At 46.0% G+C, this 50,872-nt stretch carries 45 protein-coding genes and 1 other annotated feature; all 45 genes read right to left on the reverse strand.

What is annotated here, in order from left to right; translation table 11 throughout:
- Positions 1 to 250: 250 nt before the first annotated feature.
- Positions 251 to 2,023, reverse strand: coding sequence for a LysM peptidoglycan-binding domain-containing protein (locus BN1234_RS09165; RefSeq protein WP_054956363.1), 1,773 nt, complete (start codon positions 2,021 to 2,023; stop codon positions 251 to 253).
- A 345-nt stretch (positions 2,024 to 2,368) separates the two neighbouring features.
- Positions 2,369 to 3,253 carry a prephenate dehydratase gene (pheA, locus tag BN1234_RS09170; RefSeq protein WP_054956364.1) on the reverse strand — a complete coding sequence of 295 codons (885 nt, stop codon included), beginning with the start codon at positions 3,251 to 3,253 and terminating at the stop codon, positions 2,369 to 2,371.
- Positions 3,250 to 4,218 (reverse strand): homoserine kinase, encoded by a 969-nt coding sequence (thrB, locus tag BN1234_RS09175; protein WP_054956365.1) that lies wholly within the window; start codon positions 4,216 to 4,218, stop codon positions 3,250 to 3,252. The genes pheA and thrB overlap by 4 nt, the downstream gene beginning before the upstream one ends.
- Complete coding sequence (gene thrC / locus BN1234_RS09180) at positions 4,215 to 5,288, reverse strand: threonine synthase (protein ID WP_054956366.1); 1,074 nt, start codon at positions 5,286 to 5,288, stop codon at positions 4,215 to 4,217. Before thrC ends, thrB begins: the two co-directional genes overlap by 4 nt.
- Before the next feature lie 68 nt (positions 5,289 to 5,356).
- Complete coding sequence (locus tag BN1234_RS09185; RefSeq protein ID WP_054956367.1) at positions 5,357 to 6,643, reverse strand: homoserine dehydrogenase; 1,287 nt, start codon at positions 6,641 to 6,643, stop codon at positions 5,357 to 5,359.
- Positions 6,644 to 6,696: 53 nt separating this feature from the next.
- Complete coding sequence (thrR, locus tag BN1234_RS09190) at positions 6,697 to 7,134, reverse strand: transcriptional regulator ThrR (protein ID WP_054956368.1); 438 nt, start codon at positions 7,132 to 7,134, stop codon at positions 6,697 to 6,699.
- 236 nt (positions 7,135 to 7,370) lie between these two features.
- Complete coding sequence (obgE, locus tag BN1234_RS09195; RefSeq protein WP_054956369.1) at positions 7,371 to 8,681, reverse strand: GTPase ObgE; 1,311 nt, start codon at positions 8,679 to 8,681, stop codon at positions 7,371 to 7,373.
- Positions 8,682 to 8,694: 13 nt separating this feature from the next.
- Positions 8,695 to 9,435 (reverse strand): Spo0B domain-containing protein, encoded by a 741-nt coding sequence (locus BN1234_RS21855; RefSeq protein ID WP_082423149.1) that lies wholly within the window; start codon positions 9,433 to 9,435, stop codon positions 8,695 to 8,697.
- Positions 9,436 to 9,583: 148 nt separating this feature from the next.
- On the reverse strand, positions 9,584 to 9,895 hold the full coding sequence (gene rpmA / locus BN1234_RS09205; protein ID WP_054956370.1) for a 50S ribosomal protein L27: 312 nt from the start codon (positions 9,893 to 9,895) through the stop codon (positions 9,584 to 9,586).
- Between the two features lie 5 nt (positions 9,896 to 9,900).
- Positions 9,901 to 10,245: a ribosomal-processing cysteine protease Prp gene (locus BN1234_RS09210; RefSeq protein ID WP_054956371.1), complete on the reverse strand. Its 345-nt coding sequence runs from the start codon at positions 10,243 to 10,245 to the stop codon at positions 9,901 to 9,903.
- 13 nt (positions 10,246 to 10,258) lie between these two features.
- Positions 10,259 to 10,570, reverse strand: a complete 312-nt coding sequence (rplU, locus tag BN1234_RS09215; protein WP_054956372.1) for a 50S ribosomal protein L21 — start codon at positions 10,568 to 10,570, stop codon at positions 10,259 to 10,261.
- A gap of 174 nt (positions 10,571 to 10,744) precedes the next feature.
- Positions 10,745 to 11,971, reverse strand: coding sequence for an Rne/Rng family ribonuclease (locus BN1234_RS09220; RefSeq protein WP_054956373.1), 1,227 nt, complete (start codon positions 11,969 to 11,971; stop codon positions 10,745 to 10,747).
- 89 nt (positions 11,972 to 12,060) lie between these two features.
- Positions 12,061 to 12,924, reverse strand: a complete 864-nt coding sequence (locus BN1234_RS09225; protein WP_054956374.1) for a M50 family metallopeptidase — start codon at positions 12,922 to 12,924, stop codon at positions 12,061 to 12,063.
- Entirely contained in the window at positions 12,917 to 13,810 is an 894-nt protein-coding gene (locus tag BN1234_RS09230) for a M23 family metallopeptidase (RefSeq protein ID WP_054956375.1), read from the reverse strand. Before BN1234_RS09230 ends, BN1234_RS09225 begins: the two co-directional genes overlap by 8 nt.
- Before the next feature lie 152 nt (positions 13,811 to 13,962).
- Complete coding sequence (gene minD / locus BN1234_RS09235) at positions 13,963 to 14,757, reverse strand: septum site-determining protein MinD (protein WP_054956376.1); 795 nt, start codon at positions 14,755 to 14,757, stop codon at positions 13,963 to 13,965.
- 3 nt (positions 14,758 to 14,760) lie between these two features.
- Positions 14,761 to 15,423: a septum site-determining protein MinC gene (minC, locus tag BN1234_RS09240; protein ID WP_054956377.1), complete on the reverse strand. Its 663-nt coding sequence runs from the start codon at positions 15,421 to 15,423 to the stop codon at positions 14,761 to 14,763.
- A gap of 87 nt (positions 15,424 to 15,510) precedes the next feature.
- Positions 15,511 to 16,038 (reverse strand): rod shape-determining protein MreD, encoded by a 528-nt coding sequence (mreD, locus tag BN1234_RS09245; RefSeq protein ID WP_054956378.1) that lies wholly within the window; start codon positions 16,036 to 16,038, stop codon positions 15,511 to 15,513.
- Positions 16,035 to 16,862 (reverse strand): rod shape-determining protein MreC, encoded by an 828-nt coding sequence (gene mreC, locus BN1234_RS09250; protein WP_054956379.1) that lies wholly within the window; start codon positions 16,860 to 16,862, stop codon positions 16,035 to 16,037. The genes mreD and mreC overlap by 4 nt, the downstream gene beginning before the upstream one ends.
- 103 nt (positions 16,863 to 16,965) lie before the next feature.
- Entirely contained in the window at positions 16,966 to 18,000 is a 1,035-nt protein-coding gene (locus BN1234_RS09255; RefSeq protein ID WP_054956380.1) for a rod shape-determining protein, read from the reverse strand.
- 39 nt (positions 18,001 to 18,039) lie between these two features.
- Entirely contained in the window at positions 18,040 to 18,729 is a 690-nt protein-coding gene (gene radC, locus BN1234_RS09260; RefSeq protein WP_054956381.1) for a RadC family protein, read from the reverse strand.
- Positions 18,730 to 18,778: 49 nt separating this feature from the next.
- A complete protein-coding gene (locus BN1234_RS09265; RefSeq protein WP_054956382.1) occupies positions 18,779 to 19,384 on the reverse strand; it encodes a Maf family protein in 606 nt (201 codons plus the stop codon).
- Between the two features lie 21 nt (positions 19,385 to 19,405).
- Entirely contained in the window at positions 19,406 to 19,648 is a 243-nt protein-coding gene (locus BN1234_RS09270) for a DUF4321 domain-containing protein (RefSeq protein WP_054956383.1), read from the reverse strand.
- Positions 19,649 to 19,769: 121 nt separating this feature from the next.
- On the reverse strand, positions 19,770 to 21,020 hold the full coding sequence (locus tag BN1234_RS09275; protein WP_054956384.1) for an SPOR domain-containing protein: 1,251 nt from the start codon (positions 21,018 to 21,020) through the stop codon (positions 19,770 to 19,772).
- A gap of 155 nt (positions 21,021 to 21,175) precedes the next feature.
- Positions 21,176 to 22,555: a UDP-N-acetylmuramate--L-alanine ligase gene (gene murC / locus BN1234_RS09280; RefSeq protein WP_054956385.1), complete on the reverse strand. Its 1,380-nt coding sequence runs from the start codon at positions 22,553 to 22,555 to the stop codon at positions 21,176 to 21,178.
- A 6-nt stretch (positions 22,556 to 22,561) separates the two neighbouring features.
- Positions 22,562 to 23,941: a bifunctional folylpolyglutamate synthase/dihydrofolate synthase gene (locus BN1234_RS09285; RefSeq protein ID WP_054956386.1), complete on the reverse strand. Its 1,380-nt coding sequence runs from the start codon at positions 23,939 to 23,941 to the stop codon at positions 22,562 to 22,564.
- A gap of 33 nt (positions 23,942 to 23,974) precedes the next feature.
- Positions 23,975 to 26,641, reverse strand: coding sequence for a valine--tRNA ligase (locus BN1234_RS09290; protein ID WP_054956387.1), 2,667 nt, complete (start codon positions 26,639 to 26,641; stop codon positions 23,975 to 23,977).
- A gap of 103 nt (positions 26,642 to 26,744) precedes the next feature.
- Positions 26,745 to 27,032: a binding site (T-box leader), on the reverse strand.
- A gap of 364 nt (positions 27,033 to 27,396) precedes the next feature.
- A complete protein-coding gene (locus BN1234_RS09295; RefSeq protein WP_054956388.1) occupies positions 27,397 to 28,818 on the reverse strand; it encodes a LysM peptidoglycan-binding domain-containing protein in 1,422 nt (473 codons plus the stop codon).
- Positions 28,819 to 28,997: 179 nt separating this feature from the next.
- A complete protein-coding gene (locus BN1234_RS09300) occupies positions 28,998 to 29,912 on the reverse strand; it encodes an RluA family pseudouridine synthase (RefSeq protein ID WP_054956389.1) in 915 nt (304 codons plus the stop codon).
- The gene (gene hemL / locus BN1234_RS09305; RefSeq protein WP_054956390.1) at positions 29,909 to 31,204 is read right to left on the reverse strand and encodes a glutamate-1-semialdehyde 2,1-aminomutase; all 1,296 of its coding nucleotides are present in this window, start codon (positions 31,202 to 31,204) and stop codon (positions 29,909 to 29,911) included. Before hemL ends, BN1234_RS09300 begins: the two co-directional genes overlap by 4 nt.
- A gap of 37 nt (positions 31,205 to 31,241) precedes the next feature.
- Complete coding sequence (gene hemB / locus BN1234_RS09310; protein ID WP_054956391.1) at positions 31,242 to 32,243, reverse strand: porphobilinogen synthase; 1,002 nt, start codon at positions 32,241 to 32,243, stop codon at positions 31,242 to 31,244.
- 40 nt (positions 32,244 to 32,283) lie between these two features.
- On the reverse strand, positions 32,284 to 33,840 hold the full coding sequence (gene cobA, locus BN1234_RS09315) for a uroporphyrinogen-III C-methyltransferase (protein WP_054956392.1): 1,557 nt from the start codon (positions 33,838 to 33,840) through the stop codon (positions 32,284 to 32,286).
- Positions 33,841 to 33,844: 4 nt separating this feature from the next.
- Positions 33,845 to 34,801 carry a hydroxymethylbilane synthase gene (gene hemC / locus BN1234_RS09320; protein ID WP_054956393.1) on the reverse strand — a complete coding sequence of 319 codons (957 nt, stop codon included), beginning with the start codon at positions 34,799 to 34,801 and terminating at the stop codon, positions 33,845 to 33,847.
- Positions 34,802 to 34,804: 3 nt separating this feature from the next.
- Positions 34,805 to 35,452: a precorrin-2 dehydrogenase/sirohydrochlorin ferrochelatase family protein gene (locus BN1234_RS09325; protein ID WP_054956394.1), complete on the reverse strand. Its 648-nt coding sequence runs from the start codon at positions 35,450 to 35,452 to the stop codon at positions 34,805 to 34,807.
- 9 nt (positions 35,453 to 35,461) lie between these two features.
- Complete coding sequence (ccsA, locus tag BN1234_RS09330) at positions 35,462 to 36,286, reverse strand: cytochrome c biogenesis protein CcsA (RefSeq protein WP_054956395.1); 825 nt, start codon at positions 36,284 to 36,286, stop codon at positions 35,462 to 35,464.
- An 18-nt stretch (positions 36,287 to 36,304) separates the two neighbouring features.
- The gene (gene hemA / locus BN1234_RS09335; RefSeq protein ID WP_054956396.1) at positions 36,305 to 37,708 is read right to left on the reverse strand and encodes a glutamyl-tRNA reductase; all 1,404 of its coding nucleotides are present in this window, start codon (positions 37,706 to 37,708) and stop codon (positions 36,305 to 36,307) included.
- Positions 37,709 to 37,994: 286 nt separating this feature from the next.
- Positions 37,995 to 38,393, reverse strand: a complete 399-nt coding sequence (speD, locus tag BN1234_RS09340; RefSeq protein ID WP_054956397.1) for an adenosylmethionine decarboxylase — start codon at positions 38,391 to 38,393, stop codon at positions 37,995 to 37,997.
- A 355-nt stretch (positions 38,394 to 38,748) separates the two neighbouring features.
- Positions 38,749 to 39,336 (reverse strand): hypothetical protein, encoded by a 588-nt coding sequence (locus BN1234_RS09345; RefSeq protein WP_054956398.1) that lies wholly within the window; start codon positions 39,334 to 39,336, stop codon positions 38,749 to 38,751.
- Positions 39,337 to 39,563: 227 nt separating this feature from the next.
- On the reverse strand, positions 39,564 to 40,220 hold the full coding sequence (yihA, locus tag BN1234_RS09350; RefSeq protein WP_054956399.1) for a ribosome biogenesis GTP-binding protein YihA/YsxC: 657 nt from the start codon (positions 40,218 to 40,220) through the stop codon (positions 39,564 to 39,566).
- A gap of 16 nt (positions 40,221 to 40,236) precedes the next feature.
- Positions 40,237 to 42,573: an endopeptidase La gene (gene lon / locus BN1234_RS09355; RefSeq protein ID WP_054956400.1), complete on the reverse strand. Its 2,337-nt coding sequence runs from the start codon at positions 42,571 to 42,573 to the stop codon at positions 40,237 to 40,239.
- Between the two features lie 83 nt (positions 42,574 to 42,656).
- A complete protein-coding gene (gene lonB / locus BN1234_RS09360) occupies positions 42,657 to 44,384 on the reverse strand; it encodes an ATP-dependent protease LonB (RefSeq protein WP_054956401.1) in 1,728 nt (575 codons plus the stop codon).
- A gap of 458 nt (positions 44,385 to 44,842) precedes the next feature.
- A complete protein-coding gene (gene ispG, locus BN1234_RS09370; RefSeq protein ID WP_054956403.1) occupies positions 44,843 to 45,952 on the reverse strand; it encodes a flavodoxin-dependent (E)-4-hydroxy-3-methylbut-2-enyl-diphosphate synthase in 1,110 nt (369 codons plus the stop codon).
- A 102-nt stretch (positions 45,953 to 46,054) separates the two neighbouring features.
- A complete protein-coding gene (clpX, locus tag BN1234_RS09375; RefSeq protein ID WP_054956404.1) occupies positions 46,055 to 47,317 on the reverse strand; it encodes an ATP-dependent protease ATP-binding subunit ClpX in 1,263 nt (420 codons plus the stop codon).
- Between the two features lie 14 nt (positions 47,318 to 47,331).
- Positions 47,332 to 47,922: an ATP-dependent Clp endopeptidase proteolytic subunit ClpP gene (clpP, locus tag BN1234_RS09380; RefSeq protein WP_054956405.1), complete on the reverse strand. Its 591-nt coding sequence runs from the start codon at positions 47,920 to 47,922 to the stop codon at positions 47,332 to 47,334.
- A gap of 269 nt (positions 47,923 to 48,191) precedes the next feature.
- On the reverse strand, positions 48,192 to 49,517 hold the full coding sequence (gene tig / locus BN1234_RS09385) for a trigger factor (RefSeq protein WP_054956406.1): 1,326 nt from the start codon (positions 49,515 to 49,517) through the stop codon (positions 48,192 to 48,194).
- Positions 49,518 to 49,659: 142 nt separating this feature from the next.
- Positions 49,660 to 50,502, reverse strand: a complete 843-nt coding sequence (locus BN1234_RS09390) for a hypothetical protein (RefSeq protein WP_054956407.1) — start codon at positions 50,500 to 50,502, stop codon at positions 49,660 to 49,662.
- Positions 50,503 to 50,872 lie beyond the last annotated feature (370 nt).

Here is a 50,872-nt window from a genome sequence, read left to right on the forward strand (position 1 = left end):
TTTTATATCATATCACACTCAATTTCATTTTGCAAGAGTTTTTTTAAGAAGTTTTTATTGTTTCACTTCATCAAAACTCTCACGCCCAGCCTCTCAAACTATCATATCGCGACTGGATTTATAATATACCACGCATTGAAAATAATATGCAACAAACAAAATATTCCATTAAAACTAAGTTAACGAGACAAAGCAAGACAGGTTATTCGCCTGTCTTGCTTAATACTTAAAACATAACTTTCCCTTGTCATTACCCTTTTATCCATGGGTTGCTGCGTATAGGCTTCCGAGTCCGTCCAGAGGTCTTCTTGGTCATGGATTTCGACTTGGCTTTGGTTCGCTCTTCACGAGATACTTTTACTTCCGGCTTCTTATTAACCGCTGGATCTTCCTTCAAAGACAGTTCTTTTGTCAGTCCTGAATCTGCATCTGCGTTATTGTAGGCCGTTCCTCCCTCGTCCTGACGCCCATGACATCCACAATCCTTTTGGGGATGTTTTTCATTTCCCGGTTGTTTTTCATTCTCTCCATGCCACGGGTAAGGGGAATTCATCTCCTCATAACTAGAAGTCATCGGATAGTGCCCATAGCCACTTTGGTGTGGTTGGTGATGTGTATAGTCGTGTTGAAAGTGGTGCGGATAAGGATGAGAATAGTGCTGCGAATGATAATACGGATTCATCGTACCCCAACTTAAATTTGGGTCTGATACTTGTTCATTTGGTGACATATCATCTTTAATGCCGTGGCAACCGCAAGAAGGCTTCATTGACATATGTTCCATTCCCATGCCGGGTGGATTAAGATTGAAATTATAGTGCTGTTCCATTGGCGATGTATATGGATGCTGAGTATTGGAGGCAACTCCTGCTGTATATGGTTCCATGATATTCATCTGAGAATACTCTGTAGTCATGGGCTGTTCTGTAATCCCTGGATAATATGATGTAGGGGCGCCCCATCCTGACAGGTTATCGTTCTCACCTGGGTGCATCTGCTGAGTTCCATGCCAATCATGCGCTTTCCCTGCATGCTCTTTACACCCGCAAGGAGATTCAGGAAACATAGTCTGTGGAACAACCGGAAACATAAACTCAGGCGGACAATAACCAAATGGCTGAATCATATGATGTTCAGGACACTTTGGTAAAGGAGGACATAGCTCATGTACGGGTTTATAATGCATCTCTTTGCAATCTGGTTTCTCGAAATGTTTAGATTCAAAGATTGGTTCAGCAGGGGGCAACTTTGGCATCTTCGGCATTTCTGGCATTACAACTAACTCAGGCATAATTGTAATTTCCTTCTTTACCGTGATTTCAGGAGCAATCGTAATTTCCGGTACAATCTTAACCTCAGGCTTCGGTTCATTCTCTGGCATCATTGGGATATTGGGCATCATTGGGATATTAGGCATGTTTGGAATGTTGGGCAAAACTTGCATGTTAGGCGCCGGAGTTACCACTTCCTCCATAGGAACATTCATTTTTTGTGTTGGAGCCATGATTTCTTCTTTAGGCGCCATGATTTCCTCTTTCGGAGCGGTCATTTCTTCTTTAGGCGCCGTGATTTCCTCTTTCGGAGCAGTTACTTCTTCCTTAGGTCCTGTGTACGTTTTACTTCCTGGTACTGTCTTTTGAGCCTTATGTCCCCCGGTGTGATGCCCAGTTTCCGTGTGGGTAAACGTCCCTGCAGCAGGTATGTTCACAATCTCGCCTACAAGCAGTGCATTAGGGTTCTTAAGCTGTGGATTCGCGTCAATAATCTCTTTCAGAGAAACACCCCAAGCCTTTGAGAGCTTCCAAAGAGAATCCCCCTGCTTTACAGCATGCATATGAATGATGGGCTGACTCCCCCCCGGCACCGAAACAGGTTCTGTTGGAATTTTCACCTTTGCGCCGATGTCTAGTTTATTGGGGTCTACCAATTGAGGATTCGCATCCACAATCTTTACTAAAGGGACTCCATATTTTTTAGACAGTTCATATAGGGAGTCGCCTTTCTTGACGATGTGTATTTTCACGCCGTTAAAACCTCCTACACTCTATTAGGCGACTTAAAGCAATTCGCCCACATTCGTTAATACATCCTATGCAGCAGATGGGCGATTGACATCCCTTATGACAAAAAAAATCCTTTCATAACGATGAAAGGATTGGGATAATTTTAAGCCGGCGTATACCGTACTTGCTTGATTATTTTAGGGTTCCCATACTTATGCCCGTCTTTATCAAAGATGTTCCAGAATACATCTAACAGTCAAAGCTTAATCGGACCGGCTGATTTTTAACACGGCGACGGCGTAAAAACCCCGTTTTTGATAATAAAAATGGTATCCCTGAGCCTTGAGTTACTCAGCCATTCTGAACTAGACCTCAGATTTTTCAGTCTCATACACGAAGCCTGGATAGGAACCAAGCAGGCGAACCTGGCATCCCAGAGCTTCCACCTCGGCTATCGCTGCCGTTAATAGTACAGAGTCTGCCGAATCAAGAACATCAATATAGAAGTAATAGTTACCCAGCTTCTTTTTCGTAGGACGGGACTCAATACGCGACAAGTTCAAGCGTCTCCAAGCGAATGTTGAAAGCACCTGATGAAGAGCACCTGGTACATCTTCAGGCAATGTAACCAAAATACTTGTCTTTACCAGTGCGGGTGAACGCGGAATCTCAATCGGTTCACGTCCGATCAGAACGAATCTTGTGTAGTTATTATCATGATCTGTAATCTTTTCCGCCATAATATCCAGTCCGTGTGTAGAAGATCCTAACGTTGTACCAATAGCTGCCCAGCCTTTGCCTGGATTCTCTTTAACGATCTTCACGCCTTCAGAGGTGCTGCCCACAGCTTCCAGCTCAGCCTCCGGAGCAAATCGGGATAGAAATTGCCTGCACTGTGCGCTAGCAACTGGATGTGAATATATTTTTTTGATTTTCTTGAAATCAACGCTTCCATCATCAGCCTTAAACTCCGAAGCATCACCAATCAGGTGTTGAATAGAAGGATATACCCATTCCACCTGTATTGGAATATCAACCTCATTAACCAGCCAATCCATATGAAGGCTAACTGAGCCCTCAATTGTATTTTCGATAGGTATCACACTATAGTCGCTTTTCCCTTCTACAGTCGACATGAAAACATCAGATATCAGTTTATGATAAACGAGTTCAACAGGCTCGCCATTGAGTAAATACAGAATCGCTTCATGAGAAACCGATCCCGAGGGCAGCAATGCTATACGTTTCATGTAATAACTTCCCCTCTAATCATATCCATAAATGAAGTGCCCTGTAATGAATCCAGCACTTGTACCCCTTTAAGATCTGGTTCGAGCATTAAACATGATGCAGAGATTCCTTCATTTCTCATCGTTTCGATTAGATAGGTCTGTAACGCTTCAATACGCTCGTCCCCGCGCTCAATCAAAGCAATTAATGTAGGTCCTGCCCCGCTTAATGCCACACCCAGTGCACCTCGATTCGGGGCTTCATCCAAAATTCTAGCCATTCCCGGCACTAGCCCTGCACGGTAAGGTTGATGAATCCGGTCTCGCATGGCTGCTCCGATTAAATCCAGGCGTCCGGATGCTAAAGCAGCAGTCATTAAAGAGGATCGACTGATGTTGTAAACCGCATCTGAGAGAGAGAGTTGCTTAGGCAATACATCTCTTGCCTTGCTGGTGGATAACTGAAAATCAGGAATCACAACTAAGGTTTGCATGTCAGCTGGCGGTTCAATCCGTACATAATCCGCATGGCTTCCATCCCAGGCAGCGGCAATAATCCCGCCAAATAAAGATGCCCCTACATTGTCTGGATGCTTCTCCAGGTTCGTAGCCATATCAAATAATTTAGAAGGCGGCAAGGGAGAGCCGATCAATGCGTTAGCTGCCGCTAATGCTCCTACAATTGCCGAGGCACTGCTGCCTAATCCGCGAGTCAGCGGAATTTCAGAATACATAGAGATTGAAAGCTCCGGTACAGAAATGCCAGCCTCTTCAAAAACCATCTGTGCAACCTGATAAATTAGATTACTTTTATCCTCAGGTACTCCCTTCATTTCATCGCCGAACAGCTGAAAGGAAGTTCGATCCTCCTCTTTCATTTCGATCCACGCATAAAGAGACAGTGCCATACCTAGGGTGTCAAATCCCGGACCAAGGTTAGCCGTACTGGCGGGAACCCTGATCCGGACACTCTCGGACAAACTCATACGCGAGCAGCTCCTTCAAGCTTTGCAATGGCATCCATAACTGCTGATTCCGTATCGGAAACAACAAGCGGCTCAGAATTGACTGTCTTGATTGCAATATTAGGATCCTTCAGACCATGGCCTGTAAGAACGCAAACAACGCTTTCTCCGCCTTTGAAATACCCTTCGCGTTTCATTTTATATACACCAGCGATCGAAGCTGCAGAACCAGGTTCCGCAAAAATTCCCTCCCGAGAAGCTATTGCCTGATATGCCGCGAGAATTTCCTCATCCGTCACATAATTAATCTGCCCGCCAGATTCATTCGCTGCGGCAACCGCTGTTTTCCAGCTTGCCGGATTACCGATACGAATGGCCGTAGCCACCGTTTCCGGATTCGGAATGGGTTCGCCTTTCACAATTGCCATAGCGCCTTCTGCTTCAAATCCCAACATTTTTGGGAGTGAAGAGGCTTTTCCGGCAGCGTGGTATTCCTTGAACCCTTTCCAGTAAGCCGAGATGTTACCGGCGTTACCAACCGGAATAGCCAGAACATCAGGAGCCTTGCCAAGCTGGTCCACCACTTCAAATGCGGCCGTCTTTTGACCTTCAATCCGATAAGGATTTACAGAGTTAACCAGAGTAATCGGATGTTTAGCTGTAATTTCACGGACAATCTCGAGCGCTCTGTCAAAGTTGCCGTCAATCGCAATAACCTTAGCCCCATAAATCATGGCTTGTGCCAGCTTGCCAAGCGCGATATTGTTGTTCGGGATAATGACAATACAATTTAAGCCGCCGCGTGCAGCATATGCAGCAGCCGCAGCTGAGGTGTTGCCTGTAGAAGCACACATAATGGACCGGCTGCCTTCTTCCATAGCTTTAGCAACGGCCATAACCATTCCGCGGTCTTTAAATGAACCGGTCGGGTTCAAACCTTCAAATTTAAAATAGAGATCTATTCCTAGCTCCTTGGACAAGTTTTCAGCCCGGATGAGAGGCGTATTCCCCTCTTTTAACGTTAACAGCGGCGTATTCTCATTAACTGGCAAAAATTCTTTATACGTCTGAATCAAACCTTCATATGACATCTCTCTTCTTCTCCTCTTCTTCAAATCATATTTATATATCAGCCGTTGAAATAACTCCCGCTAGTCACTTAACCTTCAACACGGTATACACTCTTGATACGGCGAATCGCTTCCAGACTTTCAAAATGACTCAGAACTTTATCCATACTAGCTTTGCTGGCGTTATGTGTAACGATAATGATTTCTGCATCCGGATTTTGATCATTAGGCTGCTGAACCACAGATTCAAGGCTTACGCCGTACTCCGCGAATACCTGTGTAATTTGCGCAAGCACACCCGCTTTATCAGCAACATGGAGCAGGATAAAGTTCTTATAATTGATCTGCTCATCGCTCTTCAGCTTCTTGGCCTTATAAGGCACAATAGCTTTCAAACCATTCACGCCAAGCTTCAGATTCTTGATAACCGCGACCAAATCAGCTACAACCGAGGTTGCTGTTGGCAGTTCACCTGCACCAGGGCCATAGAACATCGTCTCACCCACGGCTTCTCCATAAACATAGACTGCATTGAATACCCCATTTACTGAAGCAATCGGATGACTTGTGCGGACCATCGTCGGCTGGACACTGATGCTGACCTGCTCATCTTCACGATCTGCAATACCGAGCAGCTTCATTTCGTAACCCAGACGCTTCGCGTAAAGGATATCTTCCTTGGATACTTGAGAGATACCCTTCACACTTACGTCTTTCAGCTCAACATTCGTACGGAACCCCAGTGTACCTAGAATAGCCATTTTACGAGCAGCATCCAAGCCTTCCACATCAGACGTTGGATCAGCTTCGGCATACCCAAGCTGCTGGGCTTCGGCCAGAACATCCTCGTAGGAAGCACCCTCCTGGCTCATTTTCGTCAAAATAAAGTTCGTAGTCCCGTTCACGATACCCATGATTTTCATGATGCGATCTGAGGAGAAGCCTTCAATTAATGTTCGAATAATTGGAATGCCGCCCGCCACACTTGCCTCATAGAATACATCACACTGCTTCTCCTGTGCCTTCGCCAATATCTCTGCGCCATGGAGTGCCATCAGATCTTTATTCGCCGTCACAATGTGCTTGCCCCGATCTAAAGCTTCCAGGATATATTCCTTCGTCTGTTCAATTCCGCCCATAACCTCTACAACAACATCAATTTCCGGATCGCGGATGACATCCAAGGGGTTATCTGTCAATTTCGCATTATCTACCGCTACACTCCGCTCTTTCTCGGTATTCTTGACTGCGATTTTTTCTATGATAATAGGGGATCCCACTTGGCTGCTCAAATCCTCCTGATGACCCTCAACGATTCTAACAACACCAGTGCCTACTGTTCCCAAACCTAGCAATCCAACTTTAATCGGCTTCATGAATAACTTCTCCTCCTGAGTTTCCAAGTGTTCTTGTATTCTATATCGGAATTTTATCCTTGACCTATCATTTGGACTCTTCTTACACCAATCGCCTTTCTGAGACCATGGAGCAAGTCATCCAGTTCTTCATTCAAATGAGATACTTCCACCGAGATAACGACATTCGCAATCCCTTGAAGCGGAATACTCTGATGGATGGTCAGCACATTACCTCCTTGTCCGGCGACAAGACCGAGTACCTCGGATAACATGCCGGAACGATGTTCCATATCAATGGAAATCGTGACAATCTCATCCCGCTCCAACTGGTTAATCGGATGAATTCCGTCTTTATACTTATAAAATGCGCTCCGGCTCAGACCAACCTGTTCCACTGCTTCATGCACGGTCTTCACATCACCTGATGCGAGCAGTCTTTTCACCTGCATGGTCTTGACTACGGCTTCTGGTAAAATATCCTCACGGACTAGATAATACCGTTCTTTCACAAACGTCCTCTCCTCAAAGACTAGTGTTTTTGTATAGTGGACATTATACTGGATAAACCGTTCAAGGGCAATACATTTGCGCCCTTTTTCAAAAAATCATTTTGCTGTTCACGGATTCAACCGAAATCTACTAAGATTAATTGTATATGAAAACAGGTATGATTTGGATACGAAATAAAAAGAAAGCAAAAAAAAATCGCTTAAACTCCAATATCAGAGTTTAAGCGATATATATCTTAGTAGTAACTGCTGCCTTCAATAAATTCAAATTCAAAATCCCCGATGCGTACAAGGGTGCCTTCCTTCGCACCACGACGGCGAAGCTCCTCATCCACTCCCATATGCCGCAGTGTACGGGCAAGCTTTAATATCGCATCATGCGAGTTCATCTGCATCCGCTTCAGCATACGTTCAATGCGATCGCTGTGCACGACATACATTTCATTTTCACGTGTAATGGTAAACGCATTGTCATCCTTCTTGTCGAACTTATACACTTTACGCTCTGCAACCTCTGCTACCTCTTCAATAGCAGGTTCTTCCGGAATTTCATCCAAAATAGCTGCTGCGCGGTATAAAAGTTCTTGGATACCTTGGCGTGTTAGTGAAGAAATCGGCATGATTTCGAGATCAGGACGCACTTCCTTAACTTGTTCTCTGAATGCTTCCAAGTTTTCTTCCGAATCAGGCATGTCCATTTTGTTCGCTGCAACAATTTGCGGGCGTTCAGCCAATAACGGATTATATAACCGGATTTCTTCATTAATTTTCTGCCAATCCTCGAATGGATCTCTGCCTTCCGAGCCAGCCATATCAACCACGTGTATAATAACACGCGTCCGTTCCACATGCCGAAGGAACTCATGTCCGAGTCCGACACCTTCATGTGCTCCTTCAATCAAGCCGGGCAGGTCTGCCATGACAAAGCTTCTTCCATCGCCAACCTCAACCATACCCAGATTAGGAGTGATCGTAGTGAAATGATACGCACCAATCTTGGGCTGTGCTGCTGATACTACGGATAGCAATGTGGATTTTCCGACACTCGGAAATCCAACCAATCCCACATCCGCCATTACTTTAAGTTCCATTACGACATAGCGTTCTTGTCCTTCTTCACCATTCTCTGCGAGTTCTGGAGCCGGATTATTCGGAGTTGCAAAACGAATATTTCCTCGTCCACCCCGTCCTCCTCGAGCAACAACCACTTGTTGGCCGTGCCTTGTTAAGTCTGCAATCGTTTCTCCGGTATCATCATCTCTAAGCACAGTGCCTGGAGGAATGCGTACAATCATATTCTCAGCATTTGCACCATGCTGGCTTTTATTGCGGCCTTTTTCTCCCCGTTTGGCTTTGAAATGCCGCTGGTAACGGAAGTCCATCAAGGTCCGAAGGCCTTCATCAACGCGGAAGATTACATCTCCGCCCTTACCTCCATCTCCGCCTGCTGGACCACCCTCAGGTACATACTTCTCTCGCCGAAACGCAATCAGGCCGTCGCCACCGTCTCCGCCCTTGACATATATCTTCGCTTTATCTACAAACATGGACTCACCTTCCTCATATCACATACGGTATACACAGTCGATACGTCGTACTACTTGTATGGATCTGTTCCACACGCATCTCTTTATCTTGCACTGAAAGTTCGATCTGCTGCCTTAGTGTGTCTAAATCACCAAAGGAACCTTCCCCATCAAATTCGGCAACTAATTCTTGATCCTGCTCCATAAACGTTAAGGTCAACAGTCGCTCCTCTTCCCATGTGGAAGTTCCACTCTGTTGAAATACCTGTATAATTCGCATAATGGATTGAGTAAAATCTTCTTCTGTATTGGGCAATAGCTTCCCTTCCAGTTGAACTTGATCCACAACGTCTACATCCAACTGCAGTCCGGTGTTTAAAGTACGGTAGGATTGTAAATAGAATACCAGAGACGGAATGCCCAGCTTCGAGATTTTACTATCCTGCAGCATATGTTCCTTTATTCTTTCCACACATTGCACTGATTTATCAAGCTTTCCGAGTTGAATATAGCCGTATAATATCTGAAGCTCATTCATCCAATCGTGACGGTGGTGGTTCAATGTCTGAATAGCGCGCTGCTCCAGACTTCGCTGGTTGATCTTCCTCATCCGGGATTCCCTATGCCAGACATACCAAGCAGCGAGAGGTGATGCTACTGCAGACCAGATTGTCAGAAATATTCCGGCTGCATATGTAGGATGCCATAACATCCAAGCTGCAGGCAGCACAGATGATGAACCAATACCAGCCGCTATCCATTTCCAGGCATTCATCTTTTCTCCCCGTTCCACAACAATTGGTTACGCTCATCAAAACACAGTATACCATAGTCTTTATTAGGGATTCATCTTCTTCAATAAAAAAAAGAAGTTCCGGCAAAGTTGCCGGAACTCCTCATCTGTAAGCTTTATTAGAAACGACTTACGCTTCTACTGCAGCCGCTACAGGAGCGATATCAACCGGGTAGACGCTCACTTTCTTGCGATCGCGACCCCAACGTTCGAATTTCACAACGCCTTCGACTTTCGCAAACAAAGTATCGTCTTTACCGATGCCTACGTTTGTGCCTGGGTGAATTTTCGTTCCGCGTTGGCGAACCAAGATGCTGCCACCAGAAACAACTTGACCATCTGCACGCTTCACGCCCAAACGCTTGGAGCGGCTGTCACGTCCGTTCTTTGTGGAACCTACACCTTTTTTCGATGCGAATAACTGAAGATCCAATTTCAACATGTTGTCTACCTCCTTCTTTTAATAGTGTGTTCTTGTATTTGAATATACTCACGGTATGAATCTGCAATTCCTTGCAACATAACAACCATTGATTCGAGAAGAAGCTGCACCTGACCTGATACGAGCTCGTCTTTCACCGGCGGAACAATTCCGCTGAGAAATCCACCCTTCATCTTGGTCTCCATACTGATACCGGTTAACGACTCAATAGAGTTCACCGTACCAACTGTCACACTGGATACTCCAGCACAAACGATATCTTGGCCGTGGGCAGCATAACCTGCATGTCCCTTGACTTCAAAACCATGGATTAGGCCGTCTTCCTTGCGAGAGATCTGTACAGTAATCAATTACCGCACCTTCTTACGCTTGGATTTTCTCGATCGTTACTTTTGTGTAAGGTTGACGATGACCTTGCTTTTTATGGTAGTTTTTCTTCGGCTTGTATTTGTATACAACGACCTTTTGGCCTTTACCGTGTTTTTCTACCTTTGCAGTTACGGATGCACCAGAAACAACTGGTGTACCTGCTACCAGACCGTCCTCTTTGGAAACAGCCAGTACACGGTCGAAAGTCACGCTCTCGCCGTCACCTGCATTCAGCTTCTCAATAAACAATACGTCGCCCTCTTGAACTTTGTATTGTTTACCACCTGTTTCGATAATAGCGTACATTTGCTTGCACCTCCTCATGTCTCAGACTCGCCTAATTCAGGTGTCCGTTCATTAAATGACCGTCCTTGTATACCCGATCGGAGCGGTTACAGCATGTGAAGCAATTGCTCACTTGACACATACCTGAAGATTGTAGCATAAAGCCTATCCATTCGTCAATAACTCTTCTCTATTTTACACCTTTCCGGTCCCGCCGCAGACCGTGCAGGTTTTGGAATACGGAGTAAAGGAGCTGTCACGAGCTTTTTTACGAGTCATCTCAAGTAGTCCAAGCTTTGTCCACCCTACTACAAAACTTTTTGTACGGTCTTTACGGATACCCTCTTCCATAGCAGCAACAACCTCTTGTCGATGCTCTTCCTCCTCCATATCGATGAAATCCACAATGATCATTCCGCCAATATCCCGGAGACGGATAATTCGGGCGATCTCACGGGCAGCGTAAAGATTGGTCTGTGTGACTGTATCTTCTAAATTATCCCCGCCTGTAAACCTTGCTGTATTAACGTCGATAACTGTAAGGGCCTCTGTCTGGTCTATTACAATCGTTCCGCCGCCAGGCAGTGAAATTTGGCGCGAAAAGCCCTTTTTTAATTGTTCCTCGATCTCATAAACCTGGAAAATATGATTATTGCCCTCGTAATATTTAACTTTAGGCTCAATTCCGGGCACCATATCGATTAGATAACGTTCTGCTTCTTTAGCATCAAGCTCACGGTCAATGATCAGCTCATCATGGAGCGGATCGAAGGCATCCCTGATAAACCTCTGAAGAATCCCTAAATCCCGGTGCAAAAGAGATGGAGTATCGGATGCTATTGCCCGCTCACCAATTCGTTCCCATTCCATACGCAGCTGCTCCAGGTCACCCTTTATAAACTCAATCGGCTCATCTTCAGAAACCGTTCGCATGATAATACCTTCTTCACCGCTTCTTATCTGTTCACCAATTGTCTTGAGACGAATCCTCTCAGCTTCCCGCTGTATCTTCTTCGAGATAGCCACATAATCTGATCTTGGCATAAATACCATACATCTTCCCGGCAGGGAGTAATGAGTGGTGACCCTTGCCCCCTTGCCTCCGCGCGGTTCTTTCATCACCTGGACAATGAGTTCTTGTCCAACCTTCAGCAGTTCTGTAATAGAAGGCTTATTCTTGGGCTGCTTCTCCAGATGAGGATGTAAAACATCATCCACATATAGAAATGCGTTTTTTTTCAACCCGATATCCACAAACGCAGCCTGCATGCCTGGAAGCACATTGACTACTCTTCCTTTATAAAAACTGCCGACAACGCTTTGCTCCCGTCCGCGTTCAGCTGCATATTCAACAAGCCTGCCATCATCGACGAGGGCCATTTGTATAGTTTCCGGGTCACAGTGAACGATCAGTTGTTTCATGGCTTCACCTCTTTATGGAAGACTATTCTAATGTTCAATCATGAGTCAGCACAAACGGAATGTACCAACCATTTCTATGGAGTGGTCCGTCAGGCATACCAAGGCGGCCTGCTTGAAGCAAAGTAAGAGGATATTACATGCTGCTCCGGCACAACAGCCATTAAACTACCTTGGCGATTCATCACATAAATTAAATGATACTTCTCTCTTTTAAATAAACGCATAATATCATCCAAAGGTTTCGATGAATCAGCAACTATTGGTTGTGCCGTTCCCATTCCTTCCTGCTGGTGCTCTTGGATTTGGCTGCGATTGACCAAAAATCGTATAAAACGGTACTGTATATTCCGGTGGTCTTCATAATTAGAGTAAGCCAAAAAAAGTCCGATCATCAGTAAATTAAGCTTAACGCCTTCATTTGACAATATCGGAACTAGTCCATAACCAATCATAAGCAAACTGCATATCAAGCCTGCACGGGATGTCCATAACAGAGTTGCATGATAAGGAACAAACAGGCTGATCAAAGCCTGCAATACTTTTCCTCCATCTAGCGGCAATACAGGCAGCAGGTTAAAGAGCGCTATGATGAGATTCCCCTGAATAATATAGGATAAAAATGGCCCGTCCCCCCACCCGGCCGCCTGACACAGCAGCGCGATTCCAATCATAATTACATTTTGCAGCGGTCCAGCAAGTGCAATAATTATTTCACGAGCGGCATTCATCCGCCGATCATCTTCAATAACAGCTACGCCGCCAAATGGCAGCATCTGAATAGAGCGTACCTTAAACCCCATCGCTAAAGCTGCGCCTGCATGTCCTAATTCATGTATAAACACGATAGCAAATAGAGTAAGCAATTCAAAAAAGCGTCCGGTCATAACCGAAGCCAGCATAACGATGACAAAGAGAGGGTGCAGAGACAGTACGGTCCCTCTGAAGTTAATCAAATGATATCACTTCCATCGGGTCAACGCTTCGTTCTCCGTCTTTTAGCATAAAGTACAGGGCTGGCTGTTCTTCATTGGATGCAGCGAGCGGGAGCGTGCCCACAACATCTCCGCCTTCAACCCAATCATTTACTTTCAATGAGGTCCCAAAGAGACGGCCGTAAACGGCCGTTCTTGTACCTGTATGCTGAATCAACACCGTAACACTAGAATCAACCTGTTTCTTAATTTCAAGAACTCTGCCTGCTTCTACGCTTTTAACCTCATGAAGTTTCCGCGAAACTCCCTTAGGCGCTATTAGGATCCCTTTAAGGTCCACAGCAAAGGACTGCACGAGATGCCCTTTAATAGGGGGCACTAAAGAGGTTCCTGCATTTACCTTGGTCGTACTCTGTTCACTTTGGTCAAATATCGGAATGAAGGAAGGCGTTCCACCGAAATGCTCCTCGTACCACATTTGAGCAGCATGAAAATTCATTTCCCTGCTCAATCCATCTAAAATATATCCTTGAACACGCATAGCCCAAGGTTCATGAATAAAGAATAATCCCCAAACCGTACCAAACACAACTACACTCGCTGCTAAACGTCTTAATAAACCGGATACAAAGGTGAATTTTCGAGGGGGAAGCTCCGGCTCGGTGAAATGGTCATACCATCCGCGATGACCTTTTTTCCACATTTCCTCCGGATCCCGTTCCACATCTGAATTATCGGGACTAGAGTGGTGTAAAGAACTCTCATGAGCCACTGGTTTATGTACTGCAGAAGAAACAGGAAGGGAACGAAGGTTGGCCGGCTCTTCCTTGGCTTCAGGGTACCTTTCGTCTAATAGTTCTCGTATCCGAGCTTCTCTCCGGAGCTTAACAGAAGTTTTGATGTCCACATTGTTCTCCCCCTTGGGGCTTGTTTTATTCTATCTTATGTAGACATGAAAGATGTTTAGAACAAGCTCTGTAGGACTCGGTCTATGGGGCCGAGCAAATAAAAAAGCCGATGCACATCGCGCATCGGCTCGTTATAGTCATATAAAGGCTGTTATCCCATACCAAAAAATTTCTTGAATCGTGTGAACATTCCTTTTTTCTGATGAATCTGCATCAGTGGAACAGTATCTCCCAGTATACGGCGGGCAATATTCCGGTAAGCAATAGCTGCAGATGAGTCTGGATTCATCACCGTTGGTTCCCCCGAGTTCGCTGCCTTAATAACCATCTCATCATCCGGAACGATTCCGATCAGATCAATATTCAGCACTTGTAATACATCCTCGATTTCAAGCATATCCCCTGACTTAACCATGTTCGGACGAATACGGTTCACAACAAGCTTCGGAGATTCAACATGAGAGCTTTCCAGCAATCCAATAATACGATCCGCATCACGTACTGCGGCATTTTCCGGAGTCGTTACCACGATCGCTTTATCCGCGCCAGCAATGGCATTCTTAAATCCTTGCTCTATCCCTGCAGGACAATCGATAATAATGTATTCATATTCCTTCTTCAATTCCAGGACAATATCCTTCACCTGCTCAGGCGAAATGGCAAGCTTGTCCTTAGTTTGGGCTGCAGGCAGCATGTACAGCTCGTCAAAGCGTTTATCCTTGATAAGTGCCTGATTGAGACGGCAGCGCCCTTCCGCGACGTCACACAGGTCATAGATGATTCGGTTTTCCAAACCCATGACCACGTCGAGATTTCGAAGACCAATATCGGTGTCCACCAAACACACTTTTTTGCCCAACAGAGCCAGTGCCGTACCGATGTTCGCCGAAGTAGTCGTTTTCCCGACTCCGCCTTTACCTGATGTTATGACGATTGCCTCTCCCATATTCTACACCCCTTTAAACACATTAAAATCCCTGCCCAATCGGACGATGTTACTGATCTTGTCGATCTGCATACTTCCATCTTTCAAATATGCAAATTCCATGACCGTTTCACGTGTTTCCCATTCATCCGGAGGTCTGCTGATCATATCAGAAATACGGAGCTGAGTGGGAGCTAAGTACGAGGCAGCAATAATTGCATCCTCATCTCCCTCAACACCTGCATGTGCTGTTCCCCGGAGAGCACCCAGTACATATATATCTCCTGTTGCAGTAATGGTTCCTCCAGGATTCACATCACCCAAAAACAACAAATCTCCTGAATGATGAAGAACCTGACCGGATCGAACCGTCCCCGTCTTAACAACAGGGCCTTGAACTGTTTCACTCTCCGGTTCAAGCGGTGGAGATTCTACTGTACGAATCAGCAAATTCCCCTTCTGCTTCAATATATCAAGAATAGACTGCTTCTGTTCTTCCGAGATCCGTCTGGACCCCATCTTAACATCCACATGAATGATAGGCCCGGTCAGTATATTTTGGTGACTATGCTCAACTTTATAACGAAGCTCGCTAAGCAGCTCTTCTAGCTCACATTGATCATCGAGCAGGAATACCAGGCCATCTTTGATGCCCTTAATCGTTACATGATTGGATTTTACAGCCATATGCCTGTCCCTCCCGTCTTCATACATTTCGCGTTCGAACCTTCAAGTTCCTGCTAGCCTATATAAAATGTCGGTTAGACGGTCGGGTCAAGAAGCCTTGATTCTCTTAGGCTCTTTAGCAAGTATCTCAAGTTGCTTCCGAAGAGGTACATAAATAATCAAGGCAAAAGCAAAATGGATCAGAAGATTGGGAAGCATGTAATTCAGCAAGGCCCAGTTGTAGGAATCCGGGTTGACTCCGAACAACTTGTATATCCCAAAGACCATGCTGTCCAGCAGTAAGCTGCCCAATATGACCACTGTCATCATCACCGGCAATGGCGCACGCGGCGTCTTGAATAGAAGTCCCATTACATAAGCCGACACGCCCATGGCAAAAGAATAAGTACCTATCATTTCACCGTAATAGACAATATCATGAAGCATCCCAAACACAAGCCCAAGGACAAGACCCGTATGACGGTGGTGGTACATCGTCGCAAATAGAATCGCAACAAACATAAAATTAGGCGAGATCTTCTCCTGCCATGAGCTTGGGGTCAACCAGAAACCGATCGTTCCCTGCAAAATAAACACCAAAAACAGCAGCAGTATCAATACCTGTTTACGCTTCATCCCTTCGGCTCCTCAGGCGCGAATACGACAAGAAGTGTCTTCCAATCCTGAAAACTCGCCGCGGGTCTAATTGTCGCCGTCTTGGTCAGACCAAACTCCCCCGTCTCAACCTTATCCACTGTACCGATAATCATTCCCCGAGGAATCACGCCGCCGCTGCCCGAAGATATAATTAAATCACCTTTTTTGATAGGGTCGTCTTCCGGGATTCGCGTCATTTTCAGCATTCTCGTCTTCTTGTCGAAGCTTTCAATAATACCAAAGGTATCCTTATCTGACGCCGTAGCAGCGATCTGCTGACGCTTCGCGTCTTGTGGATCCAGCGTCGTTAGAAGCTTGACCGTGGAAGTGAAGTTGCCGACATGACTTATTACACCCACCATGCCATCCACAGAGGTAACCGACATATTCATTCGTACACCGTCATTAGCACCAAGATCGATGACCAGCGTATGATTGTTTGGATCCTGATTGACACTTAATACGTTAGCCGGCCGGTACTCATATTCATACCTCTCCATCTGAGCTTGTGTGAACTTAAGTGTATCCTTTAAGCCTTCATTTTCATTCTTAATCATATGGTACTCAGCACTCTCGCGAGCGTACTCTGCAACAGCCTTCTTCAGGCGTTCATTCTCTTCACGAACCTCTTTTAACTCGCCCACATCTTCAAAGAAGCCCGCTATGTAAGAAGCGGGCTTGTAGAACACACCTTGCACAAAACCTACAGTATCCCTAACAAACTTTTCGGGCCAGGTTAATCCGACTCTTGGGCCTAGCGTAAAACCCATCAGAATAATAAACGTTACCAGCCCGATCAGCATAATAAATAATCGTTTATTTCCAAGCAGTTTAAACAGTTTTCAACACCCTCTAACGTTACTGTTTTCTCTCCCACATACAGGGGTTGACACGCGACTGTCCAATCTACCGTTTCGAGCGAAGGGTAGAACTGCTGCGGGATTTAAACAAATGAATATTATCGAGCGCTTTACCTGTACCAATCGCTACACAATCCAGCGGATTCTCAGCTACAATAACAGGCATTCCAGTCTCTTCAGCAAGCAGTTTGTCCAGATTGCGCAGCAGAGCTCCGCCTCCTGTCAGCACAATACCGCGATCCATAATATCAGCAGCAAGCTCAGGCGGACATTTCTCAAGTGTTACTTTCACAGCATCAACAATCGCATTAATCGTATCTGCCAAAGCTTCACTAATTTCATCAGATGTAATTGTAATCGTCTTAGGCAGGCCTGTAACCAGGTCACGCCCACGGATTTCCATTGTTTCAACCGTTTCAAGCGGCATTGCAGATCCAACTTCCATCTTCAGCTGCTCAGAAGTACGTTCCCCGATCATAAGGTTATACTGGCGCTTAATGTAGGAAATGATGGAATCATCCATTTCATCACCGGCAACACGAACAGAACGGCTTGTCACGATACCTCCAAGTGAGATAACAGCAACCTCCGTTGTACCTCCGCCGATATCAACAACCATGCTGCCTGTTGGTTCCCATACAGGAAGATCTGCACCGATTGCAGCTGCAAAAGGCTCCTCAATCGTATAAGCCTCACGTGCACCGGCTTGCCTCGTCGCATCTTCTACAGCGCGCTGTTCAACGGCAGTAATGCCTGAAGGTACACATACCATCACGTTTGGATGACGCGGGAATATAGAACGTTGTTTCTGGGCCTGACGAATAAAATATTTGATCATCGTTGCTGTCGTATCAAAATCAGCAATAACCCCATCTTTCATCGGACGAATCGCACGAATATTACCAGGTGTACGTCCAATCATCTTTTTAGCGGATTCACCAACCGCCTCAATTGTTTTCGTATCAGTACGAAGAGCTACCACCGAAGGTTCTCTTACGACAATTCCTTTACCACGGACATAAACAAGTGTATTAGCCGTCCCCAAATCAATTCCTAAATCTTTCGTGAAACCACCTAACATGCTGCAATCTCCCTTTCTTTCTCAATCTGAACTATTATATTACATTAGGCCCCGTTCCTTCAAACTTACAAACGCCCCATCTCCAATGATTAAATGATCCAAGACCTCAATTCCAACAATATTCCCTGCCTCTACCAAACGCGAGGTTAAGGATATATCTTCGGGACTTGGTGTAGGATCGCCGCTGGGGTGGTTATGGGCACATACCAATGATGCACTGCTGCACTTGATTGCGGCTCGAAACACCTCGCGGGGATGAACAATGGAGGCGTTAAGGCTTCCCATAGAAAGCGTTTCTTGGGCTATGACATGATTTTTTGTGTTTAAAAACAGACAAACAAAATGCTCTTTCTGGAGATATCGCAGCTGTTCACTAAGCAGTTCTGCTGCATCACCCGGACTGCGGATGATCACTGGCTCCATATGTCTGGAGCCGGCGAGACGTCTTCCGAGCTCAATCCCCGCTTTCAGCTGCACTGCTTTGGCGGGTCCAATCCCTTTAATTTGCATTAACTCATCAATGCTTAGGTCTACAAGTTGACGAATGCTGCCCACCTGCTGCAATATCCTCTGCGCTATATGAACAGCAGATTCTTGACGGGTCCCTGTTCGCAGCAGAATCGCAAGCAGTTCAGCATGACTCAAGGCGCTCGCCCCATAAGCCATCATGCGCTCTCTTGGTCGTTCTTCATGGGGGATGTCGCGTAGCAATAATGCGGGCGACTCCATATGTTCCCCTCTTTTCCTGTATTTAAATCATAAATACGGACTAACGTAATTAACTTAACACGTGCATTCCCATCTCTGATAGCATGTCGCTAAGTAATGAAATCGGCAATCCAACAACATTGAAGTAATCACCCTCAATGCCCTCGATTATGGACGCTCCAAGTCCTTGTATAGCATAAGCTCCGGCTTTGTCGTTAGGCTCACCGCTTCGCACATAGGACATGACCTGATCCATGTTTAATGGCTTCATTCTTACAGACGTCATACGGTGACGTACAATTCGTTCCCCCGTTAGTGCATCTACACAAGCCACGCCTGTGAATACCTTATGGGTTCGCCCTTGAAGAGAAGATATCATTCTCACAGCATCGTTATCATCTACTGGTTTGCCTAGAATATCACTCTCAAGAACGACGATCGTATCACTTCCCACAATAATCGCATTGCTTCGTGAATCCGACATTTTTCGGTAAACTGCATCTGCTTTGCGCAGCGCAAGGTTCTCCACAATCATGCTCGGTCCCCAGCCAGCGGGAGTATCTTCATTAGCATCACTAGGCATAATTTCAAACGGTATCCGTAATGCTGCTATTAACTCTTGACGCCGCGGAGAAGTGGAAGCCAGTATAATATAACGCGAAGCCTTCTCATCCACCGGAAATGCTCTCCTTTGTTGTTAGAGCCTGCGATACAGCCAGACCGCTGTAATGATACCAATCAGACCCAGCAGGCAAAGTTTGAATTCAATATTAATGTCATAGTTAATGATGTCTAGGTTAGCTTGAGGCGACCACTCCAACATTTTGGAAGTGGTAAGAAAAGAAAGAGCTTTAACGGGCTGCAGTAAATTAGCAATCCATGTACCAGTAAGCCACCCTAGCAGTATAAATAAGATTAGCACTCCTGCGTTCTTCTTCATCGTCCTCTTCCCTCGCCATTTTTTGACACCCTAATTATTATACGGTGAATCGATAAGCAATACAAACAGAAATCCGGTTAGGGGAACTATTACCAGTTCACCTACCGGATTTCCTTGTTACTTAGCGGATTATTGACTGCAAACTTTCCACAAGCTTCCTCTGACCCATAATATACTTCATCATTCCTTCTTGTATTTCCCACAAATGCCCCTTGGATTGATTCTTGTTGTATTCTGTCAAAGCGGTGATGGAACTGCTCATTTCCTGACCCATTAATGACAAATTTCTCTCTGTCTCCGGACTCAGTCCGGAAGAAACCATTTTAACGGCTTCTGTCCACTGAAGATGAAGCCCTGTGATTGTATTTATCGTTTCAGCATCCACCGGCCCCGGACTCTCTAATCCTAATAAAGTGGCTGATAAGGAGCTTAATTTCGCAGTAAGCTCTCCACTCATCTCAAAGAAAATATCCAGTGCCGCCGCTTCCCCGGCAAACGCTGCGGATTGAGCACCTGGAAGGATCACTTCCCGAACATAAAGCTCTACACCTTCATTTTTAAGTTGATTGCTAAGCAGCTTAGCCTGCTCCCGATCTGGTGAAACACCTGCATATACCCGATTCTCAACCGTTGTATCACCAAAAGCCGCTATTCCGGATTGAACCAGTTCCCCCTTGGCCTGCTCTGCCCTCTCTGCTGTACTAAACACGCCATACTGCAGCATATAAAAGGTTTGCTCAGGGATTGCAACTGCTGCCGACGCATGAATTGCTGTTAAATCCTGAATATTAGTCAAGCCGTTTTCAGCTTCATAATTTGATGATGCAGAGCTTGTACTCCCGATTTCCTTAGCCGGGATACTGATTTCATTGCCTGTGTCCTCACCACTAAATATCGATAGTACAACGGTTCCGAACAAGATGCCTGTAATAACGGCGCCAGCAACAGATCCCGCTACCTTCCACACCGAAACAGGTTTTCTGGAACGGTAATAACCATAATCAAGAGAAACGTCCCCTTCTTCAGGTAAGGCTGCTGAATGATGATTATGATCAATCTCTGGGGGCATAACATCATTATTAAAATGATTCACCTCATCCCACCGTAAAAGGTCATCGTCCTGCTGTTCCATTCGCCGCCTTTCCTCCGCTAGACGTCCGCTGCTGCGCAGGTTTTCCCTGGGATTATTATGTGTTGACATGTGTTGCCTATCCAAGACTTCAACGGACTGCCTTACATGCAAATCGCCCATTTCCGATATTTCATTAGGAGATAACTGCAGGCATTCCGGCTCCTGCTCTATTATGCTTCCGCATTCCTGTCCAGTGGACGACTCATGATCGAATCTTATAGTCATGCGCGCTTTATTCATATCCTGCCCCCTCACTTGTCTCCTCATCTATAAATACCTATATGTTAGAGCCAAGTAAGTTATGAGCGGATAAGGACAACGAAACAGACAATGCCCGCAAATCCGGCTTTTTCAGGCTGGACTTGCGGGCATCACTAATACTGTTGTATAAAAATTTACTGATTTTCTTTCAGGAACTGGCTCAACGAAGATCCTACTTTCCATATATCTCCGGCACCCATTGTAAGCACAAGATCTCCCGGTCTTACTCGCTCTTTAAGATCTTCAAGTACCTCTTCCTTCGTAGGAAGATATCTTGCACCGGCATTGCTGTTCTCCACAATCAATTCAACCAATCTTGCTGAGCTTACACCTTCAATTTGCTTTTCACCAGCGGGGGAATAAATGTCCGTGATGATAACCTCGTCTGCATCCCCGAACGCACGGCTGAATGCATCAAGCAGGAAGAAGGTTCTCGAATAACGCTGCGGCTGAAAAATCGCAATGATTCGCTTTCCTGTCGCTTTCGCTGCACTGATTGTGGCTTCAATTTCAGTAGGATGGTGAGCATAATCGTCAATGACGAGAATATCATTAACTTCACCAAGTACTTGAAAGCGGCGTTTCGCACCATTGAACTTGAAGATCGCTTTTACGATGTCTTCAAATGGCACACCTGCTTTCATACAGGTTATTACGGTAGCCATTGCATTATAAACATTATGCTTACCTGGAACCGACAGTTCAACGGTTCCCAATATCTGCCCCTTGTGAGACATCGTAAAGGAAACATGACGGTCGCCAAGCACCAAATCACTTGCCATATAGTCTGACTCTGTATGAATACCGTATGTGGCAACTTCTTCAGGGTTCAACTCAGGCAATAAGGCTTGTATGTTCGAATCATCTCCACATACAACGGCTGTCCCATCTTCTCGAATCTGGCTTAAAAACTGTACATAAGCTGCCTTCAATTGATCAAAGTCGCCGCCGTAGTTCTCCAGATGATCAGCCTCAATGTTTAACACTACACCAAGCCATGGACGGTACTGAAGGAACGAACCATCGCTTTCATCCGCTTCAGCAACTACATATTCTCCTTGTCCTGCCTTCGCATTTGTACCTACATTCATGATTTCTCCACCGATAATGAAGGTCGGATCAACTCCGCACTCCTCCATTACAAGAGCAATCATGGAAGAGGTGGTTGTTTTGCCGTGCGCACCCGCTACAGCAACACCCTTGCCTTCATTCAACAATCTGGCGAGCATTTGAGCACGATGAAGTACCGGGATATTCTTCTTCTCAGCCGCTACCCTTTCCACATTGTCTCTGGACAATGCAGTGGAGTAAACAACGAGATCGGCTCCCTCTACCTGCTCTGCCGTATGGCCAATATATATCTTGGCGCCCTTAGCAGCCAGTTTTTCCGTCAATTCCTGAGATGCCACATCCGATCCTGTGACTTTATATCCCATTTCCAGCATAACTCTTGCAATGGCGCTCATACCATAGCCGCCTATTCCAATAAAATGAACATGTTCTGATGTATTCAACAGATATCACCAACCTTTTTCAGAATCGGAAAGGCCCAGGAGCTTGGAACGCACGTCAGCAATCAAGTATAACGTGCCTGATACAACCCCGAGATCCTCCGCTTCTGTCCGTGATTTCAACATTTCAAGTGCGTTTTTCCAGTCTTGCTCTATGATGATTTGCAGTGATTCTTTGGCGTATTTCTCCCTGATCTGCTCTACGATGTCTCCTAACGCCTTGGCGTCCATTTTTCTCCGGAAATCCGGTTCTGTCAGGATAAGTGTATCCACTATAGGCAGTATATGCTTCAAATACGGTTCATGATGCTTATTTGCCAGCATTCCCATCATTAAGTTTAGCTTACGGTACTTATAGATTTTCGGAAGGCTGTTCGCTAAGGATTCAGCACCTTCCGGGTTATGGGCTCCATCCAAAACGATACGAGGTGATGAGCTTACCAGTTCCAGTCTTCCAGCCCACTGTGTAGCATGAAATCCCTTTTTGATATTGTCGTCTTCGATAACAAAAGCCATGTAGTGACGAAGCACATCCAGACACATCATTGCACAAGCAGCATTCGCGCACTGATGATCACCCTGCAGCGTAATATCAAGATTCAAACTTCGGAAAGGACCCGAGAAATGAAAGGTCTGACCTTCTTCATCGCCTTCTATACGTTCAAAATAGAACTGCTCGCCCGCCAAATACAGCGTAGTACGATTACGTTCAGCCGTCTCCTTCAAGATCTTGATCGCTTCAGGCTGAGTTACTGTACTGACTACAGGCACACCGGGTTTGATAATTCCGGCCTTTTCAGCCGCAATCTCCGGAATTGTCTCTCCGAGTATATCCGTATGGTCCATGCCAATATTCGTAATGACCGAGATAACCGGATGCACGACATTCGTTACATCCATTCTTCCACCAAGACCTGTCTCCCAAACGACGACATCAGGGAAACACTTCTCTGCATAATATAAAATAGCCAGAGCCGTTGAAACCTCAAACATCGTTGGTGAGCCAAGTTCCGTGACTGCCATCTCCAAAACGAGCGGTTGCAGCTTATTGGCAAGTTCAAGCAGCACTTCCTCAGGAATGTCTTCCCCATTATATCGAAAACGATTCGTGAATTTCGTAATGTAAGGAGACGTAAAGGTTCCAACAGAATAACCGCTCTGTAATAAAACCTCTGTCAAAAAGGCACATGTCGAACCTTTTCCGTTGGTCCCTGCCACATGAATGAACTTCAGTCTTCTTTCCGGATTTCCAAGCTGTTCAAGCAATTTCTTAATGCGTTCCAGGCCTGGCCGAATCCCAAACGGAATCAACCCGTTAATCCACTCAACTGCTTCCTCATAGCTTTTCAGAGGGGCTAGCTCTACAGCAGCCCCATTATGGTTCCCCATACCTCTCACCTTCAGGTCAATATTTAGTTACCTTTAGCCTCTAAGCTCTTCAATGCGGGCAATGACTTTGCTCCGCTTTTCGGAGTAATCTGCCTGTTTTGCCCGTTCTTCTTCAATCACTTTGGCCGGAGCCTTGGAAACGAAGCCTTGATTGCTTAATTTCTTCTCAACGCGTTCAACCTCACTGGTTAAATGCTGAACTTCTTTTTCAAGACGGGCAATTTCTTGCTCAATATCAATCAATCCAGCCAGCGGGAGATACAGCTCCACACCAGTCACGATCGCTGTCATCGCTTTATCCGGTGCCTCCAGGCCAAGCCCGGATTGATATTCTGAAGTATTACAGAAACGACGGATATAATCAGCATTCCGTTCAACAATACCAAGTATGTTCTCATCGGCTGCACTGAGCATGAGCTCAATTTTTTTACTCATCGGTACATTTACTTCTGCCCGGATATTACGGACCGCACGAATGATGTCCATCAGCAGCTCCATTTCAGTCACAGCTTCTTTATTTTCCAGGGAAGCATCGTAGGTCGGCCAGGAAGAGAGCATAACCGTTTCGCCTTCATGCGGCAAGTGCTGCCATATCTCTTCCGATATGAATGGCATGAACGGATGGATCAACCGCATTGTACGGTCGAGCACATAAGATAGCACAGATTGAGTCTTTTTCTTGGCAGCTTGATCTTCGCCGTAAAGCGACAGCTTCGCAAACTCAATATACCAATCACACAAGTCATCCCAGATGAAATTATAGAGCAGTCGACCAGTTTCTCCAAATTCATAAGCATCAATTAGACGCGAGATATCACGTGAAGTTTCGTTTAAACGATGTAAAATCCAGCGATCCGCTGTCCCCAAATCTCCGCTAATGTCGATATCGCTATGTTTAAAGCCTTCAAGGTTCATTAATGCAAAGCGAGACGCATTCCATATTTTGTTAGCGAAATTCCGTGCTTGTTCCACTCGTTCCCAGCGGAAACGAAGGTCTTGCCCTGGCGTACTGCCAGTCGAAATCATATACCGCATCGCATCGGTACCATACTTCTCGATGACATCCAGAGGGTCAACCCCGTTGCCGAGCGACTTGGACATTTTTTTGCCATCCGCATCACGTACCAATCCATGCATAAGTACATCTTTAAACGGTTTCTCATCTGTAAACTCAAGTGCTGTAAATATCATACGAGCAACCCAGAAGTAAATGATGTCGTACCCAGTAACCAGGACATTAGTCGGATAATAACGCTTAAGGTCCTCTGTAGCTTCCGGCCATCCCAAAGTAGAGAACGGCCACAGTGCAGAACTAAACCAGGTATCAAGAACATCCTCATCCTGCTTTAAGCTCGTGCTTCCGCATTTAGAGCAGGCTGTCACATCATCATGAGCAACATGGACTTCACCGCATTCTTCACAGTACCAGGCCGGGATACGGTGTCCCCACCAAAGCTGGCGAGAAATACACCAGTCACGCACATTCTCAATCCATTGGAGGTATGTTCTCTCGAAGCGTTCAGGTACAAAGTTAACTCCTTCACCTGACTTTTGTGCCTCAATCGCTCTCTCTGCCAAAGGCTGCATTTTTACAAACCACTGCGTTGACAAATATGGCTCTACAACCGCGCCGCTGCGCTCACTATGGCCTACCTGATGAACATGGTCCTCAATATTAACAAGCACACCTGACTCTTTCAGATCCGCTACAATCTGTTTCCGGCACTCACTGCGATCCAGGCCCTCATACTTGCCTGCCTGGCTGTTCATCGTTCCGGTTTCATCCATTACCGTAATTTGAGGCAGGTCATGTCGCAGACCCATTTCAAAGTCATTTGGATCATGGGCAGGAGTAATTTTGACAGCGCCGCTCCCGAAATCTTTTTCGACATATTCATCCGCAATAATCGGAATCTCGCGGCCGATAATAGGCAAGATCAATGTTTTGCCGATCATATCCTTATATCTGTCATCTTCCGGATGAACGGCTACTGCGGTATCACCAAGCATCGTTTCCGGACGAGTCGTTGCAACCGTAATGCTGCCGCTTCCATCTTTCAGCGGATAGGTCAAATGATACAGATGCCCTTGGACTTCTTTATATTCAACCTCAATGTCAGATAATGCTGTACGTGCTGCAGGGTCCCAGTTAATAATTCGTTTCCCCCGGTAGATCAGCCCTTTGTCGTACAACTTCACAAATACCTCACGAACAGCCTTAGACAACCCTTCATCCAGTGTGAAACGCTCTCTGGAATAGTCGAGTGAAAGACCCATCTTAGACCATTGTTCACGAATGGTGTTTGCATACTGCTCTTTCCATTCCCACACTTTCTCCAGAAACTTTTCACGTCCTAAATCATAACGTGTAATTCCCTGCTCACGAAGCTTTTGCTCCACCTTCGTTTGCGTAGCGATCCCCGCATGGTCAGAACCTGGAAGCCAGAGTGCGTCATAACCCTGCATGCGCTTTACACGAATGAGTATATCCTGCAATGTAAAGTCAAGGGCATGGCCGATATGAAGCATACCGGTAACATTGGGCGGCGGAATAACAATGGTATAAGGCTCTGCATCCGGACGCTTACCGGCATTGAAATAACCGCCTTCCTTCCAATAGCTGTACCATTTCTGTTCCGCTGTTTTTGGATCATAAGTGGTCGGCATTTGCGCCGAGGTTTGATTTTCCTTTTGTTCCATAATCTCATACCTCCGTTACTTAGTCAGCATTTCCATACATCATCATTTTAGCCGTTTGCCCTGCCTGGAACTTGTTCATAGAAACAAAAAAAGTCCTTCGTCCTCAAAGGACGAAAGACTGTCGTTCTCTCGCGGTACCACCTTTGTTTCGCAGGCACGAGTTTCAAAGCTCTTCCTTCAATAAAAGAAGCTTCATGTGCTGCGACACTTTATGCAGGTAACGGCTGCAACCGGCCAGCTCTAACTTCTCACAGATGATCTTCCATGAGCTTAAGTTCAAGCAAGCAACTCCGGGGCGACTTTCGCAAGCTGGATCCTGCGGAATCTCTCAGCGCTGCATTCCGCTCTCTGAAGGCCATATCTTCCTACTCTTCCCGTTCACAGTTGTTTGTCATTTGCAAATGCTATATACAGTATTACCATATTGTATTTCAATATGTCTGATTTGACTATAGACAACTATAACTTGCTTGACGTAGATAGTCAATATTTAGCGTATTTCCTCGTCAAAAAGGTCCGTTTGCTGTTGGGAGACACTGCGGTTACGAATCATTCCTACCATCGCTGTTGTGCTCTAAGAAAGCAGAACACATAAAGAGACCGCCTTTTGGTAAAGCGGATATATACCAAAACAAGACATGACGGTGCCAGGATAACCCTCCTCAACACCATCATGTCTTGATTTCTTATATAATATTCACTTAAGTGAGCTGTCCCCTATAAACAAGTAATCTGCTTCTGGAATAGTTCCCTGTTTACGGAATGTACAGGACCTGCCCCTCTTCTATACTCTGCTCTGACAACCGGTTATAGAGAAGCAGCTCCCGCGGGCTTAATTGGTATCTCTCAGCAATGGCATCGATCGTTTCTTCACGCTGCACAATGCATAAACGAACTTTACGGAAAGGAGTCTCTTCCTGGCGGCTTCCAAGAAACAAAGACTTCCACTGCACATCATCCCCGGCAACATGCTCTGTCTCCACCTTGACGGGTGCTGCTTCAAGCACTGTTATTTCTTGTTCCTGCACGGTTCGCTTTGCCTGCAGCAGGGAAGATAATCCAATGCTGCCTGCTGCGTTATCCACAGTGCTATTCTTCGTGCTTAAGGCAACTTTCATTTCCTGCTTTGCCGGAGGCTCTTCAGAAACCAGAGGTTCATCCGGTAATGCTGCTGTCTCCTTTACCGCAGCAACACCCAGATTTTCCTCTGATGATGCTTCCAACTCATCATATGCTGTCTGAATCTCAGATAAAGCATCTTCCTGTCTTTCTTCTACAATACCGGAAGACGCGCCATAAGAACCCGTGTCACTTGCTTTTTGCTGTTCCACACGTTCAAAATTCCACACATTAGAATTGGATTCCGGGACATTTGAAGCTTGTGAAGAACGTTCAGTAAAGGTCTGGGATTGTTCAGCAGCGAACATGGAAGGGATCTCCTGAGATGCCTGATCTCTATGTAACTCCTGTTCCACAGCGTCGCCTGCATCATTCAAGTTAGCAATTCCTTCATTGCTTCCATAGCCTGACTGATTCTCGAACGCTTGCACGTTTGGATATGGAGTTTGTTGAATCGCTTCAAAATGGTCACGGATTGACGAATTATCTTGGATACTTTGATACTCTTGATCGTCATGGTCTTGAGTTTGATTTAATGGATATGAATATTCCGCTGAATTGTCGGTCTGATATTCTGTCTGTTGAACATCTCTTAAATCATTATCATATCCTTGCACTGAGGAGGCTTCAGGAGCATGTACCACCGTAATTTCCTCTTCGTTCCAGGCATGCTCATTCGTTACTGGAAGAACAGCTGCATGAATCCCTTTCAGTGATAAGACCCCGGTGATATTGAGACTGCGCTTGGACAGCAAATCAACATCAAAATTCTCAATCTCGACCGCTATATCTTCCAGCGAAGAGACCCGATTCAGGGGAACCGTAATTTCTACCGGAATCCAATGTTCCAAGGGCTCGGACTCCCCCTCTTCACTGTCTCCCTTGTACACCCCTGCCACCAGCAAATGGCCGCGAAGTGTTGCCTGCTCCTCCTGACTAATCACCTGAATATGAGGAATTAATTCTACCTCTTCCAGTTCTTCGATTCCCGGCAGATCTTCCGCTAAAATAATGCGTTCATAAATATCAAATCGCAATCCGTAGGACTGGTCGAACACGGGAATGTCCTCCTTTCGGCATATACTATCCGCAGACTGTTCCGCGGCATGAGCCCATTAATGTTACTCAACTTATCTATATGCCAAAAATGAGAGAGCATGACTTTTTTGAGGGCCCGTTGCAGAAATCCATTTATGAATATGATTGAAAAAGAAAAAAAGGCCGTTAAAAACGGCCTTTATCCACGAAAAGGTCTGCTCGCATGTTCTTCCTTCAATTGAAGAAGATCCTCTGGCCAAGGAGCATCAACCTCAATTTCTTCACCCGTGAAAGGATGAGAAAATATCAGCTTTGCTCCATGCAATGCCTGACGTCCAAAATGAACGGAATACCCGCCGTACAACGAATCTCCGAGTATAGCATGCCCCATGTGGCTTAAGTGAACACGAATCTGGTGTGTCCTCCCGGTCTCCAAGCTTAAGTATAACAGGCTGGACTGTCTATATACCTCAGCATCGAGGATGTGTGTTACCGCCTTCTGACCCGTTAAAGATACCCTGCGCCGCTGAGCATGGTGCCGATCCTTGCCGATGGGAAGATCGATGACCTTCAGTTCCGGAGAAACACGCCCCTGGACCATTGCAGCATAGATACGGACAATTTTCTTCTCCCTCATCGCTTCATCCAGCTTTAGCTGAGCATACTCATTCTTCGCATATAATACAGGTCCGGTGGTATCCTTATCAAGCCTGTGAATATGCCGGACAGCTGCTTCTATGCCAGAGGATTCATAATATGCTGCAACCGCATGGTTAAGCGTAATCTCAGTTCCTCGGTCATCAGGATGGACAGCCATCCCGGCGGGTTTATTTACAACCAGGCAAAAATCATCCTCGTACAAAATCTCAAGGTCGCTCCACATCGGCTCAATTCCTGCCTCCCGTGGCGGAAATAGTGACAAGCGCAGCCGGTCTCCTCTCCACTGGATACCCTCACTATGCTGCAGCTTACGCAGCAGCTTTTCGGGTATGTCAACCGTTTCAAGCAGCCATTTGAACGTAGCTTCCTCACGATCAGATTGACCGGTTAGTACTTTTCCGGGAGTCAGCTCCAGCCATTCACCACGACGAACCCAGCTTCCCTGATAGCTCATAGATTTTTGAAGGCATTGTAGTTCGCCTCAATAGTCGCCTCAATGTCTTCCTCCGTATGTGCAGCAGAGATAAACATTCCCTCAAACTGTGAAGGAGGAACGCTGACACCCTCCTGAATCATCGCTGCAAAATAACGCCGGAACAAATCCAGATCGCTGGTCTTCGCTGTCTCAAAATTGAACACTTTCTGATCCGTGAAGAACGGACATACCATGGATCCAACACGGTTAATCGAGAGCGGTATGCCAAATTCCCTCGCATTTCGTTCTAAGCCAGCCTGAAGCTGTGCCCCTCGTTGTTCTAACTGGTCATACACAGCCGGTGTCAGCAGCTTAAGGGTTGTATACCCAGCAGCCATTGCCAACGGATTACCACTAAGTGTTCCTGCCTGATAAATTGGACCCGCAGGAGCAATCTGATTCATAATCTCGCGCTTGCCTCCATATGCTCCAACAGGCAGTCCTCCACCAATGACTTTACCCAGGCATGTTAAGTCCGGGGTGATTCCAAAACGGCCCTGAGCCGAATTTAGTCCTACACGGAATCCTGTCATTACTTCATCAAAAATAAGCAGACTGCCATGATCCGTTGTCACTTTACGCAGTCCTTCCAGGAATCCTTCCTGAGGAGGTACAACTCCCATATTTCCGCCAACAGGTTCAACAATAACCGCAGCAATCTCGTTACCGAAACGTTCAAAGACGAGCTGCACGGACTCCAGATCATTATAAGGAACCGCGATCGTGTTAGCCGCAACGGATTCGGGAACACCCGGGCTGTCTGGCAGTCCAAGTGTGGCAATTCCGGAACCCGCCTTAATTAGCAGGCTGTCCGCATGCCCATGATAGGATCCTTCAAATTTAATAATCTTGTTACGTCCGGTATAACCGCGAGCCAGACGAATGGCACTCATCGTAGCTTCTGTTCCCGAATTCACCATCCGTACAACCTCAATCGACGGAACACGTTCACATACTAATTTCGCCATCTCTGTCTCAAGCAAGGTTGGCGCCCCAAAGCTCGTTCCTCTAGTTGCGGTTTCGCGCAATGCTTCAACGACTTCAGGATGCGCATGACCCATAATGAGCGGGCCCCATGATCCGACATAATCAATAAAGCTGTTGCCGTCAATATCATATACATGGCTGCCTTCACCGCGCTCAATATATATAGGTGTTAGACCTACCGATTTAAATGCACGTACCGGACTATTTACTCCGCCTGGCATATAATGCTTTGCTTCTTCAAAGGCCGCACGCGACGCTTCTTCTTTTCTTATACTCTGGCTCATTTGTTACACTCCTATCGTCCATTTAGAAGACTTTTGATTAACGGTTCCGAATCCAGGCAGCAGCATCCTTGGAGAAATACGTAATAATAATATCTGCTCCGGCTCGTTTCATTCCCGTAAGCATCTCCATAACGATGGCCTGTTCATTGATCCATCCTTGCTGAGCCGCTGCTTTCACCATCGAGTACTCACCGCTCACGTTGTATGCAACGAGAGGCAGATCAAACTGATCCCTGAGCAGTCTTACAATGTCAAGGTAAGCAAGCGCCGGTTTCACCATAAGCATATCAGCGCCTTCAAGCACATCAGTCTCAGCTTCACGCAGCGCCTCTCTCACATTTGCAGGATCCATCTGGTAAGTCTTGCGATCTCCGAACTGCGGAGCGGAATCAGCAGCTTCCCGGAATGGGCCATAAAAGGCAGAGGCATATTTAACCGAGTAAGACATAATCGGAATGTGCTGGAACCCGGCTTCATCTAGTGCTGAGCGAATCGCTTGTACAAATCCATCCATCATGTTAGAAGGAGCTATAATATCAGCACCCGCTTTGGCCTGGGAAACCGCTGTTTGTGCAAGCAGCTCTAATGACTCATCGTTCATCACATCACCATGAACATGACCGTCGCGTTCAAAGGTGTGTACCATCCCGCAATGTCCATGATCCGTAAACTCACAAAGACAAGTATCCGCAATAACGAGTAAATCTGGATGCCAGGACTTAATTAGTCTTGTTGCTTCCTGGACGATTCCATCGTCAGCAAATCCGGATGTTCCTACACTATCCTTGGTTTCCGGTATGCCGAATAGAAGTACCGCCGGGATGCCAAGCGCAGCAATCTCGTCCACTTCATCCTTCAGCATATCCAAGGAAAAGTGGTATACACCTGGCATGGATGTAATTTCGTTCTTCACACCGGTTCCATATGTTACAAAGATCGGCTGTACCAAATCCTCAACATTCAATACCGTCTCTCTTACCATACTCCGAATACCTGCACTTTGGCGCAGACGACGGTGACGTACTATTGGAAAACTCATTATTAATCCCCTCCAAGTCAATCATTTTATGTCAATTATCTCATTTCCTATGTCGACGCGGCTCATCCTTGTTCCATTCACACAGAGCCTCAACCAGGCTTTCAATAGTTGCCTCTTTGGCCATAAGAGATACCTTCAAGCCAGCCATTTCTGCTGTTTCAGCTGTCAGCGGACCAATACAAGCAATCGTACACTGGCGAAGCTGTTCAAGCAGCGCCTCTCCGCCCATCTGTTCAAGAGCCTGCACCAGATAAGTCACTGTAGAGGAACTGGTAAATGTAACGGCATGAATCCCGCCTTCTTCGAACAGTTTAACCAGTTCATCATCTTCTTGAGCATACGGGACTGTCTCATATATCTTAACATCCGTTACATGCAGTCCCCTGCGGCTTAATTCATCAGGCAGCCAGCTCCGTCCCTTATCTCCACGAGGGAGGAGTACACGCTGACCTGCTTTCAACTCGGGACCGAATGTTTCCACAAGTCCTTCTGCTTGATAACGTTCCTGCAGCACCTCAGCCACAAGTCCGCGTTCGCGCAATGCTGCTGCTGTAGCCGGACCAACAGCTGCGATTCTTGCGTTTGCCAGCAGCCGTATATCCTTACCTGTTTCATTCAAATGTTTATAGAAAAAATCGACACCGTTAACACTCGTGAAAAATATCCAGTCATATTGATCCAGCTCCTCAAAAGCTTGCTGAATCTGGTGCAGGATGGTGTCTGAGGTCGGCATCACGGTTTCGATGACCGGAAACTCATAGGGTTCTCCGCCCAGGTCTTCAATGCGGCTTACCAGCGTGCTTGCCTGGCTTCTTGCACGAGTCACCAGAATCCGCTTCCCGAACAGCGGAAGTTTCTCTGCCCATTTCAAATGCTCACGCTGCAAGACTACTTCACCTACTACAATAACCGCGGGCGCTTCGAAACGAGCTGCCTTTACGATTTCTTCAATATCAACAAGCGTCCCCGTAATCGTATCCTGTTCAGCACGTGTACCCCAGCGCACCAAAGCCACCGGTGTTTCCGGCGGTCTTCCATGTGCGATCAGCTGGCGGCTGATATATCCAATTTTGGCTACACCCATCATAAAGATCAATGTTCCAGTGGCGTTAGTGACCTTCTCCCAGTCAATCATTTGATCCAGCTTATCCGGGCTTTCATGACCTGTAATGATTGACAATGAGGAGGCAAGGTCTCGGTGGGTAACCGGAATACCTGCGTAAGCTGGGACACTGATTGAGGAGGTTATGCCGGGAACAATCTCAAAATCGATTCCGTTCTTATAGAGCAGCTCCGCTTCTTCTCCAACTCTTCCGAAGATCGTCGGGTCTCCACCTTTCAACCTGACAACCGTTTTCCCTTTCAGTGCCAGATCAACCAGCAGCTGATTTATTTCCTCCTGCTTCATGGTATGCCTGTCCGGAAGCTTGCCCACATACACTTTCACAGCACCTGGCTTCATCCATCGAAGAAGGCGGGGAGATGCCAACCGGTCATATACCACAGCGTCCGCTTTTTCTATGCAGTCCTTCCCCTTGATCGTAATAAGCCTTGCATCACCAGGGCCGGCTCCAACTAAGTATACTTTGCCTGTCATCCAATCATCCCCTAACTTGTGCAAGTATCTCTTCAGCCCCCATGGATTTCAGCCTGTTTGAAACCTCTATGCCCACAGCCTCAGGATCGGTCCCCTGAGCACTTTCCTTTAATACGGTCACGCCATCAGGTGACCCTACCATTCCGGTTAGATGTATCATGCCAGGTCCTTCAGTGGAATGATCTGACGAAGCATCAACGAGCACGGCATAAGCACCGATCGGAACCTGACAGCCCCCGTTCAGTTCATTCAGATATTTACGTTCAGCCGCCACCGTAAGGGCGGTTTCTTCATCATTATAAAGTGACAGCAGTTTCAGGAGCTCCTCATCATCCTCACGGCATTCAATACCAAGTGCACCTTGCCCCACAGCAGGTAAACAAGTCTCAATTGGTAAATAGGATGTGATCCGGTCTTCCCAGCCCATCCGCTTTAGACCTGCGGCTGCCAAAATGATGGCCTGGTATTCCCCGTTTTCCAGTTTGCGGAGCCTGGAGTCAATATTTCCGCGAATCCATTCGAGCTCTAAGTCTGGACGAAGCGCTTTTAATTGACTTGAACGGCGGAGACTGCTTGTGCCTACTTTAGCCCCATGCGGAAGATTCTCAAGACAGTCCGCCTCCAGAGAGATAAGACAGTCCCTTGGGTCTTGTCTGCGTGGAACAGCCCCGGTCGTTAACCCATCAGGCAAAACGGCAGGCATATCCTTCATACTGTGAACAGCCATATCAATCTCGCCTTCGATCATTGCCTGCTCAATCTCTTTAACGAACAGCCCTTTGCCGCCAACTTTTGATAGAGTAACATCCAGGATACGGTCACCCTTGGTTACAATCTTTTTGACCTCAAAATCGAATTCCATACCGTGCTCACGAGCCAATCGTTTCAAATCATCGATAACCTGTCCTGTCTGAGTAAGCGCAAGCGCGCTTTGTCTGCTTCCAACCACAATTGTACGCATCCTTCATTCCTCCCGATTATGACTAATCCACAACTGGATCTGTTCCGAAGTCCACGGGGTAAAACTCCCCCGCTCTATGTCCTGTAGTATATCGACTTCATATATTTTACGCAAAATTTTCCGTCTTTCAGAACCGGATTCTATCTGTTCCTTTACTGCACTGCGTAGGGTATATAAAAATTCCAGGTATTCCTCCATCTCATCACCAAGCTGTTCTTCCAGGCGCCTGCAAATACGCTTGGCTGCAAGAGGACCAGCTCCTGAGGTAGACACTGCGACCGTCATTCTCCCTCGCCTGATCACCGCAGGATTCATGAATGTTCCGGATTCTCCGCTGCTTGATACATTAACTAATACCCCAAGCTTGCGGGCTTCTAAAGCAACCATCTCGTTCACTTCCGGATCATTCGTCGCAGCATGAACCAGAAAAGCCCCTTTTATATCACCGGGCTCATACGGTCTGCAAATCCACTGAACCTGTCCTGATCCTGACAGCTGATGCAGCCATTCACTTAAATCAGGACTTATAATATGTACCAAGGCACCGGCATCAAGCAGCGCCCTAATCTTGCGTTCCGCCACCTTTCCGCCACCTATAACCAAGCATTTCTGCCCCTCGCAGTTGAGCATAACTGGAACAAAATGAGCCATGTTTAATCATCACACTCCCGACCAGCTGTGGAACTCAGACCAAGCATTTAAAAAGAAATTAATAATTATAAACACAAAACCGACCAAGGCCCATATGGCCGTCTCCCTCCCGGAACGCTTCTGGATTTGGCGCCGCACAAAATAATAAACATAAACACCGAGCGCGAGCGCAGTGGACAGCACCTTCAGGTCTGTCAGTAGTGTCCAGCGTCCTTCCGTTGCTATCGATAACACGGCAACAACCAAAGATACGATCAGCACAGGTGTACCTAGTAATAGAGCGGCATATGAGTATTTATCCAACACTTCCAGGCTGGGCAGCCTGCGAATCATTCCGTTCCATTTCTTCCGCTTCAGCTTTCGGTGTAAAAACATATACATGCCTGCAAATACAGCTCCCACGGTTAAAGCGGTAAAACTAATACTCGCTAATGCAATATGCAAAACGAGCATGCCTTGTACCGTCTCCCAGCTTTCCAAGGTATTATATCCTGTCGTAAGCCATAGGCGGTTGAGAAGCATCATACAAAAACCAATGATGTTGATCAGCAGCGGAGCAAACTCTGCACGCCTCATAAAAATGACAGCTAGCGATGTGACTGTTACACAAAACGAACTCAGCAGCAAAAAATCAAAAGACGTAAACACAGGAAATGTTCCCGTCTCCCCTACTCTTGTTCCAATAGCCAAGCACTGTAACAGCGCTGCAACAACAAGAAGCCCTGTGCCTATCCGCTTCGCTGCAAGGTTGCGCGATACGCAATCCGAGATAAAAAACAGTAGGCTCAGGGCATAGATACAAATGCCAATATCATAAATTAAGTTTAACGACATGGAAATACCTCACCCGCCTTAAAGGACAACAGGAGCCAAGGATATTCGTGCCAATTCCTGTTCGTCAGGCTGATCCGCCAAAGTAACCAAAGATTCAACCCCGGTTGGGTTTGGGTTATTAAGAGCCTTACTTGCTCCTTGTTCATTCTCTTTCATTAAACTTTCCAATGCGAAAAGCTGGGTGAAATATTCAAGTGCCTCTGCGCCATTCTTTCCGCCTGTCATTTCTTTAATCCGGTTAATCGGATCGTGCATCATCTGATTGACAATGCTCTTAGTCAGGCGACGAATCACTTTGCGCTGGCGCTCGTCAAGCTCTGGTAACTTGTTAAACAGGCTTTCCAGTGTATCCTCGTGGATCGTATTGGATTTATCCTGTAATGCACGAATGGCCGGTCTGACACCCAGCGTCTTCAACCACTGGTGGAAAGCCGCCATTTCCTCTTCAATCATAACTTCGATCTTGGCCGCTTCTGTACGCCGCATCTCCATATTGCTCTCTACAATACCCTCTAGATCATCAATATCATATAAGAACACATTGGATACTTCGCCGACAGCCGGATCAATATTCCGCGGTACAGCAATATCGATCATAAATAAAGGCTGTGATGGCCGTTTCTTCATACTTTCCTTAACTGCTGCCGGATTAAGTACATACTCATCTGCACCCGTAGAGCTAATAATAATATCCACTTCATGCAGACGTTCTAATGCCTCCCGCATACCGCTTGGTGTTCCCTGAAACTTGCGTGCAAGCTCTTCAGCACGGGCAAGCGTGCGGTTAGCCACAATAACATCTGCCGCACCATTTGCATACAGATGCTTAACCGTCAGCTCGCTCATTTTTCCGGCACCTAAAATAAGCACCTTCTTATCGCTAAACGTTCCGAAAATTCTTTTGCCCAGCTCAACAGCAGCATAACTGACAGAAACAGCACTCTCTCCGATTGTAGTCTCGGAATGAGCCCGCTTCCCCAGCGTTACTGCCTGTTTAAATAACTTGTTGAACCAAGTGCCTGTTGCTCTTTGCTTTTGGGACTCCAAAAAAGCGTTCCGTACTTGTCCCAGAATCTGCGTCTCCCCAATAACCATGGAATCCAGCCCGCAGGTTACTTTAAATAGATGAGAAATTGCCTGCTCATCTTCATATATATATAGATGCTGAGTAAATTCTTCACGTCTAATGTCAAACCATTGTTCCATAAAACTGCGGATAAAGTAGCCACACATATGAAGACGGTCAACAACCACGTAAATCTCAGTACGATTGCAGGTAGCGACAATAACGCCCTCCAATACGCTCTTGGTCGACTTTAGCATCTCCAGTGCCTCTGGCAGATCCTTTTCTGAAAAAGTAAAACGTTCTCTGACCTCCACAGGCGCCGTGCGATAGTTCAACCCAACAACGACGATGTGCATTGCATGTTCACCTGCCTATTGATATTAGAGTCTAGTCTATATATATCCATAAGATTCATTCTCATTTTTCAGAACAAACGACTGATTTAACGATGATAATTATATCACACTATGTCGATTTTCCTTGTCCATTTTATGAAATGTTTATGAAATCCCCATGTACCATTAACCACCATGATATATGTTTTACCATATGATGCAAATTCACAGGGTGCTGCCAGTGCATAAAAATAAAATAACCATGGATTCATCCATGGTTATTAATATACACATTGTAGAGGTCTTCTCAGACTAATTCTGCCTGTTTCATCTCGGGCGTTTCGACGCTCATTTCGCCCAATCCGCGTACGAGCTTTTTGGCATAGCATTTTTCAGGTTTTAAAACGGACACCAGGTAATCAATAGCCAATTGCGGATCCACCGTCTCCCCGCAGGTATAACAGTCAATCGCAGCAAAACCTCTCTCAGGGTAAGTATGAATAGAGAGATGGCTTTCCGACAGCAGTACAAGTACCGTCGCTCCTTGTGGTTCAAATTGCTTGGACTGTACGGACATTACCGTTGCTCCACAGGCTTCAGCAGCTTCCACCAACTGAGCTTGTAAAAATTCAGCACTGTTCAGTAGTTCAAAATCGACTCCCCAAGTATCAACAGCAACGTGTCTTCCGAAAGTTGAGTATTCCATCTTCCGGTTTCCCCCTTCCTAGGAATAAAATGTTTGAAAAATTTCATCCGCTAGGACCTACGTCATTCACTTCCCGAGGGAATAATCTCTCGCAACATTACATGTCCTGAGTGAATCCTGGTTCCTATATTGTTTTCAACGAGATTAAAAATACCATCTATAGGAGCGAATTGCAATACATTTTTGAAAAATGCTCGTATTTATTTTACAGACCAGTATATGAAGTTGAAAAACGGTTGGTGTATGGAAAGAAAGTTGTAGTTATTAATTGTTTGATGATGTTTTGCACCGTTTAAATGCATGAAAAAAAGCTTCCCGGTTTTAACCGGAAAGCCTCGTTATTTAGTATGAAATCCTATGCCTCGAGAACAAACAATCGCTGATTATAATGGCGCAGCTGGGAATCAATCCGGTCAATAACCGGAAGTGAAGCCGCTGAAAAACGCTCATCCAGCAGATCGTTAATGCTCTTGTGAATCAATTCAATTTCCTTCTCTGTTTCGTTGCTGTTGAACAGCCGCTGCAGTTCACCTGTCGTATTCTTGTATTCGTACACCAGGCTGGAGGCATCCTCCGACAACTGTACTATGCGTTTTACTGTTCCTTCATGATAATCGTAGCTCATAATAAATCCGCGATAAATCCGATTTACCTTTCCTGAGCCTCTGAAAGCCGAAAAGAGCTTACGTACAGCATTGGTCAGCCCTGGGGTCACCAATCGGCAGGACAGCTCACAGACATACAAGCCATCTTTGCGTTCAAAAGGCAAATGAACTTCTTCCCCGCTTTCATCTTCGAGCATAATCTCCTGCCCTCCGCTGTCCATCACCTTAACCCGAAAATTAATTTGGGAAGTTATGGTACTCTGCAGAAATTGATTCATTTGAACGTCTGTCATTTGCATGGTGGCATTTACATACTCTGTGGCTAACCTATGAGCCATAAAAATCTCCTCAATTCTTTTACAATCCTTACGTCCATTATACCGCAGGCCGCAAGACGATTTCTTGCCATCAGAATGAGATTATACAGCAAATTTCATAAAAAATCGGTTTAAGAAGGAATTTCCCTCATAATTTCAACGGGATACTCACTTTCACACAGAAAATACACCATATCTCTATGGTATATGATGAAAAAGTAAAAAGCCTTAAACAAGGCGGCAAGCACTTACTCTTGTCCTTGATCCCCATCGCTAGATCCGGTATCTTCACCGTGAACAGCTTCTTCCGTCTCTGAAGCACCATGGGTATAAGACTGAATCGTTTCCCATAGTTCATCTTTACCCAAACCTGTTTCGGATGAAAATAAAACCATCGAATGATGCGGCTTAAAGCCCAATGTTTCTTTTACCATCTTCATATGTTTAGGCCACCGGCTGCGTGGGATTTTGTCCGCTTTCGTAGCAACAACACAAACATCCCGGTTGTAATACTGAAGCCATTCGTACATGCTGACATCATCTTTGGATGGCGGATGGCGCAGATCTACAACAAGAAGAACCAGTTTAAGTTCTTCACGGTTTAACAGATATCTTTCGATCATTTCACCAAATGCTGCACGCTGTGACTTGGAGACCTTCGCATACCCGTACCCCGGAAAATCGACTAAATATACAGCGTCATTTGCTCGGTAATAGTTAAGCTGTTGTGTTTTACCTGGTGTCGAGCTTGTCCGGGCCAGATTCTTCCGGGCCAGCATTCTATTGATAAGCGAAGACTTGCCCACATTGGAGCGCCCTGCCAGAGCTACTTCCGGCAAGGCGTCTGCAGGGTATTGGTCAGGACCAACAGCACTGATGACAAACTCTGATTTTGTAACTTTCATTTCAAGTAATTCCCCTCTAGTGCACTCCCGGTTGCTTCACCAGCGCATGCTGGAGCACCTGATCCATATGAGATACAGGAACAAATTCAATATCGTTCTTCACGCTGTCTGGAATGTCGCGCAAATCACGTTCATTGTCCTTCGGGAGCAGAATTTTTTTGTATCCTGCACGATGGGCTGCAAGAGATTTCTCCTTCAAACCGCCGATCGGCAGCACCCGTCCTCGCAAGGTAATCTCGCCTGTCATCGCCACATCACGAGCAACTGGTCTCTTTGTTAAAGAAGATATGAGCGCAGTGGCAATCGTAATTCCTGCAGATGGTCCGTCTTTCGGGATGGCACCTTCAGGAATATGGATGTGTACATCCAGTTTTTCATGGAAATCCGGTTCAATACCAAGCTCGGCTGCCTTGGATCGCGTATAGCTGAATGCTGCTTGAGCAGATTCTTTCATAACATCGCCAAGCTTACCCGTAAGCGTCAATTTCCCCGTTCCTGGAACGACCGTAACCTCAATGGTTAGTGTCTCGCCTCCAACCTCAGTCCAGGCAAGACCGGTAACGCTGCCTACTTGATCCTCAAGCTCAGCCATACCATAACGGAATTTCGGAATGCCAAGGTAATCCTTAATATCTTCCTCATGGATCTTAATGGCTTCAGAGTCATTGGTAACGATTTTCTTAGCCGTCTTACGGCATAATGCAGCAATTTGCTGTTCCAAATTCCGCACCCCGGACTCACGTGTATATTCCCTTATCACCTTCAAAAGAGCATCTTCATTCAATTCCAGCTGGTCAGCGTTCAGACCGTGTTCACGCTTCTGCTTCGGAAGCAGGTAACGCAAAGCGATCTGCAGCTTTTCCAGTTCCGTATAACCCGGAATATTCAGAATCTCCATACGGTCCAATAACGGACGAGGGATATTGTGCAGTGTATTTGCCGTTGTCACAAACATCACGTGGGACAGATCAAACGGAATTTCAATAAAATGATCGCTGAATGTATTGTTTTGCTCGGGATCAAGCACTTCCAGCAGGGCAGCTGATGGATCGCCCCGGAAGTCGGACGCCATTTTATCAATTTCATCAAGCAGGAATACAGAGTTTTTTGAACCTGCCGTCTTCATGCCCTGTATAATCCGGCCCGGCATTGCACCAACATAAGTACGCCGATGGCCGCGAATTTCAGCCTCGTCCCGGACTCCTCCAAGAGAGATTCGTACAAATTTGCGTTCAAGAGAACGTGCTATGGACCGGGCTAACGAGGTTTTACCTACCCCCGGTGGACCAACCAGACAAAGAATCGGACCCTTCAGCTTCTTGACAAGCTTTTGGACTGCCAAATATTCAAGAACCCTTTCCTTCGGCTTCTCCAGACCATAGTGATCTTCGTCCAAGATCTGTTCTGCTTTGAGGATATCCAGATCATCTTCCGTCTGCTTCGTCCAAGGAAGCGCCAGCAGCCAGTCAACGTAGTTGCGGATGACCCCGCCTTCCGCTGAACTCGAGGGCATTCTCTCCAGGCGGTCAATTTCCTTCTCAACCTTCTCATGTACACGTTCCGGAAGTTCGAGCTCCGCCAGTTGGTTGCGAAGTTCTTCTACTTCTCCCGTCCGGCCTTCCTTATCCCCCAGCTCTTTCTGAATCGCCTTCATTTGCTCGCGCAGATAGTATTCTTTCTGCGTCTTCTCCATCTGCTTCTTGACACGTTGATTGATCTTGCGTTCCAGCTCCAGCACTTCACGCTCATTGTTCAAAATATCAATCAGCTTCTCAAGTCGCTTCCGAACATCGATCGTTTCCAAAATTTCTTGCTTATCCTTGATCTTCAGGGACAAATGGCTCGTAATTACGTCCGCAAGGCGTCCCGGCTCTTCGATATCAGATACCGCGGCCAGTGTCTCGGGCGTCACTTTTTTGGACAGATTAATATAATTCTCGAATTGTCCCAAAACGGTTCTCATAAGAGCCGCTACTTCGGAATCACTGTTCTCCTCTTCAGGGAGTTCACGCGCGAGAACCTCGTAATAATCCTCATTATCCGTATATTGAATAATTTCCGCCCGTTCCATACCCTCCACAAGAACACGTATGGTACCGTTTGGAAGTTTGAGCATTTGTCTTACGTTAGCTACTGTACCAATCCGAAAAATATCCTCTTGCGTTGGCTCTTCAATGTTCACTTCCGATTGAGAACATAGGAGAATCAAATTGTCTTCAACCATCGCCTTTTCTAATGCCTTAACCGACTTCTCCCGTCCAACATCCAGATGGAGTACCATACTTGGATAGACGAGAAGTCCTCTTAAAGGCAATAAAGGAAAACGACGACCTTTTGATTTATTGGGTCCCATCGCTTCCACACCTCCAATGGCTCTCAATGTTGACACTATTCCTATTTTATCAAATCTTCGTATAAAAAACCAACAATCGGGTGTTAACAGCTGCCGGCATCCGTAATTTTCCCATTATGAGGCGGAGTCGCTTGTAACAGCGAAGCAGAAGCACCAGGATACATCTCTGTTTGAGGCATTTGTAACACCCCCGGCGTAACAGCTCCTCCGAACACATGTGCAAAAACCTCGCTGACAGATTCAACCGGAATAACCCGCAGGCCGTTTAAATCCTGAAACAAGCTTTGCCAGTTATCCTTCGGTATGATAACCATTGTCGCCCCTGCCTGGAACGCCGCCTCAACCTTTGCAATCACACCTCCAATGGGCTTTACCTTGCCATGGATGCTGATTTCACCGGTCATTGCTATTTTATTGTCTACTTCGAGACCAATCATAGCCGATACAATCGCTGTTGCCATGGCAATCCCCGCAGAAGGTCCATCAATCGGAGTGCCCCCCGGAAAGTTAATGTGAAGATCAAAATCCTTCGGACGAAAACCCATTGCGCCCAGTACCGTAAGCACATTTTCAATTGAACCTTTAGCCATGCTCTTGCGACGAAGCTTTCTTGAGCCGCCACCGAACTCTTCCTCATCTACAACTCCTGTAATATTATAGGTTCCTTTTCCCTTTTCTGCAGGAACAGCGGAGACCTCTATTTCCAGCAGCGCACCCATGTTAGGTCCGTAAACAGCCAGTCCATTGACAAGACCCACCTGGGGTTTTTCGGGTATTTTGCGGTCGGGCCTTGGCTGCAATTGACTGCTGCTCGCAACCCACTCCACATCGGCTGCCCGAAGCGCAGTACGCTTTTCCGTAAGCGCCAAGCCAGCCGCAAGCTGAATCATATTCACCGCTTCACGTCCGTTCGTGGAATACCGTTTCACGACCTCTACCGCCTCAGGGCATGGCATTAAGCCAATCTTTTGTATCGCATCCTCGGCGATTCGTCCGATCTCCTCGGGGAGCAGCGGACGGAAGAAAATCTCCATGCAGCGCGACCGAAGTGCAGGTGCAATTTCATCTGGGGATCTTGTTGTTGCACCTACCAGACGAAAGTCGGCAGGCAGTCCATTTTGGAATATATCATGGATATGCGCAGGTGTATTCGAATCTTCTGAATTGTAGTATGCACTTTCGAGCAGGACCTTGCGATCTTCAAGTACTTTTAACAGCTTATTCATCTGGATCGGATGCAATTCACCAATTTCATCAACAAATAAAATCCCACCGTGAGCCTTAGTCACGGCACCCGGTTTAGGCTGAGGTATTCCGGCCACTCCCATCGCACCCGCCCCTTGATATATCGGGTCATGGACCGAGCCAATCAATGGATCCGCAATTCCCCGCTCATCAAAACGGGCTGTGGTTGCATCAATCTCTATAAATTTTGCGTCATATTTAAAAGGTGACTCCGGATTCTTCTTGGCTTCTTCCATCACTACACGCGCTGCTGCCGTTTTCCCGACCCCCGGTGGACCGTATACGATAACGTGTTGGGGATTACCGCTGCAAAGAGCAGCCTTCATAGCCCTGAGCCCATCCTTCTGACCAACGATATCATTCATGGACTGAGGTCTGGTCTTCTCTGCCAATGGTTTTGTCAGCGAGATAGATCGCAATTTCCGAAGCTTATCCAGCTCTTTACGAGATTCGCGGTCTACCGCAGTTTTGCTCGTCTTTTGACCTTTTAGCAGATTCCAAAAATAAACGCCGATAATCACTGCAAAAACCAGCTGTACCAGCATTATTACAATATTCAAATTCATAAGTCATTCCTCCTGTTTCTCCGATATGTCAGCTTACCAACGTTATACAGATTAGTATTGCCTGTTAATCAGATGGTAAAACGAAGAACATGAATAAAATAGATACTGTTTAGTTGGTAAGTGGTTCTGTAGACGCTTCGAGTACGAAACATTCCTCCAATCGCTGTTGCCCCTGAATTTCTCGATTTGTTTTTTTAAGAGGAAGAAATCCAGGGGCAAAGAGGCTTATGCTTCCGAAGTAGCTTTTTATGAAAAAGCTTTTATCACTTCGTTTTTCCGGAATCGTTTCGTTCTCTCCGCTGGCAGCGTGCATATCCACACCAAAAAACTCTATTTTATTCATATTCATAGGGGGAGGGGGGTGGACTGAAAAAGGCCACCGGAGAAATAATTCTCTGGTGACCTTTTTGTATATTTATAAGATCTTACAGTCATTACAATGACAAAGAAAATTCAATTTACACACCCGTTTTATGCTTACGCCCCGGGATTTCGCCGGTCTCTTCGTACACTTTTACGATGTGGTCAATCTCTTTCTTCAGTTCGTCTACCATTGTTGCCTCAGGCACTTTACGAATCATTTCTCCGTAACGGAACAGAAGGCCTTCGCCACGCGCTCCAGCAATACCGATATCAGCCTCTCTGGCTTCTCCTGGGCCGTTCACGGCGCAACCAAGAACGGACACTTTAATCGGCACTTTAAGGTTTGAAATGTATTCTTCCACTTCATTAGCGATGGAGAACAGATCGATATCAAGTCTGCCGCACGTCGGGCAAGAGACAAGCGTTGCGGCATCAGAGATCAAGCCGAATGTTTTGAGCAGCTCCCGGCCCACCTTAATCTCTTCGACTGGATCTGCACTGAGGGAAATACGCATCGTATTTCCAATGCCCGCAGATAATAGAGCACCGAGCCCTGCAGCACTCTTAACGGTACCGGAAAATAGTGTGCCTGCCTCCGTAATACCCAAATGCAGCGGATATGGAATGACCTCAGCTGCTTTGGTGTAAGCTGCAATAGCCATAGGTACATCAGAAGCCTTTAGCGATACGATGATATCGTGGAAATCAAGTTCCTCCAAAATACCGATATGGTACAAGGCACTTTCAACCATCGCCTCAGGAGTAGGATATCCGTACTTCTCCAGCAAGTGATTTTCCAGAGAACCCGCATTCACACCAATCCGAATTGGAATGCCCTTTTCCTTGCATGCTTTAACCACTGCCTCGACTTTTTCCCGCTTCCCGATATTACCGGGATTAATACGGACCTTATCAATTCCATTCTCAATAGCTGCCAAAGCCAGCTTGTAGTTGAAATGAATATCAGCTACCAGAGGAATATGAATCCGTTTCTTGATTTCCTTAATTGCTGCAGCCGCCTCTTCATTGTTAACTGTAACACGTACAAGCTGGCATCCGGCCTCTTCCAAACGCAGAATTTCAGCAACTGTTGCTTCTACATCTGCGGTTTTGGTGGTGCACATGCTTTGAATAACGACTTTATTGTTCCCGCCGATTGTGAGATTGCCAACTTTTACGGGTCTAGTATCTTGTCTCAAAAACATGGTTTTCCCCCCCATATAACGCCAAAGCTCCACCTCTACCCCTCATCAACTTGAGGGCGGAGGTGGAGAATAAGCGTTGATTATTCAAAAAGCCCTTTAGACTTAGGCGCTTTCTTCCTGCTTTTTGTCGCCATTTCCATTAGATTGAAGTTCAGGAAAAACTTTTTCTTGAACTACCTTCTCTGTAATTACACAATCCGTAACATCCTCACGTGAAGGCACTTCATACATCACATCCAGCATAATGCCCTCAATGATGGAACGAAGACCGCGCGCACCCGTGTTACGCTTGATCGCTTCACGAGCAATAGCTTCCAGCGCTTCTGCTTCAAACTTAAGGTTAACGTTATCCAGCTCAAGCAGCTTCTGGTATTGCTTCGTAAGAGCATTCTTCGGTTCAGACAGAATCCGAACAAGTGTCTTCTCATCCAGTGGTTCCAAAGTGGAGATGACTGGGAGACGTCCCACAAATTCAGGAATCAGACCGAATTTCAAGAGATCTTCCGGAAGTACCATCGACAGGTACTCACCCGGTTTAAGGTCCTTCTGGACCTCACCTGAAGCATTAAAGCCGATAACCTTTTTACCAATCCGGCGTTTAATGTATTGCTCCAAACCATCAAATGCACCGCCACAGATGAACAGAATGTTCGTTGTGTCGATCTGAATAAATTCCTGATGAGGATGCTTACGTCCGCCCTGAGGAGGAACAGAAGCTACAGTACCCTCCAAAATCTTCAACAGGGCCTGCTGTACTCCTTCACCAGAAACGTCACGTGTAATGGACGGATTCTCGGATTTGCGAGCTACTTTATCGATTTCATCAATGTAGATAATTCCGCGTTCTGCTTTCTCCACATCGAAATCTGCTGCCTGAATAAGCTTGAGCAAGATGTTCTCTACATCTTCGCCAACATATCCAGCTTCTGTCAGAGAGGTAGCATCTGCAATAGCAAAAGGAACATTCAATATTTTAGCCATGGTCTGTGCAAGCAGCGTTTTACCGGAACCAGTAGGACCTAGCAGCAAAATGTTACTCTTTTGCAATTCAACATCCTCGGCCTTGTTTTGCGTATTAATACGCTTGTAGTGGTTATAGACAGCTACAGACAAAGATTTCTTAGCCTGTTCCTGGCCGATAACGTATTGATCCAAAATATCGCGGATTTCGCGAGGTTTCGGAATATCCTTCAAATCCACTTCTTCCTCGTGGCCGAGTTCCTCCTCCACGATCTCAGAGCACAAATCGATGCACTCATCACATATATAAACGCCGGGGCCGGCAACCAATTTGCGAACCTGCTCCTGCGACTTGCCGCAGAAAGAGCATTTCAGCTGCCCCTTATCGTCGTTAAATTTAAACATATCATTACCACCTCTTAAGATTTGATCGGTGCAGACAGGACCTCGTCAATAATTCGGTATTCTTTTGCTTCCTCCGCACTCAAGAAATAGTCACGGTCCGTATCACGTTCAATTTTTTCAAGGGATTGCCCTGTGTGTTCCACATAGATACGGTTAAGCTTCTGTCTCGTCTTGATGATCCAATCTGCGTGGATTTGAATATCAGAGGCCTGGCCTTGAACACCGCCAAGCGGCTGGTGAATCATGACTTCGCTATTCTCTAGCGCAAAGCGTTTCCCCGGAGCTCCGGCAGTTAACAACAACGACCCCATACTGGCAGCCATACCGACACAAATCGTGGAAACATCAGGCTTGATGAACTGCATCGTATCATATATACCCATCCCGGCTGTCACAGAACCACCAGGAGAATTAATGTACAAGTGAATGTCTTTCTCGGGATCTTCCGCAGCTAAAAACAACAGCTGGGCGATAACAAGATTGGCGACATCATCATCGATCGCACTACTGAGGAAGATGATCCGATCTTTCAGTAATCGGGAATAAATATCATAGGATCTTTCCCCCCGATTCGTTTGTTCCACAACCATAGGTACAAGACTCATGCGATCAACCTCTTTTCCTTGAAGATTATACTTGAGTGTTATAAAAGTTATTCTAACATGTTCAAAGCTTCATGTCATTTTTTAACCACGTTTACATTCTATGAACTTTCCAAAATTTATATCCTACCAACTTGTCTCAATATGTATTTTACAAAAAACACCCATTTCATGTCATATATAGTAACAAAAGGGGTGTTTATAGTTAAAAATAAGGCACGTCATTAAATACGTGCCTTATCCTGTGTAATGACAGCTATACGCCGCCTTTATTATTCTTCTGTTGCTGTTTCTTCTTTTGCAACCGGTGCGCCTTCTACGCTGTTTTCAAGCAAGAAGTCGATCGTTTTGCGGAGAACAAGTTCATCGCGAAGGCTATCAAGAGAACCGTTAGAAGCCAAAATGTTACGAATCTCTTCAACAGGGCGCTTGTATGTTTCAGCCATGTTTCCAAGCTCTTCATTGATTTCTTCTTCAGTCACTTCAAGATTCTCTTCTTTAGCGATTTGCTCGAGAACGAGATTGTTGCGCACGCGCTTCTCTGCATCGTCCTTCATTTGGCCTTCCAAATCAGCGTTTGACTGACCTGAGAAGCTGAGGAACATTTCAAGGTTCATGCCTTGCTGGCGAAGACGGTTGTCGAAATCGCGCATCATGTTTTGAACTTCGGATTGTACCATTGCTTCAGGAATGTCTACTTCAGCGTTTGCTGCTGCTTTATCAACAACTTCGTTTTCACGAACGCCACGAGCTTCTTGCTCTTTACGCTTCAGAAGCTGCTTCTTAAGATCTTCCTTGTACTCATCAAGTGTATCAAATTCGCTAACGTCTTTAGCGAACTCGTCATCCAGCTCAGGAAGCTGCTTGCGCTTGATTTCATGAACTTTTACTTTGAAGACCGCTTTTTTGTTAGCAAGCTCTTCAGCATGGTATGTTTCAGGGAAAGTTACTTCAACATCCTTGAAGTCGCCAGTACCCATACCGATTACTTGATCTTCAAAACCTGGAATGAAAGAGTTGCTGCCCAATTCCAAGGAATAACGTTCAGCTTGTCCGCCTTCGAAAGGCACACCGTCAACGGAACCATCGAAGTCGATAACTGCGATGTCTCCAGAAGCTGCTGTTCCTTCGTCGATCACAACGAGTTCAGCATGACGCTCTTGCATGCGATTCAGCTCTTGAGTCAGTTCCTCATCGGATACTTCAGCTGAAACAGCTGCTACTTCAAGGCCTTTATAGTCACCAAGTTTAACTTCTGGCTTAACTGTTACTTTGGCTTTAAACTTGAAGGACTCGCCTTTTCCAAATTGATCGATTTCGATTTCAGGGCGATCAACCGGGAAGATTTCAGTTTGTTCAACAGCTTCGCCGTATACTTCTGGCAGAAGGATGTCGATAGCGTCTTGATAGAGGCTTTCCACTCCATAACGAGCTTCAAAGATGGAGCGTGGCACCTTACCTTTACGGAAACCAGGTACAGTTGCTTTTTTTACTACTTTATTAAAAGCTTTGTCGAGAGCAGCCGCTACGCGGTCCGCTTCTACCTCAACGTCAAGAACGCCAAGGTTGTTCTCTATTTTTTCCCAAGTTGCTTTCATTTATGCTTTCCCCTCCAAAATAGTTCACGTGGTCGGCGCAGATAATGTATCACGTACCGAATAACCACTATAGTATAAACAACATTAAATCCTTTTTCAAGGGTGAACCCTTATAGCATCGTACCGAAAACGTTTCCCCGTCTTACGGTTCATCCACGCCCGCTGATACAAACTGTTTAAGCGAGCGAAAAGCTTGCTCATAACGGAATCGCATTGTATCGGTAATTCCATAATAGGATCGGATTTGCTCTTCATCACGGATGCCTTTTAGACTTTCTGAGACAATATCATGCAGAGCAGCCGCCCAGATATCCAGCGTGGAGTCTTCTTCATCCAAAATAGACAGGTAATCTGTCGTCCCATAGATCGCCATGATAAACTGTGTCCACAGCTCTTGAGCAAAGTAAAACAGCGTAGGCTCATGGATCTCCGTCTTTTCACCTACACGATCCAATATTTGAAGCACAGCATCAGGAAAATCGGCGTGGTTTAAAGGAACCTGATCGATTTCAACCTCAACGATTTCCGCGCCTCTTGGCACCGTAACCGGGCCGGACATTCCACGACGCCTTAGTGTTTGAAGAACGCGGAACTGCAGCAGAGGATGAAGCGTCTGCTCCTGCAGCCACCCCTTTAAAGCCTCATCAACCTCAGGGTGATCGAGATAGGCGAGTTGCTCAAGCGCAAGCACCGTTTGTTCAGTTAGAGGGCCATTCATTACGGTATCCAGCAATTTATCAGCATACCCGGCGTCCTGAGAGAGTTTATCTTGAACCATGCGGCGAGTGATCTCCGTCTCGTCCTCATCACTCTCTTCCTCCAACTTCATATCGTTAACATCCTGAGATGAATATGAAGGGAAAGCGGCTTCCAGCCACTCCAGCAGCGCCTGCCACTCCTCATAATTCCGTTCATTCTGGCCCTGGCATTGAAGCAGAAAACGGAGGAGCTCAATAGCCTCCCCATAACGTTCGTTTTCCAGCATTACGGTAAGCTGTATCTGGTAGTAATCTAGCGTCTTCGGAAACAGGATGACATTCTTCTCTTCTTGGTCTGGGGTGTAGAAGTCCTTTATAAGGACACCCCCTTTCTTTTCCGTTAGTCATATTTGTAGATTATAGCATATCCCCTGTAAAGTTAAAAAAATCAAAACTCCAAAATAACATGCCTGACTGCGTTATAAATGTGTTGGAATAAATTAAAGCGATATTGTGTATATCTTAACTATATTAACACGATGACTGTAACTCTAATCCTCATTTCCAAAAGTAACTAGATAATTATATATTGATTAATCTCCAGTCGTGTGATATGATATCTCCTGCTTGAAAATTTCATGTCCCAGTAGCTCAGCT

The sequence above is a fragment of the Paenibacillus dakarensis genome, from assembly GCF_001373415.1.
GTDB classification, from domain to species: domain Bacteria; phylum Bacillota; class Bacilli; order Paenibacillales; family Paenibacillaceae; genus Paenibacillus_AQ; species Paenibacillus_AQ dakarensis.

Coding starts and splice junctions, on each gene's coding strand:
- lon (WP_054956400.1), bottom strand. CDS start 42,573: ATGGGACCCAATAAATCAAAAGGTCGTCGTTTTCCTTTATTGCCTTTA.
- minD (WP_054956376.1), bottom strand. CDS start 14,757: ATGGGAGAGGCAATCGTCATAACATCAGGTAAAGGCGGAGTCGGGAAA.
- BN1234_RS09270 (WP_054956383.1), bottom strand. CDS start 19,648: ATGAAGAAGAACGCAGGAGTGCTAATCTTATTTATACTGCTAGGGTGG.
- mreC (WP_054956379.1), bottom strand. CDS start 16,862: ATGCTGATCGGGCTGGTAACGTTTATTATTCTGATGGGTTTTACGCTA.
- radC (WP_054956381.1), bottom strand. CDS start 18,729: ATGGAGTCGCCCGCATTATTGCTACGCGACATCCCCCATGAAGAACGA.
- thrC (WP_054956366.1), bottom strand. CDS start 5,288: ATGTCATATGAAGGTTTGATTCAGACGTATAAAGAATTTTTGCCAGTT.
- rpmA (WP_054956370.1), bottom strand. CDS start 9,895: ATGTTGAAATTGGATCTTCAGTTATTCGCATCGAAAAAAGGTGTAGGT.
- hemB (WP_054956391.1), bottom strand. CDS start 32,243: ATGAGTTTTCCAATAGTACGTCACCGTCGTCTGCGCCAAAGTGCAGGT.
- tig (WP_054956406.1), bottom strand. CDS start 49,517: ATGAAAGCAACTTGGGAAAAAATAGAGAACAACCTTGGCGTTCTTGAC.
- rplU (WP_054956372.1), bottom strand. CDS start 10,570: ATGTACGCTATTATCGAAACAGGTGGTAAACAATACAAAGTTCAAGAG.
- BN1234_RS09300 (WP_054956389.1), bottom strand. CDS start 29,912: ATGAGCTATCAGGGAAGCTGGGTTCGTCGTGGTGAATGGCTGGAGCTG.
- BN1234_RS09325 (WP_054956394.1), bottom strand. CDS start 35,452: ATGGCTCATTTTGTTCCAGTTATGCTCAACTGCGAGGGGCAGAAATGC.
- thrB (WP_054956365.1), bottom strand. CDS start 4,218: ATGAGTTTGTCCGAGAGTGTCCGGATCAGGGTTCCCGCCAGTACGGCT.
- BN1234_RS09345 (WP_054956398.1), bottom strand. CDS start 39,336: ATGGCTCATAGGTTAGCCACAGAGTATGTAAATGCCACCATGCAAATG.
- ispG (WP_054956403.1), bottom strand. CDS start 45,952: ATGTTTTTGAGACAAGATACTAGACCCGTAAAAGTTGGCAATCTCACA.
- ccsA (WP_054956395.1), bottom strand. CDS start 36,286: ATGTCGTTAAACTTAATTTATGATATTGGCATTTGTATCTATGCCCTG.
- hemL (WP_054956390.1), bottom strand. CDS start 31,204: ATGAGCCAGAGTATAAGAAAAGAAGAAGCGTCGCGTGCGGCCTTTGAA.
- hemC (WP_054956393.1), bottom strand. CDS start 34,801: ATGCGTACAATTGTGGTTGGAAGCAGACAAAGCGCGCTTGCGCTTACT.
- BN1234_RS09220 (WP_054956373.1), bottom strand. CDS start 11,971: ATGAAACAACTGATCGTTCACTGTGACCCGGAAACTATACAAATGGCC.
- BN1234_RS09185 (WP_054956367.1), bottom strand. CDS start 6,643: ATGAAGCCGATTAAAGTTGGATTGCTAGGTTTGGGAACAGTAGGCACT.
- lonB (WP_054956401.1), bottom strand. CDS start 44,384: ATGAATTTGAATATTGTAATAATGCTGGTACAGCTGGTTTTTGCAGTG.
- BN1234_RS21855 (WP_082423149.1), bottom strand. CDS start 9,435: ATGAATGCCTGGAAATGGATAGCGGCTGGTATTGGTTCATCATCTGTG.
- speD (WP_054956397.1), bottom strand. CDS start 38,393: ATGGAATACTCAACTTTCGGAAGACACGTTGCTGTTGATACTTGGGGA.
- clpX (WP_054956404.1), bottom strand. CDS start 47,317: ATGTTTAAATTTAACGACGATAAGGGGCAGCTGAAATGCTCTTTCTGC.
- cobA (WP_054956392.1), bottom strand. CDS start 33,840: ATGACAGGCAAAGTATACTTAGTTGGAGCCGGCCCTGGTGATGCAAGG.
- mreD (WP_054956378.1), bottom strand. CDS start 16,038: ATGAAGCGTAAACAGGTATTGATACTGCTGCTGTTTTTGGTGTTTATT.
- yihA (WP_054956399.1), bottom strand. CDS start 40,220: ATGAAAGTTACAAAATCAGAGTTTGTCATCAGTGCTGTTGGTCCTGAC.
- BN1234_RS09390 (WP_054956407.1), bottom strand. CDS start 50,502: ATGCTGGAAAACGAACGTTATGGGGAGGCTATTGAGCTCCTCCGTTTT.
- BN1234_RS09255 (WP_054956380.1), bottom strand. CDS start 18,000: ATGTTAGGTGGTTTCACGAAAGATTTAGGAATTGATTTGGGGACGGCT.
- obgE (WP_054956369.1), bottom strand. CDS start 8,681: ATGTTTGTAGATAAAGCGAAGATATATGTCAAGGGCGGAGACGGTGGC.
- BN1234_RS09290 (WP_054956387.1), bottom strand. CDS start 26,641: ATGGAACAAAAGGAAAATCAAACCTCGGCGCAAATGCCGACCACTTAT.
- BN1234_RS09285 (WP_054956386.1), bottom strand. CDS start 23,941: ATGGGGAACCATAATGGGGCTGCTGTAGAGCTAGCCCCTCTGAAAAGC.
- hemA (WP_054956396.1), bottom strand. CDS start 37,708: ATGCACATCGTCGTTGTTGGGTTGAACTATCGCACGGCGCCTGTGGAG.
- minC (WP_054956377.1), bottom strand. CDS start 15,423: ATGGCTGTAAAATCCAATCATGTAACGATTAAGGGCATCAAAGATGGC.
- pheA (WP_054956364.1), bottom strand. CDS start 3,253: ATGAAACGTATAGCATTGCTGCCCTCGGGATCGGTTTCTCATGAAGCG.
- clpP (WP_054956405.1), bottom strand. CDS start 47,922: ATGAGTCTTGTACCTATGGTTGTGGAACAAACGAATCGGGGGGAAAGA.
- BN1234_RS09275 (WP_054956384.1), bottom strand. CDS start 21,020: ATGAATAAAGCGCGCATGACTATAAGATTCGATCATGAGTCGTCCACT.